This is a genomic window from Nocardioides sp. NPDC006303, from assembly GCF_040613175.1.
In the GTDB taxonomy this organism is placed as follows: Bacteria; Actinomycetota; Actinomycetes; order Propionibacteriales; family Nocardioidaceae; genus Nocardioides.
This window is the reverse complement of sequence record NZ_JBEXRR010000035.1, coordinates 1-56925: the sequence shown is the minus strand read 5'-3', so window position 1 is coordinate 56925 and position 56925 is coordinate 1. Positions and strand designations below refer to the sequence as shown.

Below are 56925 nucleotides of genomic sequence, written 5' to 3'. Positions count from 1 at the left end.
GGGGTGGCAGAGTCCAGGTGGAGGTCGACGGGTTCTCGCTCGGGCTGCAGCGGGTGGTCGATGGTGAGCTGCTGGACATCACCGATCCCGAGCAGGTCAGGGCTGCGGGCGAGATGCTCGCGAGGATGCACGCCGCGATGGCCGAATACCCGGAGCGGATCCCCACCGACCAGCCGCCGGCACCCGGCGCCCAGCTGGTCGGCAACGACTTCAGGTCGGCCAACATCATCTGGTCAGGAGGCAAGATCGCGGCGGTCCTGGATCTGGAGGAGGCGACGTACCGCCGCCGGGTGGACGACCTCGCTCAGGCCGCCGTCCTGCTCGGCACGCGCTATCACCGCTGGCGTCCGACACCGGCCGACGTGCGCGGGGCGTTCGTGGCGGCGTACGAGTCGGTTCTTCCGTTGGAGAAGGACGACGCCGGCTCGCTCGAGGACGGCGTCGAGGCGCAACTGGCGCGCATCCGGTGGCCGGGCTGATCCTTCAGTCGCCGACGGCGTCGATGCCGCGCTGGACGATGAGGTGATCGGGGGTGCCGACGACTTCGGGGTCCTTCTCGTCGTAGTCGTGGTGGGCGAGGAAGTAGCGCATCGCATTGAGCCGGGCGCGCTTCTTGTCGTTGGAGCGGATCGTGGTCCAGGGCGCCCAATCGGTGTCGGTGCGGCGGAACATCTCCTCCTTGGCGGCTGTGTAGGAGTCCCACTTGTCCAGCGACTGCACGTCGATGGGGGAGAGCTTCCACTGCCGTACCGGGTCGATCTGGCGGATGATGAAGCGGGTCCGCTGCTCCGAGCGCCCGACGGAGAACCAGAACTTCGTGAGCGTGATGCCCGAGTCGACGAGCATCTGCTCGAAGAGCGGCACCTGGTGCATGAACTGCTCGTACTGGTCGTCGGAGGCGAAGCCCATGACCCGCTCGACGCCGGCGCGGTTGTACCAGGACCGGTCGAAGAGGACCATCTCACCGGCGGTGGGCAGGTGCTGGACGTACCGCTGGAAGAACCACTGCTGCGACTCGCGGTCCGACGGCTTGGACAGCGCGACCGTGCGGGCGTAGCGAGGGTTGAGGTGCTCCATGAACCGCTTGATCGTGCCGCCCTTGCCGGCCGCGTCCCGGCCTTCGAAGATCAGCACGTGCTTGCCGCCGACGCGGTCGTTCCAGCGCTGGAACTTCAGCAGCTCGACCTGGAGAAGGTACTTCTGCTCGTCGTAGACCTCCCGGGCGATCCGCTCGGTGTAGGGATAGTTCTCGCGCCAGGTGTCGACGGCCTTGCCGGCCGGGCCCAGGAGTACGGGGTCGTCATCGTGATCCTCGCCGATCGTGTGACCCTCGATGATCAGGTTGTCGATGTACTCGCGGAATCCCTGGGACATGCACACGACCATAGGCAGGGGAGGTGAACGGGCGTCGACGTTTCAGCAAGCATCGCCATCGGGCCGTAACCTTGGTAGACGATGAATGCCCGGACCGTCTATCTGGACCACGCCGCCACCACTCCCATGGCCCCGGCGGCGATCGAGGCGATGACCGCGGAGCTGGCGCTGGTCGGCAACGCGAGCTCGCTGCACGCATCGGGGCGCCGTGCGCGCCGGGTGCTGGAGGAGTCGCGAGAACGGATCGCGGCGGCGCTCGGGTCCCGGCCGGGTGAGGTCGTCTTCACCTCCGGTGGCACCGAGGCGGACAACCTGGCGCTCAAGGGGGCCTACTGGGCCCGCCGCGGCCAGGACCCTGCCCGCACCCGCATCCTGGCCTCCACCGTCGAGCACCACGCCGTGCTCGACCCGCTGCACTGGCTGGAGTCGACCGAGGGAGCACAGGTCGAGCTCGTCCCGTGTGACACGACCGGCCGCATCGACCTCGCCGCGATGAAGGAGGCCATCGAGCGCGACCCCGCCTCGGTGGCGCTCATCTCGGTGATGTGGGCCAACAACGAGGTCGGCACGCTGCAGCCCGTCGCCGAGATCGCCGAGATCGCCTCCGAGTACGGCATCCCGGTCCACTCCGACGCCGTCCAGGCGGTCGGCGCGGTGCCGGTCGACTTCGCGACCAGCGGCGTCGACGCGCTCTCCGTGACCGGCCACAAGCTCGGTGGCCCGGTGGGCGCCGGAGCGCTCGTCGTGCGCCGCGAGCTCGAGCTGACCGCGCTCGTCCACGGCGGCGGCCAGGAGCGAGACGTACGCAGCGGCACCCATGCGACCGCGGCCATCGTCGGCTTCGCGGCCGCCGTCGAGCTCGCGGTCAAGGAGCAGGAGGCGTACGCGACCAGGGTCGGCACCCTGCGCGACCAGCTGGTCGAGCAGGTGCTGGCGGTCGTGCCGGACTCCCACCTCAACGGCCCGGCCCTCGCGCCGCTCGGCCGCCACCGGCTGCCCAACAACGCCCAGATCGCGTTCCCCGGGTGCGAGGGCGACTCGCTGCTGATGCTGCTCGACGCCGCTGGGGTCGAGTGCTCGACCGGTGCGGCCTGCTCGGCCGGCGTACCTCAGGCCTCTCACGTGCTCCTGGCCATGGGCCAGTCGGACGAGCAGGCGCGCTCCTCGCTGCGCTTCTCGCTCGGGCACACCACGACGGCCGAGGACGTGGACCGGCTGGTCGCGGCCATCGGGCCTGCGGTCGAGCGCGGCCGGGCTGCGGGGTTGCAGCGCTGATGGGACTCTGCTGATGGGAACGGGGATGAGAGTCGTCGCCGCCATGTCCGGGGGAGTGGACTCCGCCGTCGCCGCCGCCCGCGCGAAGGAGGCGGGCCACGACGTCACCGGCGTCCACCTGGCGCTCTCGCGCAACCCGGCGTCCTACCGCACCGGCGCCCGCGGGTGCTGCACGATCGAGGACTCCAACGACGCCCGCCGTGCCGCGGACGTGATCGGGATCCCGTTCTACGTCTGGGACCTCTCTGACCGCTTCCACGAGGACGTGGTCGAGGACTTCATGTCGGAGTACGCCGAGGGGCGCACCCCCAACCCCTGCCTGCGCTGCAACGAGAAGATCAAGTTCGCCGCCGTGCTGGACCGGGCGCTCGCGCTCGGCTTCGACGCCGTCGCGACCGGCCACTACGCGACGCTTCGCACAGGCGCCGACGGCCTCGTCGAGCTTCACCGCGCCGTCGACGCTGGCAAGGACCAGTCCTACGTGCTCGGAGTGCTCGACCAAGCCCAGCTCGAGCACTCGCTGTTCCCGCTCGGCGACACCCCCAAGCCGCTGGTGCGTGAGGAGGCCGCTCGCCGTGGCCTGCTCGTCGCCGACAAGCCCGACTCCCACGACATCTGCTTCGTCGCCGACGGCGACAACGCCGGCTGGCTGCGCGAGAAGCTGGGCGACCGGGCCCCCAACGAATCCGGTCCCATCGTCGACGAGACCGGTGAGGTCCTCGGTGAGCACCAGGGGACGTACGCCTACACGATCGGGCAGCGCAAGGGCCTCCGCCTCGGCAAGCCCGCGCCCGACGGGAAGCCGCGGTTCGTGCTCGACATCGAGCCGGTCTCCGGCACCGTCACGGTCGGGCCCCGGGAGCACCTGGCCGTCGACGGCCTCTCCGGGATCCGGCCGCGGTGGGCCGGGCGTGCGCCTGAGGGCGTCCTCGAGGGCACCGTTCAGCTGCGCGCGCACGGCGATGAGCACCGTGCGCGGGTGACCGTGGTCCCCGAGGGAGCCGAGATCGAGCTGCTCGACCCCGCCTACGGCATCGCGCCTGGCCAGGCCGCAGTCATCTACGACGGCACCCGTGTCGTCGGCTCGGTCACGATCTCCACGACCCGGCGGGTGGCTCTCGCGTGAGAGCTACCGGAGTCGGGTCGCTACCGGGTGAGGACTACGCAGAGGCCTGCCGCGTCCTGCTCGGCGAGCTCACCGACCTGCCGCACCTTCCCGAGCTGCCGGCGCGCGGCGCGATCGCGAATATGACCGGCCGGGCGCTGGCGGTCCTCGAGGGGCTCGACGCCGACCTGCAGCCCGCGGGCTGGCGGCTGACCGGCACCTCCGGCTCCTCCGGGGTCGACCACCGGCGCGCCCGCAGCCTGCTCGCCCAAGACCTCGACACCGTCGAGGAGCTGGTCCAGGACTCTCCGCTCACCTCGGGCGGCGGTGCGTTCAAGATCCAGGTCGCCGGACCCTGGACCCTCGCCGCAACCGTCGAGCGGCCGCGCGGTGACAAGTTGCTCGCCGACCACGGCGCCCGGCGTGACCTGGCGCAGGCGCTCGCCGACGGCGTACGCACCCACATCCGTGACGTACGCCGCCGCCTCCCGGGCGCGGACACGCTGGTCGTCCAGGTCGACGAACCGGCGCTGAGCGCCGTGCTCAACGCCCAGGTGCCGACCGCCTCGGGGTTCGGCAAGCACCGCAGCATCGACCTCCCCGAGGCGTCCCAGGCGCTCGAGTGGGTGCTCGGCGCGATCGCCGAGGAGGGCGCGATCCCGTGGGTGCACTCGTGCGCACCCGGGACCCCGCTGGGCCTGCTCCGCAACGCCGGGGCGACGGGGATCAGCGTCGATCTGACCCAGCTCACCGCCGCCGACCACGACGACCTTGCGACGGCCTTGGAGGCGGGCGACACGGTCGCGCTCGGCGTGGTCCCCGCGATCGCTCCCGCGGGTGCCGCGCCCACCGACAAGTCGGTCACCGAGACCGTGGAGCGCTGGCTCGACATGCTCGGGCTGGATACCGCGCACGACATCGTCCTGACGCCCGCGTGCGGCCTCGCCGGCGCCGATGGGCGATGGGCTCGCACCGTCCTGCGAATCCTCACCGAAAGCGCGCGTCACCTGGCGTAGATTTCCCCCATGCAAAAACGGGGGACGGCACTTCTGGCCGCGGCTCTTCTGCTCGTTGGCTGTGGCAACGAGGTGCGCCAGGCGGACGACGCGGACGAGAAGCCCAGGCCGACGCAAGCAGCGAGCATCGACCCGGCCGATCTGAGGCCCGGCAACCAGCCTGCGACCCCCGAGGCGATCGCGGCGATCACGCTCCAGCGCGTGCCCGTCCAGGCGGAGGCGTTCGAGGGCGGCGACCTCTACTTCGAGCAGGACGAGGTCGGCACCGTGCTTCTGTGGGGAGCCGACCACTCGTTGGAGGTCAAGGCCGGCGCGGTCGACGACGACCTGCTCTCGACCTGGTGCCACGACGGCATGTCGGACTGTGTCGAGGTGAAGGCCGAGACCGGCACGGCGACTGTCGCCTGGGACCTCGCCACCGACGACGGCACCCCCGGTCAGCTGATGGTCTCCCATGCGTCCGGGGGAGAGGAGCGCCGGGCCGCGTACGTCGGCGAGAAGATCACCGGCGACCCGCGCAAGCTCGATCTCGAGGTGAGCGTGGACGATCTCGTCGCACTGGTCACCGACCCGCGCCTCGGCACGAAGACGACCATGAAGATGACGAAGGCACAGGTCAGCGGCTTTCCCTCGGAAGGCGCCAACGGCACCGACGAGGTCGCGCTGACCGCCGGCGCGATCGCGGCGGGACTGCTCGAGACCAAGGCGTACGCCGACATCGACTCCTTCGAGAAGGCCGACGTCTCGGCCTACGGCAAGGGTGCCTTCGGCGTCGTCGGCACCACCCCCGGCGGCGGCACCGTCACCGCGGTCCACGCGCCGAACCTGCCCGCCGCGAAGCGGAAGTGCCCCACGACCCTCACTTGCTCCAAGGGCGACACCGACGGCTACGACGGCTGGACCGACGGGTCGGCCGAGACCGTCCGCTGCCACGAGGCGGAGGGCGAGTTGCCCGCCTTCTGTGCGGTCGTACGCCAGCAGGCGCCCGCACCGTTCCCCGGTGACGACCTCGACCCGGTCCTGTCCGGGCTCGAGGTGGCGTTGGAGACGCTGTGGCCGACGGTCTCGGCCGAGACCGCCAGTCGGGGTGAGTCGCTGGTCGGCTGAGCGCGCTCAGCGTCCGGCGACCCGCTGGCCCTCGTAGGTCGGGCTGTCGTAGGCCTGACCTCGCTGGCTCGGCGGTGCGAACGACTCGGGCGGACGCGGCTGGCGATGAGCGGGCTGCTGCTGGGGAGCCGCGTGCTGCGGTTCCAGGTGCTGGGGACCCGGCTGACGGTGGCTCGGCTGACGCGGGACGGGCTGACGAGGATCGGGCTGGCGCGGGCCTGGCTGGCGCGGACCCTGCTGACGCGGACCTGGCTGGCGCCGGATCGGCTCCTGGCCCTCAGGTAGCCGGCGCGGGAGCGGCGGCTCGGACCGGGGATGGGGCTGCTGGTGAGAGTGGGCCGGGTAGGGTCCCGATGCCTGTCGCGGGTCAGCGGGGTACCGCGGCGACTGGGCGTAGCCCGGCTCGTCCCACTCCTGCTCGCGCCTGCGACGTCCGGAGAGCATCGCGACGGCACTGGCCACGAGCGCGAGGACGATCATCGAGGCCACGATGATCCAGGTGAGCGGGCCGACGCCGCCCTCTTCGGCCGGTGCGGCCAGCTTGACGGCCTCTGTCTTGGGGGCGCAGCCGCTCTGGACGCACTCGCCGTCGCTCGGGGTGCCGGTCACGACGAAGGAGATCCCGCGGTTCACCGAGCCCTGGAAGGTGAGGGTGTGCTTGCCGAGGCCGATGTCCTTGGGAAGCCTGCCGGACCACTTCGCGACGCCGCGACCGTTGGCCTTGACGCTGGTCGAGAGCACCAGCGGGGTCGAGTAGACGACGACCCTGATGCCGGTCTCGTTGGGCTTGAAGCCGGAGGCCTCGGCGCGGATCACGTCCTCGGCGTCCACGGAGGCGTCGTCGATGCCGGTCAGTTTCAGGCCCTTGGCCGTCGGCGGCTCCTCGGGTGCGGTCCAGGGCTTCTTGGACGCCTTCTTCGTCGGCTTCTCGGAGCCGGCACCGGCCCCGTCGCCGGAGTCGCCATCTGTGGTCCGGCCCGAGGACGTACCGCCACCCGAGCCCGTGCCCGTGCCCGAGCCCGTGCCTGAGCCGTCCGAGGACCCCGTGTCGTCCGAAGGCTCCTCTGGGGTCGGCGAACTGCTGGGCTGAGTGAGTGCATCGAAGTCGAAGGGAACGCCCACCGCACGCGAATCGGCAGAGTCGTAGAGGTCGCGGCCACCGCCACGCATCGTCATGATCTGGTAGTCGGTGCCAGGGTCGAGGTCGGCGACCTGTGCGGCGTCGAGAGTGAACGCGTAGGTCCAGTCGTCGGGGTTGTCGGGGTTGATCACGACTGACTTGACGAAGGTGCTTCTTGTGCCCGATCCGCGGTAGCCGACCGGGTTGAGCGCGATCTCGATGCCCGGATCCTTGCCGGTGTAGTCGGTGCCGTGGACACTGAGGACCACGCCGTCCTTGGACTGCTCGATGATCGACACCTCGACCTCGGCGTCGGAGAAGACGCTCCCCAGTCCGAGCGCGTGCGTAGCGCCGACCGGAGCCAGCAGAAGCGCAAGCGCCGTCAGCAGCGTCACCACGACCCGAGATACCACTGCAGACCTCACAAGGCGGTCACTTGGGGGTTGGTGTCGGCCCGCCTCTCCCGACGGGGGAGGAAAGTAGCGCTCTTTACCCTCCGTCGTGACCCGCGTCACCCAGGTGTTGATCGGTTGCGTCGATATTGAGGGGGTTGAGTGTCGTTCGGGTCGATGAAACGCCGAAAACGCCCGGGTGGGTATGGCGTCAGAAATTGTCGGCGGGACCAGGCAAGATGGTGCCCGTGAACGATGACGTGACCGACGCCGGCCCTGAGCAGAAGAACGAGCACCAGGAGCTCGCCGAGCAGATCGAGGACGCTCGCTACCGCTACTACGTGCTCGACGACCCGACGCTCTCCGACGCGGACTTCGACCAGAAGTGGCGCCGGATCAACGAGCTCGAGGAGCAGTTCCCCGAGCTGCGCACCCCCGACTCGCCGACCCAGAAGGTCGGTGGCACGTTCTCGACGGAGTTCACCGCGGTCGACCACCTGCAGCGGATGGAGTCGCTCGACAACGTCTTCTCGTTCGACGAGCTTGCCGGCTGGCATGCCCGGATCGCCAAGGACGGCGCCGGCCAGGCCGAGCTGCTGTGCGAGCTCAAGGTCGACGGCCTGGCGATCAACCTGCTCTACGAGAAGGGCCGCCTGGTGCGCGCGCTGACCCGCGGCGACGGCCGCACGGGCGAGGACGTCACCCCGAACGTACGCACCATCAAGTCCATCCCGCACCGGCTGACCGGCACCGACGAGTTCCCGGTGCCCGACCTGGTCGAGGTGCGCGGCGAGGTCTTCTTGTCGATCGAGGCCTTCGACAAGCTCAACGCCTCCCTGGTCGACGCGGGCAAGCCGATGTTCGCCAACCCGCGCAACTCCGCCGCCGGCTCGCTGCGCCAGAAGGACCCGCGGGTGACGGCGACCCGCGAGCTCGGGATGGTCTGCCACGGCATCGGTGCCCGGCAGGGCTTCCAGCCGGTGGCCCAGTCGCATGCGTACGACGCCCTGAAGGCATGGGGGCTGCCCACCTCCAAGCGGGTCAAGGTGCTCAAGAGCCTCGCCGAGGTCGAGGAGTTCATCAGCTACTTCGGCGAGCACCGCCACGACGTCACCGAGCACGAGATCGACGGTGTCGTGATCAAGGTCGACGACATCTCGCTGCAGCGCCGCCTCGGCTCGACCAGCCGCGCGCCACGGTGGGCGATCGCCTACAAGTACCCGCCGGAGGAGGTCAACGCCAAGCTGCTCGCGATCGACGTCGGCGTGGGCCGAACCGGCCGGGTCACGCCCTTCGGCGTCATGGAGCCGACCAAGGTCGCCGGCTCGACCGTCGAGCGCGCGACGCTGCACAACGCCCACGAGGTGAAGCGGAAGGACGTACGCCCCGGTGACACCATCATCCTGCGCAAGGCCGGCGACGTGATCCCGGAGATCCTCGGCCCGGTGCTGCCGCTGCGACCCGAGGGGCTGCCGGAGTGGGTGATGCCCACCGAGTGCCCCGCGTGCGGCACCACGCTCGCCGAGCAGAAGGAGGGCGACAAGGACCTGCGCTGCCCCAACCACCGCGGCTGCCCCGCCCAGGTGCGGGAGCGGGTCTTCTTCGCCTCCGGACGAGGCGCCTTCGACATCGAGGGGATGGGCTACGAGGCGGCGGACGCGCTGCTGGCCGCCGAGGTGATCACCAACGAGGGCGACATCTTCTCGCTCGACGAGGCCAAGCTCGCCACCACGGCGTTCTTCACCCGGGCCGCGAAGAAGGCCGAGAAGGAGGCCGGGGCCGGCGACCGGGTGCTCAACGCCAATGCGCTGGGACTGCTGCGCAACCTGGAGGAGCGCAAGCAGGTCCCGCTGTGGCGGGTGCTGGTCGCGCTGTCCATCCGCCACGTCGGCCCGTCCGCGGCCCGGGCGCTGGCCACCGAGTTCGGCTCGCTGGACGCCATCTGGGCGGCCTCCCAGGAGGAGCTGGCCGCCACCGAGGGCGTCGGCGGGATCATCGCCGAGGCCATCGTCGAGTGGCGCCAGGTCGACTGGCACCAGGAGATCGTGGAGAAGTGGCGTACGGCCGGAGTCTCCCTCGAAGACGAGCGCGACGAGTCGGTGGCGCGCACCCTCGAGGGCCTGACCATCGTGGTCACCGGGTCGTTGGATGACTTCTCCCGCGACGGCGCCAAGGAGGCGATCATCAGCCGTGGCGGCAAGGCCGCGGGGTCGGTCTCGAAGAAGACCGACTACGTCGTGGTCGGTGAGAGCGCGGGCTCCAAAGCCGCCAAGGCCGAGGAGCTCGGTCTGCCGATCCTCGACGAGGCGGCGTTCAAGGTTCTGCTGGAGGCCGGACCCGCTGGACTCGGCTAGAAAATACCCCCCATAGTGTGGCCTCGTGCTCGAGGCCCTTCCCCCACTCCTCACGGTCGCCGCGGTCCTTCTGGTCCCGGCGACCGTGCTGCTGTTCACGATCCGTACGCCGCGTGCCGGCTCGCTCTCCGCGGGCACGGCGGTCCTCGCGGCGGCCCTGACCGCGGTGGTCGCCCTCGGTGCCGGCCTGCTGCTCGGCCATGACGTCGTCCGGGCCACGATCGGCGGCGTCGTCCTCGGCGCCTCGCTGCTGGCCTGGCTGCCCGCGGCGCGGGACTGGGACGTACGCGGCCTGGTCGCCTGGGCGCTCACCATCGACGTGGGTCTGCTCTACCTGACCTATGTGGGTCTGTGGACGGTCACGGTCCACCCCGGAGCGTGGACGACGACGCTGTCGAGCGTGCTGTGGCTGCTGGAGGTCTTCGTCTTCCTGATCGGTGTGGGCTACCTGTGGGAGATGGTCGACGTGCTCGCCCGGCGCCGCTGGCGTGGCTGGCCGACGCGTGGCGAGCACCATCCCGGCTGGGGCCGGCCCTTCGTGAGCCTGCACGTCCCGACCCACAACGAGCCGCCCGAGATGGTCATCGAGACCCTCGAGCGGATGCTCGAGCTTGACTACGACGCGTACGAGATCCTGGTCATCGACAACAACACCGACGATCCCGCGCTGTGGCGGCCGGTGCAGGACTTCTGCGAACAGTACGACGGGGTCACCTTCATCCACCTGGCCAACTGGCCGGGGTTCAAGTCGGGGGCGCTCAACTACGCGCTGGCCCGGATGAACCCGCTCACCGAGGTCGTCGGGATCGTCGACGCCGACTACCACGTCGCTCCTGACTTCCTGGCCCACAACGCTCCGCTGTTCAGCGACGAGTCGGTTGCCTTCGTGCAGACGCCGCAGGACTACCGGGACTGGGACGTCTCGGCGTACTTCCGCCGGCTCTACCACTCCTACGGCTACTTCTTCGACGTCAGCCAGGTGTCTCGCAACGAGCGCAACGGCGCCATCTTCGGCGGCACCATGGGGCTGATCCGCGCCTCCGCTCTGGTCCGGTCCGGCGGCTGGGACGAGTGGTGCATCACCGAGGACGCCGAGCTGTCGCTGCGGCTGCTGAAGATGGGCTACAACGGCATGCACGTCGACCGCTCCTACGGCCGCGGCGTGATGCCGCTGACCTTCGAGACGCTCAAGAAGCAGCGGTTCCGGTGGTGTTTCGGCGGCATCCAGATCCTGCGCATGCACTGGCGCTCACTGATGCCCGGGCGTCGCACCGAGGACAACCAGATGACCTTGGCGCAGCGCTGGGCCTACCTCGTCGGCGGGCTGCAGTGGTTCGGCGACCTCGCCGGAGCCCTGTTCACCTTCTTCCTGATCTCGGGCGCTCTCGACCTGATGCTCGGCGGGGGACTGGTCGTACGCCGCCTCTCGGGGCTCCTCCTGTTCGCCACCGTCGCGCTCGTGCTCTTCGGCGCGGCCCGCTCGATCGCGCTGGTCCGCCTACGCAGCGGGGCCTCCTGGCGCGACGCGCTCGGTGCCTTCGGGCTGTGGCTGGCGCTCGGGGTGACCGTCGCGAGGGCCTCCTGGCTCGGGCTGGTCTCGCGTGAGGGCACCTTCCTGCGTACGCCGAAGATCAAGGGGCAGCCGCGGGTGCGGGACGTGGTGCGGGGCAATCTGGTGGAGACCTTCGCCGCGGTGGTCTGCCTGGCCATGGCGGTGCTGGTCGGCGCACTCGGCGGGGCCACAGGGCTCGCCATCGCGGCGCTGCTCGCCTTCCAGGGGATCGGCTACGCGCTGGCCCCGATCAACAGCTGGGCGGCGATCCGCAGCGACCTGCCCGCCGACCTGCGGCGCCGTCGCGAGCGGATCTGGGCCTGGAGTGCCGCCGCGGCGCCCGCTGCTCGGCGCGGCGGACTGGTGCTGGCCTTCAGCTCAGTGATGCTCGCCGGGCTGGTCGCGCTCGCGGCGCCGGTGGGCAGCCCGGACGTACCCGAGGTCGGCGACGTCCACGGCGCGCTCGAGAAGAAGCCGCGCGACCGGGAGGACCGGCCCACGCCCGCACGGAGCCCGGCGCCGGAGCCGACCGCGGACCCGACCCAGGCCCCGGAGCCGTCATCGAGCGGGGCCGGCGCCACGGCCAGCACCCGGCCGAGCCAGGCCGCCGACCCGACCCCGTCGCCCGATCCCACTCGCGGTGCCGATCCGACCCAGCCGGCGCCCGCCCAGCCGAGCTCGGCGGGAAGGCCGACCGACAAGCCGTCCAACGGTGGCGGCCCGAACAAGGCGCAGTAGGCGTCATCTGCTCACCTCGGCGCAGCCGAGATGAGAGTTGGGGCCGCTGACACCTAGGATGTGCGCATGCCAGAAATCACCCGCGACGAGGTCGCGCACCTGGCCGACCTCGCCCGCATCGACCTCAGCGACGCCGAGCTCGATCACCTTGCCCCGCAGCTTCAGGTGATCCTCGAGTCCGTCGCCTCGATCCAGGGGCTTGCCGGCGACGACGTGCCTGCCACCTCCCACCCGCTTCCGATGACCAACGTCTTCCGTGAGGACGTCGTCGTGCCCGGCCTGACGCCCGAGCAGGCGCTCTCCGGTGCGCCTGCCGTCGAGGAGCAGCGATTCTCGGTGCCGCGGATCCTGGGGGACGAGCAGTGAGTGACCTGATCCTGAAGTCGGCCGCCGAGCTGGCCGACTCCCTCGCCGCCGGTGAGACCACCTCGGTCGAGCTGACCCAGGCCCACCTCGACCGGATCGCCGCGGTCGACGGCGACGTCCACGCCTTCCTGCACATCGACGCCGAGGGCGCGCTGTCCCAGGCCGCCGCCTCCGACGCGCGCCGGGCCAACGGCGACGCGCTGCACGCTCTCGACGGCGTGCCGATCGCGGTCAAGGACGTGCTGACCACCACCGGCCTGCCGACGACCTGCGGCTCCAAGATCCTCGAGGGCTGGGTCCCGCCCTACGACGCGACCGTGGTCAAGAAGATCAAGGCAGCCGGTCTGCCGATCCTGGGCAAGACCAACATGGACGAGTTCGCGATGGGCTCCTCCACCGAGCACTCCGCGTACGGCCCGACGAAGAACCCGTGGAAGCTCGACCGGATCCCCGGCGGCTCCGGTGGTGGCTCGGCCGCAGCCGTCGCCGCATTCGAGGCGCCGCTGGCGCTCGGAACCGACACCGGCGGCTCGATCCGCCAGCCGGGCGCCGTCACCGGCACCGTCGGCGTGAAGCCGACCTACGGGTCGGTCTCGCGCTACGGCCTGGTCGCCCTGGCCAACTCGCTGGACCAGGTCGGTCCGGTGACCCGCACGGTCCTCGACTCGGCGCTCCTCCACGAGCTCATCGGCGGCCACGACCCGCTCGACTCCACGTCGACGACCACCCCGGTGACCGGGCTCGTCGACGCCGCCCGTGCCGGCGCGACCGGTGACCTCAAGGGCGTCAAGGTCGGCGTCATCAAGGAGCTCGCCGGCGAGGGCTGGGCGCCCGACGTGATGCGCAAGTTCAACGAGTCCGTCGACCTGCTCACCAAGCTGGGTGCCGACGTCGTCGAGGTCTCCACGCCGAGCTTCGAGCACGCGATGGCGGCCTACTACCTGATCCTGCCGGCGGAGTGCTCCTCCAACCTGGCCAAGTTCGACGCGATGCGTTACGGCCTGCGGGTCACCCCCGACGGCGACCCGTCGGCCGAGGACGTCATGAAGGCGTCCCGTGACGCCGGCTTCGGCGACGAGGTCAAGCGCCGCATCATCCTCGGCACCTACGCGCTCAGCAGCGGCTACTACGACGCCTACTACGGTCAGGCGCAGAAGATCCGCACGCTGATCATCGAGGACTTCAAGAAGGCCTTCGAGCAGGTCGACGTGCTGGTCTCGCCGACCTCCCCGTCGACCGCGTTCCCGCTGGGCGCCAAGCTCGACGACCCGCTCGCGATGTACATGCAGGACCTGGCCACCATCCCGGCCAACCTGGCCGGCACGCCCGGCATCTCCGTCCCGGCCGGGGTCTCCGACGTGGACGGGCTGCCCGTCGGCGTACAGCTCCTGGCTCCGGTCCTGGAGGACGCCCGTCTCTACCGCGTCGGTGCCGCCCTCGAGGGCGCCATCGGTCCGGTGCTCTCGATCGACAAGCTGGAGGTGGCCCGATGACCGCTGTGCCTGATTCTTTGGGTCTTGTCGGTTTCGACGAGGTGCTGGAGCGCTACGACCCGGCCTTCGGGCTCGAGGTGCATGTCGAGCTCAACACCAACACCAAGATGTTCTGCGGCTGCCCGGCGACGTTCGGCGGCGAGCCCAACTCCCAGGTCTGCCCGACCTGCCTCGGCCTGCCGGGCTCGATGCCGGTCGTGAACGCCAAGGCGGTCGAGAGCGCGATCCGGATCGGTCTCGCGCTCAACGGCTCGATCGCGGAGTGGTGCCGGTTCGCCCGGAAGAACTACTTCTACCCGGACATGCCGAAGAACTTCCAGACCTCGCAGTACGACGAGCCGATCGTCTACGACGGCTACCTCGACGTCGAGGTCGAGGGGGAGATCTTCCGGGTCGAGATCGAGCGCGCCCACATGGAGGAGGACACCGGCAAGACCACCCACATCGGTGGCGCGACCGGCCGCATCCACGGCGCCGACTACTCGCTGGTCGACTACAACCGTGCGGGCATCCCGCTGATCGAGATCGTCACCCGCCCGATCCTCGGCACCGGTGCCAAGGCGCCGCTGGTGGCCAAGGCCTACGTCGCCGCGCTGCGCGAGATCCTGCTGGGTCTGGGTGTCTCCGACGTACGCATGGACCAGGGCTCGATGCGCTGCGACGTCAACCTGTCGCTGTCGCCCAAGGGCTCCGGGACCTTGGGGACGCGCACCGAGACGAAGAACGTCAACTCGCTGCGCTCGGTCGAGCGGGCCGTACGTTTCGAGATGTCGCGCCACGCCGGGATCCTCGACGCGGGGGAGGCGATCTTCCAGGAGACCCGCCACTTCCACGAGGACACCGGCACCACCTCGGCGGGCCGGGCGAAGTCGGACGCCGACGACTACCGCTACTTCCCCGAGCCCGACCTCGTCCCGGTCGCGCCCTCGCGCGAGTGGGTCGAGGAGCTGCGGGCGAGCCTGCCGGAGCGCACCGCCGACAAGCGGGCCCGCCTGCAGGTCGAGTGGGGCTACTCCGACCTGGAGATGCGCGACGTCTGGGCCGCCGGCGCTCTGTCGCTGATCGAGGCGACGGTCGCCGAAGGAGCGTCCGCACAGGCCGCCCGTAAGTGGTGGATGGCCGAGCTCTCCCGCAGCGCCAACGACCGTGGCGTCGAGCTCGCCGAGCTCGGTGTCACCCCGGTGCAGGTCGCCGAGGTGCAGAAGCTGGTCGACGCCAAGACGCTGACCGACAAGCTGGCCCGTCAGGTCTTCGAGGGTCTTCTCGCAGGTGAGGGCACGGTTTCGGAGATCATCGACGCCCGTGGCCTCGCCGTGGTCTCCGACGACGGCGCGCTCGGCGCAGCTGTGGACGAAGCCATCGACGCCCAGCCCGCTGTCGCCGAGAAGATCCGCGGCGGCAACCAGGCCGCAGCCGGTGCGCTCATCGGCGCGGTCATGAAGGCGACCGGCGGCAAGGCCGACGCCAAGCGCGTCCGCGAGCTGATCCTGGAGAAGCTCTCCTGACCCCACACCGAGTCGGCTCGTTCTGACAACAAACTCCGCCGAGTCGGCGCGTCATGACGCGCCGACTCGGCGTCGGTTTTGGTCAGGATGAGCCGACTCGGCGATGGGGTGCACTGGCAGACTGTCCGGCGTGACCGAGACCGAGCCCTTCCGCATCGCACTGCTCATCGACGCCGACAACGCGCCTGCCTCGAAGATCGACGACATCTTGAACGACCTGGCCGAGTACGGCGAGGTGACGATCCGGCGGGCCTACGGCAACTGGACCAAGTCCGAGCTCAAGGGCTGGATCGAGGAGCTGCACGATGCCGCGATCAGGCCGATGCAGCAGTTCGACCTGACCGCGCACAAGAACGCCTCCGACATGGCGCTCGCGATCGACGCCGTCGAGCTGCTGCACGCAGCGATCCCGGACGCGTTCGCACTGGTCTCCTCCGACTCCGACTTCACGCCGCTGGTGCACTACCTGCGGGAGAAGGGCCGCGCTGTCTACGGCTACGGTCGGGAGAAGACGCCGGCGCCGTTCAAGAGCGCCTGCACCCGGTTCACCGTGGTGGAGAAGCTCGGCGGCTCCGAGGAGGAGACCGAGGCCGACACCGAGCCCGGGACCACGCGCACCCGCAAGCAGTCGTCCGCGGCGACCAACGGGCAGGCGCTGAAGCGCAACGCCCGGCTGATCCAGCTGCTGCGCAACTCCATCGCCGCGGCCGCCGACGACGACGGCTGGGCACTGGTCGGCACCGTGGTCTCCCGCATCCGCAACCAGTCCTCCGAGGACCCGCGCAACTACGGGTACGCCACGTGGACCAAGCTCATCAAGGCGATCGACCTCTTCGAGCTCAAGGACGAGGGCACCTCGGCGATCGCGGTCAGCGACAAGCGCACCAAGAAGTGACGTACGGCCCTCTGGACAACACAGCTAACGAGTCTCCGCGGTGGCCGGGCGAGCACATCTGACGCCCTTGGGTACCGACCCGTGGAGGTGCTTCAGCGCGGCCTTGAAGTCGCGGCAGCGCTCGGCGTCCTCCTTCTTGTTCGAGGGGTAGCCGATCGCCGCGTTGACCTTGCCCATGTCCAGGGCGTCGGCGAGCGGGTTGATGTCGCGGGCGACGGTCCAGTACCACCGCGAGATCGGCGCGCTGTAGTCCAGCGACCGGGCGAGCTCGGGGCGGCGGCGCAGGTCGATGTCGAAGTAGGCGCCGGCGTCGGAGTAGTTGGCCTCGCCGGTCAGCTGGATGTAGCCGCGACCGGTGAACTTCCGCTTGTCGCGGCCCTTGGCGTCGTGGTGGAAGGAGCTCTCGTTGGCGAGCGTGGTCAGATACGCCGCCTGCCGGTAGGCGGTGGTGATCCCGGCATCGGCCATCGCGCGGTTGAGGCTTGGCAGCCCGGTCTCAACGGTGCTCCGGTCACCGACCTTCTCGCCGAACATGGCGACCAGATCGGCGTACGTGACCGATGTCCGCGCCTCCTCCGCACCGGCCGTCGTGGTCGAGGCGAGGGCGAGAAGGGTGGCCGTGATCGAGGTTGCGACAAGGCCGAGAATCCTGTGGCGCATGGGGACAGAGTGACTGCTCGGCGGCGATCCCGCAAGCAGGGCTCGCCAGGCATAGGATTGCCCCCGCATAGCAGAGCCTCAATCAACACACGCCGTGGTGGGGGAAGCCGGTCGAATCCCGGCGCTGACCCGCAACCGTAGGCCCAGGCACCGAGAATGTCCTGGGCGAGCCGGAGCACCCGCTGACGGACGCGTACTGACCTGACGCTGTCGTGGAAAGCAGCGGGTCGGCCCTGGGCCTTCCCGACGAACAGCGCGGAAGGAACCATGAAGAAGACCGTCCTCGGTGGCATCGCCGCCGCCCTCGCCCTCACCTCGCTCGCCGGCTGTGGCGAGAAAGCCGTCGAGGAGGGGGAGAAGCCCACCTACGACGCCAAGGTTTCCACCGCGGTGGCCGACTGGCTCGTGGCCCAGGCACCGGAGGGCGTGGCCCGCAACGCGCAGTACGGCACCGACGACTTCGGGCTCAGCGCCGACATCGGGATCGCGCTGGCAGAGGTCGGCGGCTACGACGAGGAGATCTCCACGATCGCCGCGGCGGTGATGGAGAACAAGAAGGCCTACACCTCGCCCGGGTTCGGCACCGTCACCTCGGCCGGGGCGACCGCGAAGGCGCTCGTCCTCCAGCAGAACGTCGACGCCTCCGACCCCGGTCTGCTCAAGCAGCTCGAGGGCACCGTCGCCGAGAACGGCCGGATCGCCGACGAGCTCGACCCCAAGGACAAGAAGGCGGCCGACTACTCCAACACCATCGGACAGTCGTACGCCGTGTGGGCGCTGAACAACGCCGAGAGCAAGGAGGCCGCGGCCGCGACGGAGTTCCTGGCCGGACAGCAGTGCGAGGAGGGCTGGTTCCGGGTCACCTTCGCGGCCGACCCCGCCGCCGCTGACCAGACCTGCGACGCCGACCCGAAGGCCGTCCCGGACGCCGACGCCACCGCGTTCGCGCTGATCGCCCTGTCCGGGGTGGCCACCCCGGAGGCGGAGAAGGCCGTCGAGGCCGGCGTCGAGTGGCTGAAGGAGACCCAGACGGAGGACGGGTCGTTCAAGGCGGCCACCGGCAACATCGCCAACTCCAACACCACCGGCCTGGCCGGGTGGGCGTTCGGTCGCGCGGGTGAGACCGACGCCGCGGAGAAGGCGGCGAGCTGGGTCGCCGACCACGTCGTGACCTGTGGCGACGACGCCGGCGCGGTGGCCTATGACGACGCCGCGCTGACCGAGGGCAACACCAAGGGCCTGACCAAGGAGTCGGAGGGGATGTACCGCCTCGCCGCCGCCCAGGCGCTGCCGTCGCTGGTCTTCCTGCCCAAGGATGCGACCGCGAAGAGCTCGTGCTGATCCTGCGGTCCTCGTTGGTGGCCCTGGCGATCCTCGCCGGGGCCACCGCACCTGTCTTCACCCCCGTCTCCGCCTCGTCTGCGGCATCATCCGGCGAGGCGTGTGACGGCGTCACCGTCGTCGTCGAGCCCAACGCGCTGGGTGGCGATCCTGAGGTCACCTGTGTCCAGCCCGGGGAGGGTGACACCGGCGCCGACCTCTTCGAGAAGGCGGGGCATCCGCTCACCTATGTGACCTCGATGCCCAGTGTCGTATGTCGCGTCGATGAGCGGCCGAAAGCCGCCGGTTGCGCCCAGATGCCGCCCGCCGACGCGTACTGGTCGCTGTGGATCACCGACGATTCGGGGGCCTGGAGCTATGCCTCCAGAAATGTTACCGAAATCAGCGTGACCTCCGGGCAGGGTGTTGCGTTCACGTGGATAGACGACGATGTCGTTACCGCTCCGGCGACGGAGCTTGGGGATGCTGTGGGGGCGCCCTCAAGCCCGTCGCCGGAGTTATCTCCGGAGGAGCCGACGGACTCGGCCTCCGAGACCGAGCATCTGCCCGCCTGGGTCGCGCCCGCGGGGATCCTCACACTCTTCACCGTCGCCGGGGCCGTGTGGTGGCGCCGGCGATGAGCACGCTGTTGCGTACGGCCGCGGTCGCGCATCTGCCCCGCGACCTGCACCCCGTCGCCTGGTGGGTGTGGGCGATCGGCATGGCTGCGTACGCCTCCTTCACCACCAACCCGTTGCTGCTCCTGCTCGTGGTGGGGGTGGTGTCGGTCGTGGTCGCCGCGCGTCGTGGCGACCAACCGTGGGCGAAGGCGTTCCGGCTCTACGTCGGCCTCGCGGTGTTCATCGTCGTGACCCGGGTGCTCTTCCGGGTGCTCCTGGGCGCCGTGCCGGGTCACGTGATCCTCGACCTGCCCGAGATCCCGCTCCCGGAGTGGGTGCTGGGGATCCGGCTGCTCGGGCCGCTCACCCGCGAGGCGCTGCTGGCCGGCCTCTACGACGGGATGCGGCTGGGCGTCATCGTGATCTGCGTCGGCGCGGCCAACGCGCTGGCGAACCCGAAGCGGCTGCTGCGCTCGCTGCCGCCGGCACTCTACGAGATCGGCACCGCTGTTGTGGTCGCCGTGACGGTGCTGCCGCAGCTGGCCGAGTCGGTGCAGCGGGTGCGCGCGGCGCAACGACTGCGTGCCGGTGCGACCGGAAACGTCAAGCGGCTGCGCCGTTTCCTGGTGCCGGTGCTCGAGGACGCCCTGGAGCGGTCGATGGCGCTGGCGGCGGGCATGGACACGCGCGGCTACGGACGTACGGCCGGCGTCCCGGTCGCCACCAGGCGGATCACCTCGGTGCTCATGCTGGTCTCGCTCATCGGGCTCTGCGCCGGCGTCTACGCGGTGCTGGACGGCACCACGCCAGGCTGGCTGGCCGCCACCATGCTCGCGCTCGGCGTCGGCACCGCCGCTGGTGGGCTGGCGCTCGCCGGCCGCCGGGTGACGCGGACCGTCTACCGGCCCGACCGGTGGCGGTGGCCGGAGGTCGTGGTGGCGCTGAGCGGGATCGGGGTCGTCGCCGTGGGCTGGTGGGTCGCCCGCTACCAGGTCCCGGTCGCCTTTCCGGGCGTGAGCACCGTCCCGGAAGTCACCCTGATCGCCATGGCCGGTGTGCTCGTCGGGCTGGTCCCGGCCGTCGCCGCCCCGCTACCGGCATCATCGCTCGTCCACGAGGAGGCAGTCGCATGATCGAGCTGCGAGGCATCACGTTCACCCCGCCCGACTCCTCCGAGCACGTGCTCAAGGACGTCGACCTCACCATCGAGGAGGGCGAGCTGCTGCTCGTCTCCGGACCGACCGGCTCGGGGAAGTCGACCCTGCTCGGCGTGCTCGCCGGCCTGGTGCCGCGCTTCTCCGGCGGCGTGCTCGACGGTGACGTCCTGCTGGACGGCGCCTCGATCGTTCGTACGCCGCCGCGCGAGCGCGCCGGGATCATCGGCTACGTCGGGCAGGACCCGGTGGCCGGATTCGTCACCGACACGGTCGAGGAGGAGCTCGCCTACGGCATGGAGCAGCTCGGTCTCCCGCCGGCGACCATGCGGCGCCGGGTGGAGGAGACCCTCGACCTGCTCGGCATCGCCGAGCTGCGGCAGCGGTCCCTGCGTACCCTCTCGGGAGGGCAGCAGCAGCGCGTCGCGATCGGCTCGGTGCTCACCACCCACCCCCGGGTCGTCGTGCTCGACGAGCCCACCTCCGCCCTCGACCCCACCGCCGCCGAGGACGTGCTCGCCACCATCACCCGGCTGGTGCACGACCTCGGCACCTCCGTCGTCCTCGCCGAGCACCGCCTCGAGCGGGTCGTACCGTTCGCCGACCGCATCGCGCTCCTCGTCGGCGACGGCTCCGTCGCCGTCGGCGATCCCGCTGAGGTCCTGGAGACCTCGCCCATCGTCCCGCCGCTCGTCGAGCTCGGCCGCGAGCTCGGCTGGTCGCCGCTGCCACTGACGGTGCGGGACGCGAGGCGGCGGGCGCGGACGTTGGAATACCCGGTTAACCGGGTATCCCTGCACTTCTCAGGTGTTGCAACGCCAGAGAAGCGCAGGAAAAGCCTGAGAAGTTCCGGGCTCACCGTCACCCGAGGACGTACGCCGGTCCTGCACGACGTCTCGATCGGGCTGCCCGCGGGGCGGGTGACGGCGCTGATGGGACGCAACGGATCGGGCAAGTCGACGCTGCTGTGGACGCTGCAGGGGACCCAGAAGCGGCTGGCCGGATCGGTGGACGTCGCCGGCAAGGATCCGGCGACCCTCGACCCCGAAGAGCGACGCGAGCTCGTCGGGCTGCTGCCACAGACCGCGGCCGATCTGCTCTACCTAGAGACGGTGGCCGAGGAGTGCGATGCAGGCGGCCCACGGACGAGGGAGATCCTGGACAGCCTCGTCCCCGGCATACCCGACGGCCAGCACCCGCGCGACCTCTCCGAGGGCCAGCGCCTCGCTCTGGCGCTGTCGCTGATCCTGAGCGCCGATCCGCCGGTCGTGCTCCTCGACGAGCCGACCCGCGGCCTCGACTACGCCGCCAAGCACGCTCTGTCCGAGATCCTGCGCGAGCTCACCGAGGCCGGCAAGGCGGTTCTGGTGGCGACCCACGACGTCGAGTTCGTCGCCGAGGCGGCCGACGACGTGGTGGTGCTCGCCGACGGCGAGGTGGTCTCCGCCGGCGACGTACGCAGCGTCACGGCCGAGTCGCCCGCGTTCGCGCCCCAGGTGAGCAAGGTCTTCGGCCCGGGCTGGCTGAACGTACGCGAGATCGTCGAGGCGGTGGGCGAGAGATGATCAGGTTCTCGCCCCGCACGGCGGTCCTGCTCGCGATCATCTCGGTGGCAGGGCTGATGATGTTCGGCTGGCCGCTGCTGCTCCACGGCTACGACCGGGTGCAGCCGCCGTTCATCTTCCTGGCGCTGCTGCCGCTGATGCTGGTGGTGCTGCTGAGCGAGCTCTCCACCGGCGGGATCGACACCCGGATGATCGCTGTCCTCGGCGTGCTCAGCGCGATCGAGGCCGTCCTGCGCGCCGTCTCCGCCGGCACCGGCGGGGTGGAGCTGGTCTTCTTCATGCTCATCCTCGGTGGCCGGGTCTTCGGTCCGGCCTTCGGGTTCGTCCTCGGCTGCACCAGCCTGTTCGTCGCCGCGCTCGTCACCGCCGGTGTCGGACCCTGGCTGCCTTACCAGATGCTCGGCGCCGCCTGGGTGGCGATGGGCGCAGGGCTCCTGCCACGCGCGAGCGGTCGCCGGGAGATCGGGCTGCTGGCGGCGTACGGGATCTTCGCCTCGTACGCCTACGGGCTCCTCCTCAACCTGCAGGGCTGGCCGCTGCTCACCGGCGTCACAGTTCCCGGCGCGAGCGGCAACCTCTCCTACGAACCCGGTGCGGCGTTTGCCGAGAACCTGGCGACGTTCCTGCGTTACACCCTGGTCACCTCGACCAGCAGCTGGGATACCGTGCGCGCGATCACCACCGCCGTCGCCATCGCCCTGCTCGGGCCCGCCGTCCTCGCCACCCTGCGTCGTGTTGCCCGCCGGGCCACGGTCACCGGGACGGTGGCCTCGACAGGCTCGACCACCGGATAGGTCAGACGCGCTGGTGCTCGGAGACCCGGGCGAGAAAGGCGAGCAGCAGCTGGTGGACGCGGTCGGGCTGCTCCATCTGTACGAAGTGGGTGCCCTCGAGCTCGACGAAGGTGCCGTTCTTGACCCCAGCGGCGACCCGCGACATGTGGCGCGCACCGGCGATGAGGTCGCGGGTGCCAGCGACCAGCACTACCGGCACCTTGATCCGGCGCAGCGAGACCGGGCGGCGCTGGGTGGTGCGCAGCGCGAGGTGGAAGTACCACTCGACCGGGGTGGTCAGGAACTCCGCCAGCGCCGCTGCGGCGAGTTCGGGATCAGGGACCTTGCCGATCAGGCCGGCCTTGGAGAACACCTCGATCGCCCGCGGGCCGAGGTCCAGGCGCGCCGCCAGGGGAGTGATCAGGGAGCCGGTGCGACACAGCACTTTCGATGCGGTGCGGGTCACGATCGCGGCCGCCGGAGCGGGCAGCCGCAGCGGCCCCAGCATCGACTTGAACGTGTCACCTGGCACCCCGGCGACACCGAAGACACCGGAGACCCGCTCGGGATGGTCCGCGGCCAGCTCGAATGCGGTGTTGACCCCGATCGACCAGCCCATCACGACCGGCCGGGAGAGCGAGAAGGCGTCCATCACCGACAGCGCGTCCTCGGCGAAGTGCCTCGAGGTGGTCTGCTCCGGATCCTTCGGCCGCGCCGAGCCGGAGGTGCCGCGGTGTTGCCAGGAGACGACGCGTACGCCGCACGAGGTGTGCAGCAGCGCCGGCCAGTTCCACGGGCTGGTGCCGAGGCCGTTGCACAGCAGCACCGTCGGCCCGTCGATCACGCCCTCGGGGTCGTTGGTCCACGCGCGGATCAGGGTGCCGTCGTCCGAGAGCACGTCCCGGAACACGACCGTCGACTCGGCCATCGCCCGCGGAAGACTCATGCCGCCGCCTCCGTAGGGCAGAGCAAAGAATACGGACGCGGCGGCATGACCTTGATGGTCGCTCGCTGGCGCTCGCTCATGCAGTCATTCTCTCCGAAGCGAGCAGCTGGAGATAGTTCTGCACATCCTCACGCTCGGCACGCCGCAGCAGGAGCGCCTCCTCGGCGGCCTTGGCGTTGTGCCGGGCGGCGAGCTGGGAGGCCACCGGCCAGGCGAGCAGCAGCTGGATCGGTCGTAGGAACGGGCCGACCATCCGCCCCGCGGTGCGAGCGGCGAGGAGAGCGGCGACTTGGGCGACGGCAGCGGTGTGTACGGGGGCGGTGATGGTCGACAACGGAGCAACTCCAAGGACTGGCGGGGACCGGGCGGCGAGGGGGAGTTGTCACCGAACTGTAGTGACCTCAACGTTCGGAGTCAGTGACGTGCGGATGTCGCTTGTGTGAAACGCCCCACTACACCGGGGTCGACTCCGCCGGCACGTGATGCTCCGGCTTGCCGGTGCGGGTCGCGCCCGCGGAGGCGACCACGACACACGCGATGGCCAGCCACTGCAGGACCGAGAGCCCCTCGTGGAGGATCAGGATCGCGGCCAGCGCGCCGGCGGCCGGCTCCAGCGACATCAGGATCGCGTAGAGCCCCGACTTGATCGAACGCAGGGCGACGAGATCGAGGGAGTAGGGGATCACCGAGGACATCAGGCCCACCATCAGGCCGACCAGCCACACGTGCGGAGAGCCCAGCCCGTCGGCGTACGCCATCGCCGCAGGCGTCAGCGCCACCGCCGCGACGGTGGAGGCCAGAGCGAGCCCGTCGAGCCCCTCCCACCGCGCTCCGGTCGCCTTCGACAGCACGATGTACGCAGCCCAGCAGGCCCCCGCGAGCAGCGCGAACAACACGCCCACGATCGAGATCCGACCGGGCTCGAGACCGAGCAGCACGACCCCTGCGGCTGCCAGCGCGACCCAGACCAGGTCGCGCGCCCGTCGCGAGGTGACCAGCGCGATCGTGAGCGGACCGATGAACTCAATGGTGACCGCGATCCCGATCGGGAGCCGGGCGAAGGACTGGTAGATGGCCCAGTTCATCAGCCCGAGCGAGGCCCCGAAGGCGACCACGACGAGCCAGTCCCGGCGCGAGAGACCGCGGACCCGGGGCCGCGTGATCGCCAGCAGGATCAACGCCGACAGCGTCAGCCGCAGCCACACCATGGCCGTCGGGGTGACCTCGTCGAAGAGCGACTTCGCGAAGGTCGCGCCGATCTGCACCGACGCGATCCCGATCAGAACCAGGACGACCGGGTGGGCCAGCTTCGCCCGCAGAGAGGAAGAAGCTGTGACCACCCGGTCAGTCTAGGACCACGTAAAGACCCGCTACTGCGCCGAGTCCGTCTGCGAGACGTTGGACAGGTTGGTGGCCTTGTTGGCCTCCTCCGCGAGCCGCTCGGACCCGCGCCGCGACTCCTGCGGGACCATCGCATGCTCGACATGATCCTGCTCGTAGAGCTCCGGCGGGATCGGCGGGGGCACCGTGGCGGTGATCCGCGATCCGTCGGGGCGGATACCGCCCTGCGGCTCCTCGTCGAGGTGGGTGCCGATCCGCGGCCCCTGGTCGGCGAGCGGCACGATGACCGGCGAGCCCTTGGAGACCACGAACTCCTCCCCGCGGACGCTGATCGGGATGTCGAACTCCTCGCCCGGGGTGTCCACGACGGTGAACACGATCTGGTCGCTGGTCAGTGCGACCTGCATCCGGGTCGAGTGCCACTGGACCCGGAAGACCAGCGAGCCCCACTGGACCGGAAGACGCGGGTCGAAGGAGAGCTTGCCGTCGTAGTCGCGCATCCCGCCGAAGCCGAACGCGAGCCCGCCCCACACACCGCCGGTGGAGGCGATGTGCATCCCGTCGACGGTGTTGCCGTGCATGTTGTGGAGGTCGACGTAGAGCGCGTCGTAGAAGTAGCGCAGCGCGTCGTCCTGGTAGCCCACCTCGGCCGCCACGATCGACTGCACGACCGCCGACAGCGTCGAGTCGCCGGTGGTGATCGGGTCGTAGTACTCGAAGTCGGCCCGCTTCTGCTCAGGGGTGAACCGGTTGCCCTGCTGGAAGAGGGCGAGCACCACGTCGGTCTGCTTGAGCACCTGGAACCGGTAGATCACCAGCGGGTGGTAGTGCAGCAGCAGGGGACGTACGTCGTCGGGGGTGTTGGGCAGGTCCCACACCTCGCGGTCGAGGAAGTTGTCGTCCTGCGGGTGGATCCCGAGCCCCTCCTCGTAGGGGATGTGCATCGCGGCGGCGCAGCGACCCCACTCCTCGACCTCGTCGGGGGAGATGTCGAGCCGGCCCATGACCTGCGCATACTCGCGCGGATAGTCGGCCCGGAGCATCTCGATGGTCTCGACGGCCTTCTCCAGGTTGTAGCGGGCCATCACGTTGGTGAACAGGTTGTTGTTGACCACCGTGGTGTACTCGTCCGGCCCGGTCACCCCGTGGATGTGGAAGGACGGCTCGCCGTTGTGGCGCCAGAAGCCGAGGTCGGCCCACATCCGCGAGGTCTCGACCAGGATGTCGACGCCCTCGCGGATGAGATAGCCGATGTCACCGGTCGCGTAGACGTACTTCATCAGCGCGAAGGCGATGTCGGCATCGATGTGCACCTGCGCGGTGCCGGCCGCGTAGTAGGCCGATGCCTCCTGCCCGTTGATGGTGCGCCAGGCGAACAGCGCGCCCTTCGCGGCCATCTCCAGCGCCCGCTGCCGGGCCGCGGGAAGCATCACCGAGCGGGCGTGCATCACGTTGCGGGCGACCTCGGGCTGGGTGTAGCAGAGGAACGGAACGACGTAGCACTCCGTGTCCCAGAAGTAGTGGCCCTCGTAGCCGGAGCCGGTGACCCCCTTCGCGGGGACGCCGAGCCCGTCGGTGCGGGCGGTCGCCTGGGCCAGCGAGAACAGGTTGAACCGGATCGCCTGCTGGGCCGCGGAGATGTCCTCGGCGTCGTCCGCCTTGGCGGTGGAGATCTCGACGTCGGCAGCGGACCAGAACTCGTCGTACCAGTTGCGCTGGTCGCGCTCGAAGTGACCGACGCCCAGGCGGATCGCCCGGTCGAGCGTACGTCCGCAGCGCTCGGCCAACTCGCGCACCGGCACCCCACGTGAGGTGTGGTACGCCACGGTCTTCTGCATCCGCAGCGTGCTGCCCTCGGTGGCGTCGACCCGGAAGACCGTCTTGGCCAGGTCGTCCTCGGCACGGACGACGGTCTCGACCGGGTCCGGCGTGTCGATCTGGTGGGCGGCGCTGACCGCGATCGTCATCCCCGAGTTGGCGCACCGGTAGCCGAGGGTCATCTGATCCTCGTCGGCGACCGACATCTGCGGGAGCAGGACGCGGGCGTCGAAGGCGGAGGCCTTGCGTGGGTCCATGCCCTCGCCCAGCGCCGCCGACGGCACGTGGTACTCGTCCTTGCCGTCCTGCCGGTTGAGCAGCTGGGAGGAGATCACGATCGGCGCCGCTCCGCTCAGCATCGTGATCTCGAGGGTCTGGATCGAGAGGTGACGCTGCGTCATCGACACCATCCGGGTCGACTTGATCGCGACCCGCTTGCCCGAGGGCGTACGCCACACCAGGTGCCGCCTCAGCACGCCCTCGCGGAAGTCGAGCACCCGCTCGTACTCCTCCAGGTCAGAGGTGCCGAAGGTCAGCGGCTCGTCGTCGACGTAGATCTTCATGATCTTGGCGTCGGGGGCGTTGACGATGGTCTGGCCGGTCTTGGCGAACCCGTAGGCGTTCTCGGCATGGCGGATCGGCCAGGTCTCGTGGAACCCGTTGATGAAGGTGCCGTGCGCGTAGGTCGGGCGACCTTCCTCGGGGGTGCCGCGCATGCCGAGATAGCCGTTGGCGACGCTGAAGAGTGTCTCGGTCAGACCGAGGTCGTCGGGGGAGTAGCTGGTCTCCACCAGCCGCCACGGGTCGATGGGGTAACGGGCCCGGTCCAGGGGGTTCGGGCCGACGTTGGTTCTCACTGCTGTGCTCCTCGAGCAGGGTCTGGACTGTGTCCATTGGGGACAAGTTCAGCAAGGTCGGATACGACGAGACTGGCGCCAGCGGCCGTGAGGGTGTCGTGGCCGGCGCCACGGTCCACCCCGACGACGAGCGCGAAATCTCCTGCCTTGCCGGCGCGCACCCCGGAGACGGCGTCCTCGAGCACGACGGCCTCGCTCGGGGTGGCTCCGAGGACCTTACCGGCGTAGACAAACGTGTCCGGTGCAGGCTTGCCGGGAAGGCCCTGCTCATCTGCGACGGCTCCCGACACGACCGTCTCGAACCGGTCCAGCAGCCCGGCCGCCTTGAGCACGGTCGGCGCGTTGACCGACGAGGACACCACGCCGAGCCGGACGTCGAGGGTGGTCAGATAGTCCAGGAAGCGCACCGAGCCGGGGTAGGCCTCCACGCCGTCGCGCTCGAGCACCATGTTGAACGCGTTGTTCTTCCGGTTGCCGAGACCGCAGACGGTCTCGAGCTCGGGCGCGTCGTCCGGGGTGCCCTCGGGAAGCTTGATGTCGCGGGAGGCGAGGAAGTCACGGACGCCGTCGTAGCGCGGCTTGCCGTCGACGTACGCGAAGTAGTCCTGGTCGGTGTAGGCCGGCGCCCCCGGGGTCTTCTCCTGCAGGTATGCGTTGAACATCTCCTCCCACGCACGCATGTGCACGACCGCGGTCGGCGTGATCACGCCGTCCAGGTCGAAGAGGATCGCGGTGAACGTCTCCCAGGCAACAGGTCTGGTCATGACTTCAGGCTAGGGGCTGGGCGGCCCAGGCCGAAGAACCAGGCCCCGCTGGGGCTGGTGTTTTCCCTCACCGTTCTTTCGCCGAAATCTCCTGGCCACAGAAGGCGGGCGGGTGGATGCTGGAAGGCATGGGTACGCAGCTGCTTGTCGGGACCCGCAAGGGTCTGTGGATAGGGCGCTCTGACGACGCCCGGCAGGACTGGGACTTCACCGGTCCGCACCATGACATGGAGGAGATCTACTCCGCCATGGTCGAGCCCGGGACCGGGCGAGTCCTTGCCGGATGCTCCTCGCTGTGGATGGGTGCGCTGGTGCGCGCCTCGGCCGACGGCGGCGAGACCTGGACCGAGACCTCGATGTCGTTCCCCGAGGACGTCGACGCGAGCCTGGCCCGGGTCTGGCAGCTCCAGCCGGGGCTGCCCGAGGGCACGATCTGGGCCGGTGTCGAGCCCGGCGCGATCTTCCGCTCTCGTGACAGCGGTGCCAGCTTCGAGCTGGTGCGCGGGCTGTGGGACCACCCGCACCGCACCGAGTGGAACGAGGGCTTCGGCGGCCAGGCGTTCCACACGATCCTGCCGCACCCCACCGACCCCGACTCGGTGACCGCGGCGATCTCGACCGGCGGCGTCTACCAGACCCGAGACGGCGGGGAGACCTGGGAGGCGCGCAACAACGGCATCATCGCGGTCTTCCTGCCCGAGGGGCAGCAGTATCCCGAGTTCGGCCAGTGCGTCCACAAGGTCGCCCGCCACTCCTCCCGTCCCGAGCGGCTCTACCTGCAGAACCACGGCGGCGTCTACCGCTCCGACGACGAGGGCTTGTCGTGGAAGTCCATCGCCGACGGGCTGCCCACCGACTTCGGCTTCGCGATGGTCGTCCACCCGAAGGAGCCCGACACGATCTTCACCTTCCCGATCGGCGCCGGCGAGTCCCGCTACCCACCGGAGGCCAAGCCGATCGTGTGGCGCTCGCGCGACGCCGGGGAACACTGGGAGCCGCTCGACAAGGGCCTGCCCGACCACTTCTACGTGGGCGTCATGCGCGACGCGATGTGCGCCGACGACCACGAGACCGCCGGCGTCTACTTCGGTGCCCGCAACGGCTCGGTCTGGGCCTCCGCCGACGCCGGCGAGACCTGGCGCGAGATCCTCCGCGACATCCCCGACGTGATGGTGGTCAGGGCCGCGAAGGTCTGAGTCCCGTCCGGGACCGACAGTCCATCGCGTGGCGCGTGTCAGAAGACCTGTGCCGACGGGTCTAGCCTTCTGGCATGCCCACTCTTCGCTCCGCAACCTCGACCTCGGGCCGCAACATGGCGGGTGCCCGCGCGCTGTGGCGCGCGACCGGCATGACCGATGACGACTTCGGCAAGCCGATCATCGCGATCGCCAACTCGTTCACCGAGTTCGTGCCCGGCCATGTCCACCTCCGTGACCTCGGCAAGATCGTCGCCGAGAAGATCCAGGAGGCCGGGGGAGTAGCCAAGGAGTTCAACACGATCGCCGTCGACGACGGCATCGCGATGGGCCACGCCGGGATGCTCTACTCACTGCCGAGCCGCGAGCTGATCGCGGACGCGGTCGAATACATGGTGGAGGCGCACCGCGCCGACGCGATCGTGTGCATCTCCAACTGCGACAAGATCACCCCCGGGATGCTGCTGGCCAGCCTGCGCCTCAACATCCCCGTCGTCTTCGTCTCCGGCGGCCCGATGGAGGCCGGCAAGACGGTCGCCGTCGAGGGCCTGGTCCACGACAAGCTCGACCTGGTCGACGCGATGGTGCTCTCGGTCAACGAGGCGGTCAGCGACGAGCTCCTCGACACCGTCGAGCGCTCCGCGTGTCCGACCTGCGGCTCCTGCAGCGGCATGTTCACCGCCAACTCGATGAACTGCCTCACCGAGGCCATCGGCCTCAGCCTGCCGGGCAACGGGTCGACCCTGGCCACCCACGCCAAGCGCCGCGCGCTCTTCGAGGAGGCGGGACGTACGGTCGTCGAGCTGTGCCGCCGCTACTACGAGGAGGGCGACGAGTCCGTCCTGCCACGGAACATCGCCAGCCGCAGCGCCTTCGAGAACGCGGTCGCCCTCGACGTCGCCATGGGCGGCTCGACCAACACCGTGCTGCACCTGCTCGCGGCCGCGCGTGAGGCCGAGCTCGACTTCAACGTCCACGACATCGACGCGATCTCGCGTCGGGTGCCGTGCCTGAGCAAGGTCGCGCCCAACAGCCCGAAGTACCACATGGAGGACGTCCACCGCGCCGGCGGCATCCCCGCCCTGCTCGGCGAGCTGCGCCGTGGCGGCGCGCTCAACGAGGACGTCCACACCATCCACTCCGACACCATCGACGAGTGGCTGGGCAGCTGGGACATCCGTGCGGAGAACCCCAGCCAGGAGGCGCTCGACCTCTTCCTCGCCGCCCCGGGCGGGGTACGTACGACCGAGGCGTTCTCCACCGAGAACCTCTGGGCGAGCCTGGACACCGACGCCGCCGAGGGCTGCATCCGCGACTTCGAGCACGCCTACTCCGAAGACGGTGGGCTGGCGATCCTGTCGGGCAACATCGCCCCCGACGGCTGTGTCGTGAAGACCGCCGGTGTTCCCGACGACTGCCTGACCTTCACCGGCACCGCGATCGTCTTCGAGTCCCAGGACGCCGCGGTCGACGGCATCCTCGCCAAGAAGGTCGAGGCCGGCCACGTCGTGGTGATCCGCTACGAGGGCCCGAAGGGTGGGCCGGGCATGCAGGAGATGCTCTACCCGACCTCGTTCCTCAAGGGCCGCGGTCTGGGCCAGAAGTGTGCGCTGATCACCGACGGCCGCTTCTCCGGCGGCACCAGCGGCCTCTCGATCGGCCACGTCTCCCCGGAGGCGGCCGGCGGCGGCCTGATCGCCCTGATCGAGGACGGCGACCAGATCTCCATCGACATCCCGAACCGCTCGATCTCCCTCGACGTCGACGACCTCGTCCTCGATCAGCGTCGCGCCGCTGAGGAGAAGCGGGACAAGCCCTACACCCCGGCCAACCGGGACCGGAAGGTCTCCGCGGCGCTGCGGGCGTACGCCTCGATGGCCACCTCGGCCTCCGACGGCGCCTACCGCCTCGTGCCCGAGTAGACCGGCATGGGAAAGGTTCATGCCCGGGTCGAGGGCCGGCTGCGGGAGTTCGTCGACCGCCAGGTCGTCTTCTTCGTAGCCACCGCAGCGCTCTCCGAGGAGGGCCACGTCAACCTGTCGCCGCGGGGGATCCCGGGCACCTTCGGGATGGTCGACGAGCTCACCTTCGCGTGGGTCGACGGCACCGGGAGCGGTAGCGAGACAATCGCGCACCTGCGTGAGAACGGCCGGATCACGGTGATGTTCTGTGCCTTCGACGGGGCGCCGAACATCGTCCGCTTCCACGGGCGTGGCCGGGTCGTGACCCGCTACGACGAGGAGTACGCCGACCTGGCCGGCCGCTTCACGGACCTTCCCGGAGCCCGCGCGGTCGTCGTCGTGGACATCGAGCGGGTCTCCGACTCCTGTGGCTTCGCCGTCCCGCTGATGTCGTACGTCGGCGAGCGCGACCTGCTTCCGGCGTACTTCGAGCGCAAGGGGGTCGAGGGTTCGGCCGAGTATCGGCACCGCAAGAACCTCGTCAGTCTCGACGGGCTCCCGGCGTTCGACTTCGACCCGGCACCTGAATAGCCGTCTCCGCGACTGTCGAAACCGGCGGCGACCGTTCGTGGCATGAGTGAGGGGCCGACACGGCGGCCCACCTGACGCGGGAGTGGTTGCGATGTCGGATCGATGGAAGCGGAATCTGCTGGTCTTCCTCGGCGGCCAGACGGTGTCGTCGTTGGGATCGATGCTCGTCGGGTACGCGGTGATGTGGCACCTCACCGTCGAGACCGGGTCGGCCGCGGTGCTGACCCTGAGCGTCGCGGCCGGGATGCTGCCGCAGGCGGTGGTGTCGGTCTTCGGCGGCGTATGGGCCGACCGGCACTCGCGCAAGCTGTTGATCATCGGGGCCGACTCGGCGATCGCGGTGGCGACGTTGGTGCTCGCGCTGCTGATGCTGAGCGGCGTCGGCGACCTGTGGATGATCTTCGTCGCGATGGCGGTCCGCTCGGCGCTGGCCGGGATCCAGGGGCCGGCGGTCAACGCCATGCTCCCGCAGATCGTCCCGGCCGAGCACCTGATGCGGGTCAACGGGGTCCAGCAGACGATCCAGTCGGGGATGATGCTGTTCGCGCCCGCGGTGGCCGCTGCCGTCTACGCCAGCACCGGCATCGTCGCGGTCTTCTTCATCGATGTGGTGACGGCCGTGGCCGGCGTACTCCTCCTGCTTCTGGTGCCGGTGGCGCGGATGGTCCGCTCGACGGAGCCCGTGAGCTACTTCGGCGACCTCCTCGCCGGGGTGCGGTACGTCAAGGGGAACCCCTCCGTGCGCTGGGTGATGGGGCTCGTGGCCGTCGTCATGTTCATGGCCGGCGCCCCGGCGCACCTCACGCCGCTGATGATCACGCGCAGCTTCGGCGACGAGGTCTGGATGCTGAGCGTCAACGAGCTGTTCTGGAGCGTCGGGATGGTCGTCGGCGGCGCGATGATGGCCGTCTTCGGGCCCAGGGTGAAGCGCCGGGTGCGGCTGATGGTCGCGGCCTCGGTCGGTGTCGGGGTGCTCGTCATCGGGCTGGGCGCCTCGTCGAACTTCTGGGTGTTCTCCGTCGCCGGCCTGGTGATCTGCATCCTCTTCCAGACGCTGCTGGTCCCCGCCGCGACCGTCCTGCAGGAGCAGGTCGAGGACTCGATGCGCGGCCGGGTGTTCGGGTTCTACGGGATCGTCATGTCGGTGTCGATGCCGGTCTCGATGATCGTCTTCGGGCCGCTCGCGGACAGGTTCGCGGTCGAGTCGGTGATGGTCCTGGCCGGGGTGCTGCTCCTGGGCTGCCTGGTCGGGATGCTCGCCCTCGGCAGCGCCCGGCGCTCGCTCGCCACGGTGGACGCGGCAGCCGCCTGAGCGCGGCCTCCTGAGCAACGGTCACGGCGGTCGTAGACAATGACCGCCGTGACCGATTTCTGCTATCCCGTGGGTGCTGTCGTCGAAGGCTGGGAGGCGCGGCCGTGGCCCGAGCCGGTGACCCTCGAGGGACGCTACGTCCGGGTCGTGCCACTCTCGTCGGCACAGTATTCGGACCTCTACGCCGCGGTCTGCGGCCCCGCCGATGCCGACCTGTGGACCTACCGGCCGATCGCGATGCCGACCTCGCTGCAGGACCTGTGGATGCACCTGGCGGGGCTCGTCGACGCGGCCGACGTCGTGCCGTTCGCGTTCGTCCCGAAGGAGGGGGAGCGGGAGGGCCGGGCGACCGGGGTCGCCGGCTACCACGCGATCAACCCGGCGAACGGGAGCATCGAGGTCGGTGGGGTGCTCTTCGGGTCCGCGCTGGCCCGCACCAGAGCGGCGACCGAGGCGATCCACCTGCTCATGCGGCACGCGTTCGACACGCTGGGCTATCGGCGCTTCGAGTGGAAGCTCGACTCGCTCAACGAACCGTCCCGGCGGGCCGCGGAGCGGCTCGGGTTCAGCTACGAGGGCCGGTTCCGCAACCACATGGTCGTCAAGGGCCGCAACCGCGACACCGACTGGTTCTCGGTCACCGCCGAGGAGTGGCGAGGCGTTCGGGAGGGCCACGAGCGCTGGCTCGCGTCCGACAACTTCGATGCCGACGGTGGTCAGCGGGTTGCGCTCAGCGACCTGACCCGGCGCTGAGCCTGCCGCGGTTGGCCGCGACGAGGTCGCGGATGGCGCTGAGCCGGGCGGTGAGCTCGGCCAGGTCCGGCTCGCCGGCGGCCGGGGCGAGCGCGTCGCTCCACACCGCGCGCAGCCGGCGCAGGTTCTCGGCGGCATACGGGGTCGGGGTGACGACCTTCCCCCGCCGGTCGCCCTGACCCTCGGTACGCACCACGAGGCCGCGCTCCTCGAGCTTGCGGAGCGTGGCGCTCATGTTGGGGCGCTGCATGCCGACGTCCTGGGCGATCTCGCTGGGGGTGGCGCCGGGGTGGCGGTCGACGTAGCGCATCACCGCCTGCTCGCCCGTCGAGAGCTCCGTGATCTCCGGGTCGCGGATGTGGTGGCGTTCGATGTCGCGGGCGAGCGTCGCGACGATCTCCGCGAGGTCGGCGAGCTCGTCAGCGTCGGCGCGGGTAAGCATGCTCACAGTCTAATGGTTGCGCTTGGATAATTATGAAAACATAACTAATATTGCGTGACATGACCTCGCCCGCCACCACCTCCACCCTCGAGCCGCCGTCTCGGCCTGCCGTATCCGCGATCGGGCCGGGGCTGCTGCTCGTGCTCGCCCTTCTCTCCGCCGTCGCGCCCTTCGCGACCGACCTCTATCTCCCGGCGTTCCCGGCGATGGTGACCGACCTCGGCACCGACGCCACGAGCATCCAGCTGACGCTCACGGCGTTCCTCGTCGGCGTCGCCGTGGGCCAGCTCGCCTTCGGGCCGCTCTCGGACCGGGTCGGGCGACGTACGCCTCTTCTCGTCGGTGCCGCGGTCTTCGTGGTCTCGAGCCTCGCCACCGTCTTCGCGCCGACCGTCGAGCTCCTGGTCGTGGTCCGGCTCGTGCAGGGTCTGTCCGGGGCCGCGGGCATGGTGCTCGGCCGCGCGATCGTCTCCGACCGCGCCGACGGGCCTGCCGCAGCACGCGCGATGAGCCTGATGATGGTCGTCGGCGGCGTCGCCCCGGTCGTGGCGCCGCTGGCCGGCGGCTTCATCGCCGGGCCGCTCGGCTGGCGCGGTGTGCTCGCCGTCGTGCTCGCGATCGCGGTGCTGATGCTCGTGGCGGTCCTCGCGGTCGTACGCGAGTCGCTGCCGCCCGTCCGCCGCGCCGAGCTCCGCGCCGCCCGGGCCGACCAGGGGTCGGTGGCCGGTGAGCTCGGCTCGCGAAGCTATGTCGGCCACACGCTGGCCTTCGCGTTCGGGTTCGCGGTGATGATGGCCTACATCTCGGCCTCGCCGTTCCTCTACCAGGAGATGATGGGCCTCAGCGAGATGGCGTACGGCCTGCTCTTCGGCCTCAACGCGCTCGCCCTCATGATCGTCAGCGCGGCCTCGGCCAACCTCGCCGGCCGGGTCGACGTACGCCGCCTGGTGGGCCTCGGACTCGCGGTCTCTCTCGCTGGCACCGTGCTGTTCCTGGGTATCGCGCTCACCGGCCTGCCGGTCGGTCTCCTCGCCGTCGCGGTCTTCGTCGCGGTCGCGCCCCTCGGCCTGGTCTTCGGCAACGCGACCGCGCTCGCACTCGAGTCGGTGCCTCGTGCCGCCGGTAGCGCCTCGGCCCTGCTCGGCGCTCTCCAGTTCGGGCTCGCCGCGCTGGTCTCGCCGCTGGTGAGTCTCGGCGGGGAGGGCACCGCCGTGCCGGCGGCGATCGTGATGGTGACCGCGGCGGTCATCGCCTGTGTCGCGTTCGTCCTCGCGGGGCGGCCTACGCACGATTGCGTACGCAGCCCCCGCTCCTGAGCCGATGTGCCGGCGGCTCGTGCGCAGCAGTCTTGAGGGCATCGAGTAGCCCAACAGACAGGACACGAGCAATGAGCATCAACGAGACGGTGGCGACCGTGGTGGCCGACGACCACTGGGGCCCGTGGCGCGAGAACGGACCATGGCAGGACGGGGGAGGGCCGCCGGCGTTCTGGCCGATCTTCCCGATCCTGTGGTTCCTGGTGATCGCCGCGATCATCACCGCGGTCGTCCTCTACAACCGCAAGCGGGTGGCCGAAGGGCCGCGGCGCGCGGGCGAGGCGAGGCTGGCCGAGAGGTACGCCGCGGGCGAGATCGACGAGAACGAGTACCGGGCTCGCCGTGACGTACTGCGCGAGAAGCCGGGCCGGCCGAAAGAGGCCTGACGCCCTCCGCTGGTCCATGGCAGTGTTGCTGTCATGGACCAGCGCATCAGCTTCATCACCCTGGCCGTCGCCGACGTGGCGGCGAGCCGGGCGTTCTACGTCGACGGCCTCGGCTGGACTCCCGAGATGGAAGCGGACGGCGTGCTCATGATCCGCGTCGGTGAGCACGTCATCCTCTCGCTGTGGGACCGGGGCGAGTTCGAGGAGGAGGTCGGCACGATCGCCGTCGCCGACGGTGTCGCGCCGTTCACCCTCGCCCACAACGTCGCCACCCGTGAGGAGGTCGACGGAGTCCTGGAGCTCGCCCGGTCGCTCGGGCGGGAGGCCTCGGCTGCCGAGGAGCGGGTCTGGGGTGGCTACACCGGCTACTTCGCCGACCCGGACGGAGTGCGCTGGGAGATCGCCTACAACCCCGGCCCGGTGGGACAGACGGTGCTGCCCTGACCCTCAGTCCGCGAACCCGGGCAGATACTCCTCGAGGATCTCCCGGAACGGCGCCTCCGCATTGAGCTGCGCCAGCACCCCGAGACCACCGAGCCAGACCCTGTGGATGAGCAGGTAGGACGGCGGCAGGTTGAGCTTGAGACCGACCGTGTAGGCAGGATCCTTCGGATCGTTGATCCGCTTGAACTCCTCCCGCATCCACTCCCGGGTGAACCGGAAGCGCTCCTCGAGCGCCGGGGTCACGAACGGCGCCAGATAGTCGAGCACGTGCTGCGGCTCGACCTTGATGCCCTCGCGGATGAATCCCACGTCGCGCAGGCCCGCGACCAGGGCGTCCGCGTCGCCGGTCGCGGCGATCCGGATCAGCCGCCCCATCGGCTCGGGGAAGCCCCGCTCCGGGAGCCGCGCGGCGAGTCCGAAGTCGAGCACTGCCATGCGGCCGTCGGGAAGGACCCGGAAGTTGCCCGGATGCGGGTCGGCGTGGAGCATCCCGGTCAGCCCGGGCGCGGAGAACCAGAACCGGGCGAGCAGCTCGCCGTAGTGGTCGCGCTCCTCGGGAGTGCCCTCAGCGATCACCTTCGCGATCGAGCCCTCCGACTCCACCCACTCGGTGACGAGCACCGAGGGTCCCACGGCGACGACATCGGGGACGTCGATGAGGGGATGGTCGGCGTACGCGGATGCGAAGACGTGCTGGGCCTCGGCCTCCTTCGGGTAGTCGAGCTCCTCGACGACCCGCTCCTGCAGCTCGGCGACCAGCGCCTTGACGTCCATCCCGGGAACCACCGCGTTGCCGATCGCCGCGACCCGGCCGATCTGGCGCAGGTCGGCGCGCAGCGCCTCGTCGGCGCCCGGATACTGCACCTTCACCGCCACCTCGCGGCCGTCGGACCACCGGCCCCGGTGGACCTGCCCGATCGAGGCCGAGGCGGCCGGCTTCTCGGAGAGCTCGACCAGTTGCTCGGACCAGTCAGGGCCGAGGTCGCGGGCCAGCAGGCCGCGTACGATCCCGGTCGGCATCGGGGGAGCGGAGTCCTGGAGCCGGGTGAGCTGGGCGCGGTAGTGGGCCGCCTGCGACTCCGGCAGCGCCGCCTCCATCACCGAGAGCATCTGCCCGAACTTCATCGCGCCGCCCTTGAGCTCGCCCAGGGTCCGGAACAGCTGGTCGGCCGTACGCTGGTGCACATCGGCCAGCACCGCCTCGGCGGGCTTGCCCCCGATCCGCTTTCCGAGCCCGAGCGCCTTGCGGCCGGCGTACCCCATCGGCAGCGCGGCCAGCTTCGCCGTCCGTGTCGCCGCTCGCCGCGGCAAACCCTTCGACGACCCCTCCGCGTCACTCATGAGGCTAGTGTGCCTGTCGGCTGCAACTTGCGCACCGCGAAGTAGCCTTCCCGCATGACCTCTGAGCTGACGATCGTGACCCCGCTCGACCCAGCCGGGGAGGACCCGTTCGGCTGGTTGGAGGAGGTCGAAGGGGTCGAGGCGCTGGCCTGGGTCCGGGCTCGCAACGAGGAGGCTCACGCGAGCGTCGGCGCCGATCCCGTCTTCGCCAAGATCGAGGCGCAGATCCTCGAGGTGCTCGACTCCGACGACCGGGTGCCCGAGGTCTCGCGCCTCGGCGAGCATCTCTACAACTTCTGGCGCGACGCCGACCACGAGCGCGGCATCTGGCGGCGCACCACGCCGGAGTCCTACCGCACCGACACCCCCGAGTGGGAGATCCTGCTCGACCTCGACGCACTGGCCGAGGAGGAGGGCGAGAGCTGGGTCTGGCACGGCGCCTCGATGCTCCGGCCCGAGCCCGGCGAGCCGTGGCGCAAGGTGCTCGTCGACCTCTCCCCGGGCGGCTCGGACGCCGACGTGACCAGGGAGTTCGACCTGGTCACCAAGGCTTTCGTGAGCCCGGCCGACGGTGGCTTCACCCGTGCCGTCGAGCAGGGCGGCGCCAAGGGCGCGCTCTCCTGGTGCGGCCCCGACGCGGTCTACGTCTACACCGACTTCGGCCCGGGATCGCTGACCCCGAGCGGCTACCCGCGGATCGTGAAGCTGTGGCGCCGTGGCACCCCGTTCGAGGACGCGGTGGTGGTCTACGAGGGCACCGACGAGGACATGTACATCTCCGCCCGCCACATCCACACCCCCGGCTTCGAACGCGACCTGGTCAGCCGCTCGATCGCGTTCTACAAGTCCGAGACGTACGTCGCCACCGACCCCGGCACCCCCGAGCAGACCCTCACCAAGCTCGACATCCCCGACTCGGCCGAGGCCGGCTTCCACCGCGAGTGGCTGGTCATCGAGCTCCGCGAGGAGTGGACCGTCGCCGAAACGACGTACGCCGCCGGGTCGCTGCTCGCGACCGACGCGGAGCGGTTCCTGGCCGGTGAGCGCGACCTCACCGTGCTCTTCGAGCCGACCGCGAAGACCTCGCTCGCCGGGGCGACCTGGACCCGCAACCATCTCGTCCTCAACGTGTTCGAGGACGTCAAGAACCGGCTCCATGTCCTCACCCCGTCGCCCTCCGGCGAGTGGACCCGCTCCGACTTCCCCGCGACCGACCCGGTGGCAGCGGTCGGCACTCGTGCCGTCGACGCGGTCGAGTCCGACGAGGTCTGGGTCGTCACCAGCGGCTATCTGACCCCGGCGACGTACGGACTGACCGAGATCGGTGCGGAGACGATCGAGCCGCTCAAGTCGGCGCCGGCCTGGTTCGACACCGAGGGGCTCCGCGCCGAGCAGCGCTTCGCAACCTCGGCGGACGGCACCCGGATCCCCTACTTCATCGTCGGCTCCGAGGCCGCCCTTGTCGGCAACGGTCGACCGGCGCCGACGCTGCTCTACGGCTACGGCGGCTTCGAGATCCCGATGACGCCGGGCTACTCCGCCGGAGTCGGCCGGTCCTGGCTCAGCGAGGGCGGCGTCTATGTCGTCGCCAACATCCGCGGGGGAGGGGAGTACGGCCCGGCCTGGCACCAAGCGGCGCTGAAGGAGAACCGGCACAAGGCGTACGGGGACTTCGCCACGGTCGGCCGCCACCTCGCTGAGACCGGCGTGACCGACGCCCAGCACCTCGGGATCCAGGGCGGCTCCAACGGCGGGCTGCTGACCGGCAACATGCTCACCCTCTACCCCGAGCTGTTCGGCGCGGTCGTGATCCAGGTGCCGCTGCTGGACATGAAGCGCTACTCGCATCTCCTCGCCGGAGCGAGCTGGATGGCCGAGTACGGCGACCCGGACGTGCCGGAGGAGTGGGAGTTCATCAAGACCTTCTCGCCCTATCACCTGCTCGACGGCGCCCGGGACTATCCGCCCGTCCTGCTCACCACCTCCACCAAGGACGACCGCGTCCACCCCGGCCACGCCCGCAAGATGGCGGCGCTCCTGGCCGCGACCGGCAAGGACGTCACCTACTACGAGAACATCGAGGGTGGCCACGGAGGCGCGGCCAACAACGCCCAGTCGGCCCACCTCTCCGCCTTCGCCTGGACGTTCCTGCGCGAGCGGCTCGGTCTGGCCTGATCCCGGGGGCGGCTACGACGGCTCGGTGGGCTCCAGGACCACGACGGGCGTCGGGTGCGAGCGGCGAGCGGCGAAGTCGTCGAGCTCGCCCCACCCGTCGTCCACGGCTGCGAGCAGCTCCCAGAGCCGGTCGCGCTCGGGGCCGACGGCCTCGCGCGCACGCACCTCACGTACGCCGCCCTCGACCGTCTCCACACGCGCCTCGGGATGCGCCTGCAGATTGAGCCACCACGCCGGCGCGGGCTCGGCCCAGCCGTTCATCGCGAGCGTCGCGTAGCCGGACCCGTCGGGGACGTAGGAGACGATGACCGAACGCTCCTGTCCGGTGCGGCGCCCGACCGTGGTCAGCCGGAGCATGCCGGCCCGGCCGGCGCGCGGGCGGCGCAGGAAACGGGCTCCGCCCGCGGCGTACAGCCGGCGGTGGAACCACCACGCGGCGCGGATGAACCAGCGTGGCGGTAGCCACGGGGACTTCTGCTTCTCGTCGGTCGACATCGTTGCCTCCATGGGCAGTCAGACCCGAGATCCACTTGTCCGGCCAGCGTATCGACGGCAGTGGGCCGGTCGCCTCGGTGAGAACCCTGAGATCCGTTCCAGCCGAACGACTGACAGATACTGGGACGGTGATCTCAGATCATGGGACGCGCGATAGGGTGAGGTGACACGGCGCGACACATGGGGTTAACGTGTGGGCATGCTGAACAGCATTCTCGTACTTATCAGGCGCGTCGCCTAGGAGCCACTGGCCCCAGACGACGCGTCTCCCTCCGTTGCCCGCCGGGCCGGAGGGTTTTTTGTTGCACTAGCGACAGACCACGAGATCCCATGAGTAGACAGCTCTGATGAGTAGGACGGCGGACATGAGCGAGCAGATGACAGGCGCGCAGAGCCTGATCAAGTCGCTGGAAGCAGCGGGGGCCGAGAACATCTTCGGCATTCCGGGGGGAGCGATCCTTCCGGCGTACGACCCGCTGATGGACTCGAAGATCCGCCACATCCTCGTACGTCACGAGCAGGGTGCCGGCCACGCCGCCCAGGGCTACGCCGCCGCGACCGGCAAGGTCGGGGTCTGCATGGCCACCAGCGGCCCGGGCGCGACCAACCTGGTCACCCCGCTCGCCGACGCCAACATGGACTCCGTGCCGATGGTGGCCATCACCGGCCAGGTCGGCGCGGCGATGATCGGCACCGACGCCTTCCAGGAGGCGGACATCCGCGGCATCACGATGCCGGTCACCAAGCACAGCTTCCTCATCACCGACCCCGCGGAGATCCCGCTGCGGGTCGCTGAGGCCTTCCACCTCGCCTCCTCCGGGAGGCCGGGTCCGGTCCTCGTCGATGTCACCAAGTCGGCGTTGCAGGCCACCACCACCTACCGGTGGCCGACCGAGCTCCACCTGCCGGGCTACCGCCCGGTGACCAGGCCGCACGCCAAGCAGATCCGCGAGGCGGCGCGCCTGATGCTGGAGGCCAAGAAGCCGGTCCTGTACGTCGGCGGCGGCACCATCCGCTCCGGCGCCCACCGCGAGCTGCTGCAGCTGGCCACGCTCACCGGGATCCCGGTGGTGACCACCCTGATGGCGCGCGGCGCCTTCCCCGACTCCCACCCGCAGCACCTCGGCATGCCTGGCATGCACGGCACGGTCCCCGCCGTCGCCGGCCTGCAGAAGTCGGACCTGATCATCAGCCTCGGCGCCCGCTTCGACGACCGCGTCACCGGCAACCTGGACTCCTTCGCCCCCAACGCCAAGGTGATCCACGCCGACATCGACCCGGCCGAGATCGGCAAGAACCGCTACGCCGACGTCCCGATCGTGGGCGACGTGCGTGAGGTCCTCACCGACCTGATCGCGGTGCTCACCGCCGAGAAGGAAGCCGGCAAGGAGGGCGACTACGAGGGCTGGGTCGCGTTCATGGCCGGGATCAAGAAGGCGTACCCGCTCGGTTATGACCTCCCCACCGAGGGTCTCTCGCCGCAGTACGTCATCGAGCGGCTCGGCAAGATCTCCGGCGAGGAGACGATCTTCACCGCCGGCGTCGGCCAGCACCAGATGTGGGCCGCGCAGTTCATCGGCTACGAGCACCCGAACACCTGGATCAACTCCGGCGGCCTCGGCACGATGGGCTACTCCGTGCCGGCCGCGATGGGCGCGAAGGTCGGCTGCCCGGACTCCACGGTGTGGTCGATCGACGGCGACGGCTGTTTCCAGATGACCAACCAGGAGCTGGCCACTTGCGCGATCGAGGGCATCCCGATCAAGGTCGCGATCATCAACAACGACAACCTCGGCATGGTGCGCCAGTGGCAGACGCTCTTCTACGGCGAGCGCTACTCCAACACCAACCTGCAGTCCCACGGCCAGCCCAAGCGCATCCCTGACTTCCCCAAGCTGGCCGAGGCCATGGGCTGTGTCGGCCTGGCCTGCGACTCCGCCGACGACGTCGACGCCACCATCGAGAAGGCCATGGAGATCAACGACATGCCCGTCGTGGTCGACTTCCGGGTCAACAAGGACGCCATGGTGTGGCCGATGGTCGCCGCCGGCTCCTCCAACGACGAGATCCAGTACGCGCGCGACCTCGCGCCCGAGTTCGACGAGGACGACCTCTGATGAGCATTCAGCCCGTGAAGACCGGCGGCAAGCACACGCTGAGCGTCCTGGTCGAGAACAAGCCCGGCGTCCTGGCCCGCGTGGCCGCGCTCTTCTCGCGCCGCGGCTTCAACATCGAATCTCTCGCGGTGGGGCCGACCGAGCACGACGAGCTCTCCCGCATGACGGTCGTGGTCAATCTCGAGAACACCCCCCTCGAGCAGGTCACCAAGCAGCTCAACAAGCTGGTCGAGGTGATCAAGATCGTCGAGCTCGAGCCTGAGACGCGCGTCCAGCGCGCCCTCATGCTGGTCAAGATCACCGCCACCACGGAGACCCGCAGCCAGGTGCTCGACACCATCCAGCTCTTCCGGGCCAAGGTCGTCGACGTGTCCACCGACACCGTCATCGTCCAGCTCGCCGGCAACACCGGAAAGCTCAACGACTTCCTCCGGGTCATCGAGCCCTTCGGCATCCGTGAGCTCTCCCAGTCCGGCATGGTCGGCATGGGCCGCGGCTCCCGGTCGATCTCCGAGCGCAGCCTGCGATCCGTGGCTGTGCCCGCTCCGCCTTCCGCGGTCTGAGCCGGGCGGAATACCCGGTTAACCGGGTATTCCTGCACTTCTCTGGCGTTGCAACACCCGAGAAGTGCAGGAAAACCCCGATAAGTTCCCCAGAATCACCAAACCCAAAGGAGAAGCCCTCGTGGCTGAGATTTTCTACGACGACGACGCAGACCTCGCGCTGATCCAGGCGAAGAAGGTTGCCGTCATCGGCTACGGCAGCCAGGGCCACGCCCACGCGCTCAACCTGCGTGACTCCGGTGTGGACGTGCGCATCGGCCTGCAGCCCGGTTCGAAGTCGACCCCCAAGGCCGAGGAGGAGGGCTTCAAGGTCCTCGCGCCGGCCGACGCCGCCGCCGAGGCCGACGTGATCGTCATCCTCGCCCCCGACCAGCACCAGCGTGGTCTCTACAACGACCAGCTCGCGCCCCACGTGACCGCCGGCAAGACCCTCGTCTTCGGCCACGGCTTCAACGTGCGCTTCGGCTACATCAAGGCGCCCGAGGGCGTCGACGTGATCCTGGTCGCCCCGAAGGCCCCGGGCCACACCGTCCGTCGTGAGTACGTCGCCGGCCGCGGCATCCCGGACATCATCGCCGTCGAGCAGGACGCCTCCGGCTCCGCGTGGGACCTCGCGAAGTCGTACGCCAAGGGCATCGGCGGCACCCGCGCCGGTGTCATCAAGACGACCTTCACCGAGGAGACCGAGACCGACCTCTTCGGCGAGCAGACCGTGCTCTGCGGCGGCGTGTCCCACCTGGTCCAGGCCGGGTTCGAGACGCTCACCGAGGCCGGCTACCAGCCCGAGATCGCCTACTTCGAGGTGCTCCACGAGCTCAAACTCATCGTGGACCTGATGTGGGAGGGCGGCATCGCCAAGCAGCGCTGGTCGATCTCCGACACCGCTGAGTACGGCGACTACGTCTCCGGCCCGCGCGTCATCGGCCCGCAGGTCAAGGAGACCATGCAGCAGGTGCTCGCCGAGATCCAGGACGGCTCCTTCGCCGCCCGCTTCATCGCCGACCAGGACAACGGTGCGGCCGAGTTCCAGAAGCTGCGCGAGGAGGAGGCCGGTCACCCGATCGAGGCCACCGGCAAGGCCCTGCGCGCCCACTTCTCGTGGAGCCAGTCCGACGACGACTACACCGAAGGCTCTGCCGCCCGCTGACCCTGAAGTGCCGAGTCGGCACAAACTGACAGAAAACCAAGCCGAGTCGGCGCGTTCTAACGCGCCGACTCGGCTGGATTTGTGGTCAGCTTGCGCCGACTCGGCGGGCTACTTGACCTCGGACTTGAGGACCAGGCGGAGACCGACGAGCATCGGGACCACCAGCCAGATCACGCTGGCGACGCCGAGCTGAGCCCACATCTTGTCGGTCATCTCGGAGTACAGGTTCATCGTCGCCCAGTTGAGATCGAACCAGGTGGCGTGCTCGGCCCACCAGGTGTTGGTCGAGGCGAGCGCCGAGGAGACGCCGGGCAGGACGAGGGCGTAGACGAAGTACGCCACGATGGCGCCCGGCGAGCTGCGGAACAGCGTGCCGAGCATGAAGCCCATGAACATGCCGATCTCGCTGGCCAGGGTCACCTGGGCGAGCTCGGTGAACGAGATGTTCCACACCGGGTCGAGGTCCATGACGGCTGCCACGCCGAGGTAGCCGAGCGCCCCGACGGCCGCCGCGACCGCGATGGCGACGACGCCGATCACGGCGGTGACCAGGGCCTTCGCGGCGATGACGCGGCCGCGGCCGGGCACCAGGGTGAAGGTGGTCAGGGCGGTGCGGGCGCTCCATTCGCTGGTGACCGCGAGCACCGCGATCATCGGCAGGATCACCGACATCGGCATGCCCCAGGCGCTGGCGAAGCCCTCGTAGTCGAGGTTGTCGGAGTCGACGAAGATGATCGTCACCACGGTCGCGGCCACCGAGAGCACGACCAGGCTGGCCATCAGCCAGAACCCCGAGCGGGTGTCGAACATCTTGCGCAGCTCGACGCCGGCGATCCGGCCGAAGGGGATCGGGGCGGGCACGGCCCGCTCGCGGCGGCGTACCGCCTCGGGGTTGCGTCCGGCCGGCGTTGCCGGCTCAGGGGCGAGGGTCGTGGTGCTCATGCTGCGTTCCCTTCCGGGGTTTCGAGGTGGTCGCGCTGGGTCTCGGCGGTGAGCTGGAGGAACATCTCCTCCAGGCCGGCGCCGTCGGCAGCGCGGAGCTCGGTCAGCACGAGCCCGGTGTCGAAGGCGATCTGGCCGACGGTGGTGAGGTCGGCGTCGCTGAGGACGGCCCCCTCGGTGGTGAGCTCGGCGGTGTGGCCGGCCCGCTGGAGGGCCCGGCCGAGCGAGGTGGGATCACTGGAACGGGCGTACGTCTCGCCGCTGGTGAGCAGCTCCTGCTTGGTGCCCTGCGCCACGATCCGGCCGTTGCCGATGACCACGATGTCGTCGGCGATCACCTCGATCTCGTGCAGCAGGTGCGAGGAGAGCAGCACGGTGCCGCCGTCGTCGGCGAAGCCACGCAGCAGGTCGCGCATCCAACGGATACCGGCCGGGTCGAGGCCGTTGGCCGGCTCGTCGAGGATGAGCACCTCAGGGTCGCCGATCAGGGCCGTCGCGATGCCGAGCCGCTGCCGCATCCCGAGGGAGTAGTTGCGTACGCGGCGCCCGGCCTCCTCCTCGGTCAGGCTGACCCGGTCGAGGGTCTCGGCGACGCTCGACTTCGGCAGCCCCATGGTGCGGGCGGCCAGGGTCAGGATCTCGCGGCCGGTGCGGCCGCCGTGCTGGGCGGAGGCGTCCAGCAGCACCCCGACCTCGCGACCGGGGTTGGGCAGCTGGGAGAAGTGGCGGCCCAGAAGGTGGGCGCTGCCGGAGGACGGATCGGTGAGTCCGACCAGGATGCGCATGGTCGTGGACTTACCGGCGCCGTTGGGGCCGAGGAAGCCGGTCACCCGGCCGGGCTCGGCGGTGAAGGTCACGTTGTCGACGGCCGTGAACCTGCCGTACCTCTTGGAGAGGGCATCGATCTGGATCATGCTCCGAGCCTGGTGCCAGGCGCCCCTCCGGCGCGTCGGGCAGATCCCTGGCGGGTGCCTGGACCTTCCCCTGATCTCCCCTGAGACCGTCTCGGGGTAGATCAGTCCGCTGTGGAATGTTTCGTACCGAACGAAACGTTCTCAGAGCATGCGTATTGATGTCTGGTCCGACGTTGTCTGTCCCTGGTGCTACATCGGCAAGCGCCACCTCGAGGAAGCCCTGGAGCGCTTCGAGCACAGCGACGACGTCGAGATCGTCTACCACTCGTTCGAGCTCGACCCCAGCGCGCCGCAGGTGCCCGTCGAGACCACGGTCGAGGCCTTGGCTAAGAAGTTCGGCGCCTCGGTCGACCAGGCCCGCGAGATGATGAAGCAGGCCAACGTGCCCGCGGCCGCGGCCGGGCTCGAGTTCCGTCACGAGGACACCCCGCACGCGCGCACCATCGACGCCCACCGGCTGCTCCATCTGGCCAAGGCCGAGGGCAAGCAGGCCGTGCTCAAGGAGGAGCTGCTCGCGGCGTACTTCACCCGAGGTGAGTCGATGGGCGACCACGCCGTCCTGAGGCAGGCCGCGGTGAACGTCGGTCTCGACGCCGGCCGGGTGGACGAGGTCCTCGCGAGCGACGAGTTCGCCGGCGACGTGCAGGCCGACATCGACCAGGCCCGCGCCTACGGCGCGACCGGGGTGCCGTTCTACGTCGTGGAGGGGAAGTACGGCGTCTCCGGCGCCCAACCGACCGACCTGTTCAGCCAGCTCCTGGAGAAGGTGCACGCCGAGACCAAGCCGGCGCTCACCATCGTCGGCGACGGTGACGCCTGCGGTCCCGACGGCTGCGCGATCTGAGCCGCCGGGCCGGAACGGCCTAGCGCTTGGTGGCGAGCAGGACGCTGGTGTCGGCGGCGACCATGACCTCGACGGTGGTGAAGCGCTCGTCGGTGAGCCAGGACTCGCGCAGGCTGTCGACCCGGCCGTAGACGATCGGCGGCCACAGGTCGGTAGGGATCAGGTCGTCGATGACCACGATGCCGCCCTCCTCGACGAGGTCGGAGAGCTGGTCGGGGGAGACCCCGCCTGGGGTCTCGGCGTCGAGGAAGAGCAGCGCGAACGGGCCACGGTCGCGCAGGATGCCCCAGTCGGCGGCGATGACCTCGACCTGCGCGTCGTCGGCGAAGATCTCGGCGGCCTCCTTGGCGAGGTGCTCGTCGAGCTCGGCGGAGACGATGTGGGCGGCCTCGCCGCGTACGCCGCTTCGCAGCCACGCGGTGCCGACACCGCACCCGGTGCCGAACTCGGCCATGGTGCCGCTCCGAGTGGCCGCCAGAGTCGCCAGCAGCCGCCCGGTCTCGTTGCGGCAGAACGACACATAGCCCGCGCGACGGGAGACGTCGAAGGCGCGGGTCACGATGTCCGGAAGCTCTGGGGGTGCACTCACAGGGCCAGTCTTCCCGATATCGCGTGTGAGCGCGCGCACGGGTGTCTCGAATGGCGGACCATTCGTCCAGATCTGATCTCTCGAAGCGTCTCGCGGGTTAACGTCGGAACACCATGCGGAGCATTTTTCTCGTACTCGAGTGCCGCGACGGGGCCCGGCGGTAACGACCGCAGGAGAAGCCACCTCGTCGCGGTGGCTTCCGTCTTCTAAAGACCCCGGCTTCTCTCCCACACCCTCTGTTAGCCGAAGTGTGAAGGAAGAAGTCATGTACGCGATGTATCCCGAGAGCCCTGCCGATCACAACAAGTGGGGCCGCGAGTGGGGCCCGGCGAGCCACGACCCCGACAACCCGCACAGCGTCGAGAACACCATCGCCGCGGTGCAGCAGGCGCTCGACCTGCGGGACAACGGCGGCCAGCTGCCCGACGACAACTAGTCTCGCCGTATGTCTACGACCAACCTCGCAGTGATCCCCGGCGACGGCATCGGACCGGAGGTGACCGCCGAGGCGCTGAAGGTGCTCGAGATCGCCTCTCCGGTGAAGTTCGAGCAGACCCGCTACGACCTCGGCGCCGAGCGCTATCTCGCCACCGGTGAGGTGCTCCCCGAGTCCGTTCTCGCCGAGATCAAGGAGCAGGACGCCATCCTGCTCGGCGCGATCGGCGGCAAGCCGAACGACCCGAACCTGCCTCCCGGCATCCTGGAGCGCGGGCTGCTGCTCAAGCTCCGTTTCGAGCTCGACCACTACGTCAACCTGCGCCCGTCGCGACTCTTCCCGGGGGCGATCTCCCCGCTGTCGCCGGCCGTGCTCGACAAGGGCGAGATCGACTTCGTCGTGGTGCGCGAGGGCACCGAGGGGCTCTATGTCGGCAACGGTGGCGCGATGCGGGTCGGAACCCCGCACGAGGTCGCCACCGAGACCTCGATCAACACCGCCTACGGCGTGGAGCGGGTCGTACGCGACGCCTTCGCGCGTGCCCAGGCCCGCCCGCGCAAGAAGCTGACCCTGGTCCACAAGACCAACGTGCTCGTCAACGCCGGCTCGCTGTGGTGGCGGATCACCCAGCAGGTCGCCGAGGAGTTCCCCGACGTCACTGTGGACTACCTCCACATCGACGCGGTGATGATCTTCCTCGCCACCGACCCGGCCCGCTTCGACGTGATCGTCACCGACAACATCTTCGGCGACATCATCACCGACCTCGCCGCTGCCATCACCGGCGGCATCGGCCTGGCCGCCTCCGGCAACATCAACTCCTCCCGGGAGTTCCCCTCGATGTTCGAGCCGGTCCACGGCTCCGCCCCTGACATCGCCGGCCAGCAGAAGGCGGACCCCACCGCGGCCATCCTGTCCGGGGCCCTTCTGCTCGAGCACCTCGGTCACCCCGAGGCTGCCGCGACCATCGACGCCGCCGTGCTCGCGGACCTCTCCGAGCGCGGTTCCGAGCCACGTACGACCTCCGAGGTCGGCGACGCGATCGCCGCCCGCGTAGCCAGCTAGACGCTCAACCCACGAAGGGCCGGGCGCAGGAGAATCTGCGCCCGGCCCTTCGTCTGTCCCCATCACTTACCCCGCCCGCATTAGCACAGCACCCGAAGAACAGGACTAATCTCATGGTCATGGAGATCAGCACCACATTGTCGACCCAACCGGCCACCGACAAGCAGCTCGCGGAGGTCCTGGCGAACCCAGGCTTCGGCAACCATTTCACCGATCACATGCTCACCGTCGAGTGGACGCCCGAACAGGGCTGGCACAACGGTCGCATCGAGGCGTACGCACCGCTCAGCCTGGACCCGTCGGCAGCCGTGCTGCACTACGCCCAGGAGATCTTCGAGGGGATGAAGGCCTACCGGCACGCGGACGGCTCGATCTGGTCGTTCCGGCCCGAGGCCAACGCCGCCCGGATGGCCCGCTCGAGCGAGCGGCTCGCGCTGCCCGTCCTCGAGATCGAGGACTTCGTGCAGACCGTCTTCGACCTGGTCAAGGTCGACCAGCGCTGGGTGCCCGAGGCCTCGGAGAGCGATGAGAAGAGCCTCTACCTGCGGCCCTTCATGTTCGCCTCGGAGTCGTTCCTCGGCGTGCGCCCGGCCCAGCACGTGACCTACATGGTCATCGCCTCGCCCGCCGGTTCCTACTTCAAGGGCGGCGTGAAGCCGGTGCGTATCTGGCTCACCGAGGACTACACCCGCGCCGGCCGCGGCGGCATGGGCGCGGCCAAGACCGGCGGCAACTACGCCTCCTCCCTGGTCGCCCAGGCCGAGGCCTCGGCCAACGGCTGCGACCAGGTGGTCTTCCTGGACGCGCAGGAGGGCAAGTACGTCGAGGAGCTCGGCGGCATGAACCTCTACTTCGTCCACGCGGACGGCCGGATCGTCACCCCCGAGACCGGCACGATCCTGGAGGGGATCACCCGCGCCTCCATCATCGAGCTCGCGGGCAAGCTCGGCTACACCGTCGAGGAGCGCAAGTTCGCCATCGACGAGTGGAAGGCCGGCGTCGAGTCCGGCGAGATCACCGAGGTCTTCGCCTGCGGCACCGCCGCCGTCGTCACCCCCGTCGGTGAGCTCGTCCACGAGGGCGGCTCCATCGCCTCCGCCGGTGAGGGCGAGGTCTGGAAGACCATCCGCAAGCAGCTCGTCGACATCCAGTTCGGTCGGGCCGAGGACACCTTCGGCTGGATGCGCAAGATCGTCTAGCGACACGTCACGTACGCAGGTCGAGGCGTCACTCCCGCGAATCGACATGGCAGATCGGTGCCATGTCGGCCGACGGGAGTGACGTCTCGGCCGACGCGGGTGACGCCTCGGCGGGGTGTCGGCTGTGGCGGATAAGGTTTGTCTCGTGACGACAGCCCCTCGCCGTCTCCCGGCGACCCAACGGGACACCGTTGGTGACTACGACCTGCTCTCCCTGCTGGGGCAGGGCGGGATGGGACGGGTCCATCTGGCCAGCCACCGCGCGAGCGGTGAGCGAGTGGCGCTGAAGGTGCTGCGTACCCAGTTCGTGGGTGACGAGGAGGGCCGCCATCGGCTCGCGCGCGAGGTCTCCTCGCTGCAGCGGGTGCGGAGCAGGTGGGTGGCCGGCGTGGTCGGCGCCGACCCGTGGGGTGAGGTGCCGTGGCTGGCGACCCGTTACGTCCCGGGGCCGACGCTGCACGACAAGATCGTCAACGAGGGCGTGCTCTCGCGCGAGGACGTCGAGCAGCTGGCCAGCGACCTGGCCGAGGGCATCGCCGACTGTCATGCCGTCGGGGTCCTCCACCGCGACATCAAGCCGGCCAACATCATCATGGAAGGGCGTACGCCGATCCTGATCGACTTCGGGCTCGCCCGCGTCGCCGACGACCCGAAGATCACCGTGACCGGCCTGCTGATCGGCACCCCCGGCTACCTGCCGCCCGAGATCGCGGTCGGCGACCCGGCCACCCCGGCCTCCGACGTGCACTCGTGGGCCTCCGTGGTGGCGTACGCCGCGACCGGCCGCCCGCCGTTCGGCGAGGGCAACTCGATGAAGCTGATGGACCGCGCCCGGCGCGGTGAGCACGACCTCGAGGGGGTGCCGCAGCCGCTGCGCGGGCTGCTCGGCCAGGCGCTCTCACCCGACCCCGCGGACCGCCCGACGCTGGACGAGGTGCGCGAGTGGCTGCGTACGCCGCGCCGGCCGTTCGTGCACAGGCCGGTCGAGCAGCTCTCGCTGAGCGACCGGGCCGAGCGCGAGAAGGCCACCACCCCGGCCGCACCGTTCATCCCTCCCAGTCAGCGCAAGCCGCGCCAGGACAGTGGCCTGGAGAAGCTGCGCCGTGGGGCCATCTGGCTCGGCCTGCTCGCCTTCGCCGTCGGCCTGATCGCGGCGTTCCCCAGCGTCGGCTTCTGGACCGTGCTCGGCGCGGCTTGGCTGATCCGCGCCGGCACGCTGGCGGCCGGCGATCTGCGCCGCTGGCGCTGGTATCGCGGCCGCAAGTGGCATGACGCGCCCCGGCTCCTGATCGGCGCTCCCTGGCGGCTGGTCCGCTCGCTCCCGAAGACGTTCGTCGTCGGGGTGTGGGGCTACGGGTTCGTGGTGGCGGCTGTGTTGATCGGCTTCGCCCTGCAGCTCTCCCTCGAGGCGGCGCTGGGATTCGCCGGCCTGGCGTTCGTCGGCGCGCTGTGGACCGGCTCCGGGCGCGACCGGCTGCGGGACCCGGTGACCAAGGCGGTCCACCGGATCTCGGCGCGATGGGTGCCGTGGATCCTCGGGTTCGCCGTCGTGATCACCCTGGCGCTCTTCCCGATCCAGACCCTTGCCGACGAGGGCTCGCAGTTCTCCGGCGGCGACGAGCCGTGGTGGGTCGAGCTCCTCGGCTGGTGAGACGCCCGTCCCCCGGGATGAGATTTCGTGGCAGTATCAGGGCTATGACGACGTACGTCATCATCATTCGCTAGCGCGTCGAGCCTTGCCCGACGCGCCACCCTCTCGTTCCCGAGAGGGTTTTTTGTTGCCCAGCCCAGCCCGAGGACCCGAGGACACAGAGCCATGGAATTCCACGTCTACGACACCACCCTGCGCGACGGTGCGCAGCAGGAGGGCCTGAACCTCAGCGTCGCCGACAAGCTCGCGATCGCCCGGCACCTCGACGGTCTGGGCGTCGGGTTCATCGAGGGCGGCTGGCCCGGCGCGAACCCGAAGGACACCGAGTTCTTCAAGCGGGCCGTCTCCGAGCTCGACCTCAAGCACGCGCGGCTGGCGGCGTTCGGGTCGACCCGCCGGGCCGGCGTGCGGGCGGCTGACGACCCGCAGGTCGCCGCGCTCCGCGACTCCGGCGCGTCGGTCGTCACCCTGGTGGCCAAGTCCCACGACCGCCACGTCGAGCTCGCGTTGCGCACCACGCTCGAGGAGAACCTCGCGATGATCCGCGACACGGTCTCCCACCTGCGCGACGAGGGCCAGCAGGTCTTCCTCGACGCCGAGCACTTCTTCGACGGCTACCGGGCCAACCGCGACTACGCGCTGGAGGTCCTGAAGACCGCCTACGAGGCGGGTGCCGAGGTGGTCGCGCTGTGCGACACCAACGGCGGGATGCTGCCGGGCTGGGTGGCCGACGTCGTCCACGACGTCCGCAACGCCACCCAGGGGGCTGTCGGGATCCACTGTCACAACGACACCGGGTGCGCGGTCGCCAACTCGCTGGCTGCCGTCGACGCCGGCGCGATGCACGTCCAGGGCTGCATCAACGGCTACGGGGAGCGTACGGGCAACGCCGACCTCGTCTCCGTCGTCGCCAACCTGCAGCTGAAGCTGGGTCGCGAGGTGCTGCCGACGGGCCTGCTGGGCGAGGCGACCCGTGTCGCCCACGCGGTGGCCGAGGTGACCAACGTGCCGCCCGCTGGCCGTCAGCCCTACGTCGGTGCCTCCGCGTTCACCCACAAGGCCGGGCTGCACGCCTCTGCGATCAAGGTGGACCCCAACCTCTACCAGCACATGGACCCTGCCGGTGTCGGCAACGACATGCGGCTGCTGGTCTCGGACATGGCTGGGCGGGCCTCGATCGAGCTGAAGGGGCGCGAGCTCGGCTACGACCTCTCCGACGACCGCGACCTGGTGACCCGGGTGACCGAGCGGGTCAAGGAGGCCGAGCAGCGTGGCTACACCTTCGAGGCGGCCGACGCCTCCTTCGAGCTGCTCCTGATCGAGGAGGTCGAGGGCGCCCGGCCGTCCTTCTTCGACGTCGAGTCCTGGCGGGTCATCTCCGAGGCCCGCGGTGGCGGCCCGGAGACCAGCTCGACCACCGAGGCGATCGTGAAGATCCACGCCGACGGCGTACGTCACGTCGAGACCGGCGAGGGAAACGGCCCGGTCAACGCGCTCGACCAGGCGCTGCGGGCCGCGATCACGCGTGCCTTCCCGGTGGTCGCCGACTTCGACCTGATCGACTTCAAGGTGCGGCTCTTCGACCAGGGGCACGGCACCGATGCCAGGACGCGAGTGCTGATCGAGACCTCCGACGGCTCGACGTCGTGGACGACGGTCGGTGTCGGGTCGAACGTGATCGAGGCGTCGTGGGAGGCCCTGGTCGACGGGCTCACCTTCGGTCTGCGCCGGCATGTGGGCGAGACCACACCTCAAGAGGCCGCTGTCGCGGAATGAATCCCCGGGACGCGGGCGTTGAACACTTCAACATTGAACTTTCCGCGTCCTACGAGGAGAACCCGTGACCGACACCCGTATCGCCGTACTCGTTGGCAGCCTGCGCGCCGACTCCATCAACCGCAAGCTCGCCGAGAAGCTCGTCGCCGAGGCGCCTGAAGGTGTCGTCCTGGAGATCGTCGACGGCCTGGCGGACGTGCCGTTCTTCAACGAGGACCTCGAGGCCGACCCGGGCGAGGCGGTGAGCCAGCTCCGCAAGGTGATCGACGAGGCCGACCGCGTGCTCATCGTGACCCCGGAGTACAACGGCACGATGCCCGCCGTGATCAACAACGCGATCGACTGGCTCTCGCGCCCCTACGCCGCCGGCGTGCTCAAGGGCAAGATTCTCTCGGTCGTCGGCGTCGCCCCGACCCCCTACGGTGCCAAGTGGTCCCACGCCGACGCCGCTCGCTCGGCCGGCATCGGCGGCGCCATCGTCGTAGAGGACGCCATCGTCTCCCAGCCGGTCCACGAGATCGACGTCTTCACCGACGCCGAGGCCCAGGCCCGCTTCCGCGAGGCCGTCGAGAAGCTCGCGGGCTTCGAGCCCGCTGCTGTCTGAGCCCCAACCGGGCAGCACCACGAAGGACAGGTCTCTGCGGGGGAGAGACCTGTCCTTCGTGATTTATCACGTGCGCTACGGGCGATTGGGCCGTACGTTGCGGGGCATGAGTGGACCCGTGAAGCAGCTCCGTCTGGTGGTCGAGGCGAAGGACTACGAGCAGGCGGTGGCCTTCTACCGCGACACCCTCGGCCTGCCCGAGCAGGCCGCCTTCTCCGGCCCTGGTGAGGCTCACGTGACGATCCTCGACGCCGGCCAGGCCACGCTGGAGCTCGCCAACTCCGCCCAGCACGCCTACATCGACGAGGTCGAGGTCGGGCAGCCGGCGGCCGGCCACGTCCGGGTGGCGTTCGAGGTCGAGGACTCCGCCGGCGTCGCGTCCCGGCTCGTCGATGGCGGCGCCACGCTCGTCGCGCCACCCACCCGCACCCCGTGGGAGTCTCTCAACGCCCGTCTCGACGGGCCGGCGGGGCTGCATCTGAGTGTCTTCCAGGAGCTCGCCGAGCCCGCTCTGGCGCCGGATTATCCGGTCACCACCGAGCGGTTGGCGCTGCGCCCGATCGACGTCGAGCGCGACCTCGACGACCTGCACGCCTACCTCTCGCTCGAGGAGGTGTGCCGTTACATCCCGCCGGTGCCACGTGACCGCGAGCAGCTGCGCAAGGCGTACGCACCCGAGAGGCGTCTCTCCGTCCTGCGCCGGGAGGGTGAGGTGCTCTGCCTCGCCGTCGAGCACGAGCGCCGGCTGATCGGCGACGTGGTGCTCTTCTGGCACAGCAAGGAGCAGCGGTCGGGGGAGATCGGCTATGCCTTCAACCCCGAGTTCAGTGGCCGTGGCTTCGCCACCGAGACCGCGCGGGCGCTGCTGGGGCTGGCGTTCGACGGGCTCGGCCTGCACCGGGTGACCGCCAGGGTCGACGAGCGCAACACTGCCTCGGCGCGGGTGATCGAGCGGCTCGGGATGCGGAAGGAGGCGGTCGAGCGTGAGGCCGAGTGGTTCAAGGGCGAGTGGACGACACTGGTGCACTACGCGATGCTCGAGGACGAGTGGCGCTCGGGCCACTAGTCTGCAGGGGTGGCCGAGCTTCATGATCTGACCGCCCTGGAACAGGGAGAGCTGCTCCATCGATGCGAGGTCTCCCCGGGAGAGCTCGCCGAGCACTACCTCGACAGGATCGCCAGGCTCGACGACGTCGGCGCCTTCGTCACCGTGGCCGAGGAGCGGATCTCGACCTGCGCCCGTGAGCTCGCGGTCAAGCCGGTTGGTGCCTCGCCGCTGTGGGGCGTACCCACCGCGATCAAGGACCTCAACCTCACCCGCGGGGTGCGTACGACCTTCGGGTCGGCTGCCTTCGCCGACTTCGTACCCGACATCTCCGACAACGTCACCCTGTCAATCGAGGCGGCCGGGATGATCTCGCTCGGGAAGACCAACACCCCCGAGTTCGGCTCGCCCTGCTACACCGAGCCGGATGTGGCACCGCCCGCCGTCACCCCCTGGGACCGTACGCGGATCGCCGGCGGCTCCTCGGGAGGCGCCGCCGCGGCGGTCGCCGCCGGGCTGGTGCCCGTCGCGCAGGGCTCCGACGGCGGCGGCTCGATCCGGATCCCGGCGTCGTGCTGCGGGCTGGTCGGGCTGAAGCCGACCCGCGGGCGGATCTCCCCATCGCCGATGTACGGCGACGCCGCCGGGCTCGCCACTGCCGGTCCGATCGCTCGGTCGGTGCGGGACGCGGCGGCGTTCCTCGACGTGCTCGCGGGGCGGCGTACGGGCGATCCCTTCTGGGCTCCCGAGGAGCCGCTTCCGTTCCTGGATGCGTGTGATAGGCCGCCGGGGCGACTGCGTATCGCCCGGTTCATCGAGCCGCTGATCGCCCCGACGTCGGTCGACGCCGAGTGCGTCGCCGCCTGGGAGAACGCCTCGTCGCTGCTGGAGTCGCTGGGCCACGAGATCGTCGACATCCCACGGCCGCTGCCGGTCGAGGCGGTCGCGGTCTTCGAGACGGTCTGGGCCGTCGGGACCGCGATGGCGGTCGTGAATCTCGCCCCCGACCAGCGCGCTCAGATCCGGCCGCTGACCCGCTGGCTCACCGAGCGGGGAGAGGCGATCAGCGGCCCGGAGTTCGGGCTGGCGATCGCCGAGCTGCGCCGGTACGCCGCCATGGCGCTGGAGGCGCTGGCTCCCTACGACGCCGTGCTCACCCCGACCCTGGCCACCCCGCCGCCCCTCGTCGGTGCGATCCGTGACGATGCCGACCCCGCCGCCGACTTCCAGGCCCAGAAGGAGTTCACCCCGTGGACCTCCGCCTGGAACGTCACCGGCATGCCCGCCATCTCGCTGCCGCTCCACTGGACCCCGTCCGGTCTTCCGGTAGGCGTCATGCTCGCCGCCCGCCCCGCCGAGGAGCCTCTCCTGCTCTCCCTCTCCGCTCAGATCGAAGACGCCGCCCTCTGGGACCACCGCCTCCCTCCCGGCTGGTGAAGCCCCGCCGAGACCACAGAAATGGCGAGCCGAATCTGTAGTTGTGGGTGACGAAGGTCGACCTTCCCCGGTGGGCTCCGACTAGGTCCCACGGGACACATAGACCGGCCCGGGCAGGCCGTGGGGAAGCGACC

At 69.9% G+C, this 56925-nt stretch carries 51 protein-coding genes and 1 riboswitch (1 of these 52 only partly in view); of the genes, 37 read left to right on the top strand and 14 right to left on the bottom strand.

Annotation, left to right across the window (positions count from 1 at the left end; translation table 11 throughout):
- Positions 1-479 carry the 3' portion of a phosphotransferase gene (locus ABZY89_RS22430; RefSeq protein ID WP_355230761.1) on the top strand. It extends 337 nt beyond the left edge of the window, so the window shows 479 of its 816 coding nt (coding positions 338-816); the start codon falls outside the window, past its left edge; it ends in the stop codon at positions 477-479.
- 4 nt (positions 480-483) lie between these two features.
- Here ABZY89_RS22430 and ppk2 read toward each other — a convergent pair whose 3' ends face one another.
- Positions 484-1374: a polyphosphate kinase 2 gene (gene ppk2, locus ABZY89_RS22425; RefSeq protein ID WP_355230759.1), complete on the bottom strand. Its 891-nt coding sequence runs from the start codon at positions 1372-1374 to the stop codon at positions 484-486.
- A gap of 81 nt (positions 1375-1455) precedes the next feature.
- On the opposite strand from ppk2, the gene ABZY89_RS22420 reads away from it, so the two are divergent.
- Genes ABZY89_RS22420 through ABZY89_RS22405 form a run of 4 tightly spaced genes read left to right on the top strand, consistent with a single transcriptional unit; the run spans position 1456 to position 5877 of the window.
- Positions 1456-2649: a cysteine desulfurase family protein gene (locus ABZY89_RS22420; RefSeq protein WP_355230757.1), complete on the top strand. Its 1194-nt coding sequence runs from the start codon at positions 1456-1458 to the stop codon at positions 2647-2649.
- Between the two features lie 25 nt (positions 2650-2674).
- A complete protein-coding gene (gene mnmA, locus ABZY89_RS22415; RefSeq protein WP_355230755.1) occupies positions 2675-3775 on the top strand; it encodes a tRNA 2-thiouridine(34) synthase MnmA in 1101 nt (366 codons plus the stop codon).
- Positions 3772-4770, top strand: a complete 999-nt coding sequence (locus tag ABZY89_RS22410; protein ID WP_355230753.1) for a methionine synthase — start codon at positions 3772-3774, stop codon at positions 4768-4770. Before mnmA ends, ABZY89_RS22410 begins: the two co-directional genes overlap by 4 nt.
- A gap of 9 nt (positions 4771-4779) precedes the next feature.
- Positions 4780-5877, top strand: coding sequence for a hypothetical protein (locus ABZY89_RS22405; RefSeq protein WP_355230751.1), 1098 nt, complete (start codon positions 4780-4782; stop codon positions 5875-5877).
- Between the two features lie 6 nt (positions 5878-5883).
- Here the strand turns inward: ABZY89_RS22405 and ABZY89_RS22400 are convergent, their stop codons facing one another.
- Positions 5884-7392, bottom strand: a complete 1509-nt coding sequence (locus ABZY89_RS22400) for a hypothetical protein (RefSeq protein ID WP_355230749.1) — start codon at positions 7390-7392, stop codon at positions 5884-5886.
- 245 nt (positions 7393-7637) lie between these two features.
- On the opposite strand from ABZY89_RS22400, the gene ligA reads away from it, so the two are divergent.
- The 6 genes from ligA (at position 7638) to ABZY89_RS22370 (ending at position 16292) form a co-directional block, all read left to right on the top strand.
- Positions 7638-9743, top strand: coding sequence for an NAD-dependent DNA ligase LigA (gene ligA, locus ABZY89_RS22395; protein ID WP_355230747.1), 2106 nt, complete (start codon positions 7638-7640; stop codon positions 9741-9743).
- A gap of 25 nt (positions 9744-9768) precedes the next feature.
- Complete coding sequence (locus ABZY89_RS22390) at positions 9769-12033, top strand: glycosyltransferase (RefSeq protein WP_355230745.1); 2265 nt, start codon at positions 9769-9771, stop codon at positions 12031-12033.
- A 66-nt stretch (positions 12034-12099) separates the two neighbouring features.
- Complete coding sequence (gene gatC / locus ABZY89_RS22385) at positions 12100-12399, top strand: Asp-tRNA(Asn)/Glu-tRNA(Gln) amidotransferase subunit GatC (protein ID WP_091049380.1); 300 nt, start codon at positions 12100-12102, stop codon at positions 12397-12399.
- Entirely contained in the window at positions 12396-13892 is a 1497-nt protein-coding gene (gene gatA, locus ABZY89_RS22380; RefSeq protein ID WP_355230743.1) for an Asp-tRNA(Asn)/Glu-tRNA(Gln) amidotransferase subunit GatA, read from the top strand. Before gatC ends, gatA begins: the two co-directional genes overlap by 4 nt.
- A complete protein-coding gene (gatB, locus tag ABZY89_RS22375; protein WP_355230741.1) occupies positions 13889-15397 on the top strand; it encodes an Asp-tRNA(Asn)/Glu-tRNA(Gln) amidotransferase subunit GatB in 1509 nt (502 codons plus the stop codon). Before gatA ends, gatB begins: the two co-directional genes overlap by 4 nt.
- A 130-nt stretch (positions 15398-15527) precedes the next feature.
- On the top strand, positions 15528-16292 hold the full coding sequence (locus ABZY89_RS22370; protein ID WP_355230740.1) for an NYN domain-containing protein: 765 nt from the start codon (positions 15528-15530) through the stop codon (positions 16290-16292).
- Between the two features lie 24 nt (positions 16293-16316).
- On the opposite strand, the gene ABZY89_RS22365 is transcribed toward ABZY89_RS22370, so the two are convergent.
- Complete coding sequence (locus ABZY89_RS22365; protein WP_355230738.1) at positions 16317-16952, bottom strand: glycoside hydrolase family 19 protein; 636 nt, start codon at positions 16950-16952, stop codon at positions 16317-16319.
- Positions 16953-17018: 66 nt separating this feature from the next.
- Positions 17019-17154, top strand: a riboswitch (cobalamin riboswitch).
- Positions 17155-17219: 65 nt separating this feature from the next.
- On the opposite strand from ABZY89_RS22365, the gene ABZY89_RS22360 reads away from it, so the two are divergent.
- The 5 genes from ABZY89_RS22360 to ABZY89_RS22340 are packed head-to-tail and all read left to right on the top strand — an operon-like array spanning position 17220 to position 22405.
- Entirely contained in the window at positions 17220-18293 is a 1074-nt protein-coding gene (locus ABZY89_RS22360) for a prenyltransferase/squalene oxidase repeat-containing protein (RefSeq protein WP_355230737.1), read from the top strand.
- Entirely contained in the window at positions 18287-18913 is a 627-nt protein-coding gene (locus ABZY89_RS22355; RefSeq protein WP_355230735.1) for a hypothetical protein, read from the top strand. The genes ABZY89_RS22360 and ABZY89_RS22355 overlap by 7 nt, the downstream gene beginning before the upstream one ends.
- On the top strand, positions 18910-20025 hold the full coding sequence (locus ABZY89_RS22350; RefSeq protein ID WP_355230733.1) for an energy-coupling factor transporter transmembrane component T: 1116 nt from the start codon (positions 18910-18912) through the stop codon (positions 20023-20025). Before ABZY89_RS22355 ends, ABZY89_RS22350 begins: the two co-directional genes overlap by 4 nt.
- On the top strand, positions 20022-21611 hold the full coding sequence (locus ABZY89_RS22345; RefSeq protein ID WP_355230732.1) for an ATP-binding cassette domain-containing protein: 1590 nt from the start codon (positions 20022-20024) through the stop codon (positions 21609-21611). Before ABZY89_RS22350 ends, ABZY89_RS22345 begins: the two co-directional genes overlap by 4 nt.
- Positions 21608-22405: an ECF transporter S component gene (locus ABZY89_RS22340; protein ID WP_355230730.1), complete on the top strand. Its 798-nt coding sequence runs from the start codon at positions 21608-21610 to the stop codon at positions 22403-22405. The genes ABZY89_RS22345 and ABZY89_RS22340 overlap by 4 nt, the downstream gene beginning before the upstream one ends.
- Before the next feature lies 1 nt (position 22406).
- On the opposite strand, the gene ABZY89_RS22335 is transcribed toward ABZY89_RS22340, so the two are convergent.
- The 5 genes from ABZY89_RS22335 to ABZY89_RS22315 form a co-directional block, all read right to left on the bottom strand.
- A complete protein-coding gene (locus ABZY89_RS22335) occupies positions 22407-23330 on the bottom strand; it encodes an alpha/beta hydrolase (RefSeq protein WP_355230728.1) in 924 nt (307 codons plus the stop codon).
- Between the two features lie 76 nt (positions 23331-23406).
- The gene (locus ABZY89_RS22330) at positions 23407-23664 is read right to left on the bottom strand and encodes a hypothetical protein (RefSeq protein ID WP_355230726.1); all 258 of its coding nucleotides are present in this window, start codon (positions 23662-23664) and stop codon (positions 23407-23409) included.
- A 118-nt stretch (positions 23665-23782) separates the two neighbouring features.
- A complete protein-coding gene (locus ABZY89_RS22325; RefSeq protein ID WP_355230725.1) occupies positions 23783-24670 on the bottom strand; it encodes an EamA family transporter in 888 nt (295 codons plus the stop codon).
- 30 nt (positions 24671-24700) lie between these two features.
- Positions 24701-27346: a glycosyl hydrolase family 65 protein gene (locus ABZY89_RS22320; protein WP_355230723.1), complete on the bottom strand. Its 2646-nt coding sequence runs from the start codon at positions 27344-27346 to the stop codon at positions 24701-24703.
- On the bottom strand, positions 27343-28110 hold the full coding sequence (locus tag ABZY89_RS22315; protein WP_355230721.1) for a beta-phosphoglucomutase family hydrolase: 768 nt from the start codon (positions 28108-28110) through the stop codon (positions 27343-27345). The genes ABZY89_RS22320 and ABZY89_RS22315 overlap by 4 nt, the downstream gene beginning before the upstream one ends.
- A 128-nt stretch (positions 28111-28238) precedes the next feature.
- Here ABZY89_RS22315 and ABZY89_RS22310 point away from each other — a divergent pair, with 128 nt between their 5' ends.
- From ABZY89_RS22310 to ABZY89_RS22290, 5 genes are all read left to right on the top strand, one after another.
- Positions 28239-29306, top strand: a complete 1068-nt coding sequence (locus ABZY89_RS22310) for an exo-alpha-sialidase (RefSeq protein ID WP_355230719.1) — start codon at positions 28239-28241, stop codon at positions 29304-29306.
- A gap of 74 nt (positions 29307-29380) precedes the next feature.
- On the top strand, positions 29381-31228 hold the full coding sequence (ilvD, locus tag ABZY89_RS22305) for a dihydroxy-acid dehydratase (RefSeq protein ID WP_355230717.1): 1848 nt from the start codon (positions 29381-29383) through the stop codon (positions 31226-31228).
- Positions 31229-31234: 6 nt separating this feature from the next.
- Positions 31235-31798: a pyridoxamine 5'-phosphate oxidase family protein gene (locus ABZY89_RS22300; protein WP_355230715.1), complete on the top strand. Its 564-nt coding sequence runs from the start codon at positions 31235-31237 to the stop codon at positions 31796-31798.
- Between the two features lie 91 nt (positions 31799-31889).
- On the top strand, positions 31890-33110 hold the full coding sequence (locus tag ABZY89_RS22295; RefSeq protein WP_355230713.1) for an MFS transporter: 1221 nt from the start codon (positions 31890-31892) through the stop codon (positions 33108-33110).
- A gap of 48 nt (positions 33111-33158) precedes the next feature.
- On the top strand, positions 33159-33863 hold the full coding sequence (locus ABZY89_RS22290; RefSeq protein WP_355230711.1) for a GNAT family protein: 705 nt from the start codon (positions 33159-33161) through the stop codon (positions 33861-33863).
- On the opposite strand, the gene ABZY89_RS22285 is transcribed toward ABZY89_RS22290, so the two are convergent.
- Complete coding sequence (locus tag ABZY89_RS22285; protein ID WP_355230709.1) at positions 33841-34305, bottom strand: MarR family transcriptional regulator; 465 nt, start codon at positions 34303-34305, stop codon at positions 33841-33843. The two genes, ABZY89_RS22290 and ABZY89_RS22285, sit on opposite strands and share 23 nt — an antisense overlap.
- A gap of 59 nt (positions 34306-34364) precedes the next feature.
- On the opposite strand from ABZY89_RS22285, the gene ABZY89_RS22280 reads away from it, so the two are divergent.
- From ABZY89_RS22280 to ABZY89_RS22270, 3 genes are all read left to right on the top strand, one after another.
- Positions 34365-35621: a multidrug effflux MFS transporter gene (locus ABZY89_RS22280; RefSeq protein WP_355230707.1), complete on the top strand. Its 1257-nt coding sequence runs from the start codon at positions 34365-34367 to the stop codon at positions 35619-35621.
- Positions 35622-35692: 71 nt separating this feature from the next.
- The gene (locus ABZY89_RS22275) at positions 35693-36007 is read left to right on the top strand and encodes an SHOCT domain-containing protein (protein WP_355230705.1); all 315 of its coding nucleotides are present in this window, start codon (positions 35693-35695) and stop codon (positions 36005-36007) included.
- 33 nt (positions 36008-36040) lie between these two features.
- Positions 36041-36451 carry a VOC family protein gene (locus tag ABZY89_RS22270; protein ID WP_355230704.1) on the top strand — a complete coding sequence of 137 codons (411 nt, stop codon included), beginning with the start codon at positions 36041-36043 and terminating at the stop codon, positions 36449-36451.
- Between the two features lie 3 nt (positions 36452-36454).
- Here ABZY89_RS22270 and ABZY89_RS22265 read toward each other — a convergent pair whose 3' ends face one another.
- On the bottom strand, positions 36455-37792 hold the full coding sequence (locus ABZY89_RS22265) for an AarF/ABC1/UbiB kinase family protein (RefSeq protein ID WP_355230702.1): 1338 nt from the start codon (positions 37790-37792) through the stop codon (positions 36455-36457).
- 54 nt (positions 37793-37846) lie between these two features.
- Here ABZY89_RS22265 and ABZY89_RS22260 point away from each other — a divergent pair, with 54 nt between their 5' ends.
- Positions 37847-39967, top strand: coding sequence for a prolyl oligopeptidase family serine peptidase (locus tag ABZY89_RS22260; protein WP_355230700.1), 2121 nt, complete (start codon positions 37847-37849; stop codon positions 39965-39967).
- A gap of 12 nt (positions 39968-39979) precedes the next feature.
- Here ABZY89_RS22260 and ABZY89_RS22255 read toward each other — a convergent pair whose 3' ends face one another.
- Positions 39980-40462, bottom strand: a complete 483-nt coding sequence (locus ABZY89_RS22255) for a nitroreductase/quinone reductase family protein (RefSeq protein WP_355230698.1) — start codon at positions 40460-40462, stop codon at positions 39980-39982.
- Positions 40463-40827: 365 nt separating this feature from the next.
- Here ABZY89_RS22255 and ABZY89_RS22250 point away from each other — a divergent pair, with 365 nt between their 5' ends.
- From ABZY89_RS22250 to ilvC, 3 genes are all read left to right on the top strand, one after another.
- Positions 40828-42579 carry an acetolactate synthase large subunit gene (locus ABZY89_RS22250; RefSeq protein ID WP_355230696.1) on the top strand — a complete coding sequence of 584 codons (1752 nt, stop codon included), beginning with the start codon at positions 40828-40830 and terminating at the stop codon, positions 42577-42579.
- Positions 42579-43142, top strand: a complete 564-nt coding sequence (gene ilvN / locus ABZY89_RS22245) for an acetolactate synthase small subunit (protein ID WP_141792540.1) — start codon at positions 42579-42581, stop codon at positions 43140-43142. Before ABZY89_RS22250 ends, ilvN begins: the two co-directional genes overlap by 1 nt.
- Positions 43143-43263: 121 nt before the next feature.
- Complete coding sequence (gene ilvC / locus ABZY89_RS22240) at positions 43264-44289, top strand: ketol-acid reductoisomerase (protein ID WP_355230695.1); 1026 nt, start codon at positions 43264-43266, stop codon at positions 44287-44289.
- A gap of 108 nt (positions 44290-44397) precedes the next feature.
- On the opposite strand, the gene ABZY89_RS22235 is transcribed toward ilvC, so the two are convergent.
- Positions 44398-45231 carry an ABC transporter permease gene (locus ABZY89_RS22235; RefSeq protein WP_355230693.1) on the bottom strand — a complete coding sequence of 278 codons (834 nt, stop codon included), beginning with the start codon at positions 45229-45231 and terminating at the stop codon, positions 44398-44400.
- The gene (locus tag ABZY89_RS22230; RefSeq protein ID WP_160024589.1) at positions 45228-46145 is read right to left on the bottom strand and encodes an ATP-binding cassette domain-containing protein; all 918 of its coding nucleotides are present in this window, start codon (positions 46143-46145) and stop codon (positions 45228-45230) included. The genes ABZY89_RS22235 and ABZY89_RS22230 overlap by 4 nt, the downstream gene beginning before the upstream one ends.
- A gap of 148 nt (positions 46146-46293) precedes the next feature.
- On the opposite strand from ABZY89_RS22230, the gene ABZY89_RS22225 reads away from it, so the two are divergent.
- Positions 46294-46989, top strand: coding sequence for a DsbA family oxidoreductase (locus ABZY89_RS22225; RefSeq protein ID WP_355230691.1), 696 nt, complete (start codon positions 46294-46296; stop codon positions 46987-46989).
- Between the two features lie 19 nt (positions 46990-47008).
- Here the strand turns inward: ABZY89_RS22225 and ABZY89_RS22220 are convergent, their stop codons facing one another.
- Complete coding sequence (locus ABZY89_RS22220) at positions 47009-47578, bottom strand: class I SAM-dependent methyltransferase (RefSeq protein WP_355230689.1); 570 nt, start codon at positions 47576-47578, stop codon at positions 47009-47011.
- A gap of 265 nt (positions 47579-47843) precedes the next feature.
- Here ABZY89_RS22220 and ABZY89_RS22215 point away from each other — a divergent pair, with 265 nt between their 5' ends.
- The 8 genes from ABZY89_RS22215 (at position 47844) to ABZY89_RS22180 (ending at position 56791) form a co-directional block, all read left to right on the top strand.
- A complete protein-coding gene (locus tag ABZY89_RS22215) occupies positions 47844-48014 on the top strand; it encodes a hypothetical protein (protein ID WP_355230687.1) in 171 nt (56 codons plus the stop codon).
- A 9-nt stretch (positions 48015-48023) separates the two neighbouring features.
- Positions 48024-49079 carry a 3-isopropylmalate dehydrogenase gene (locus ABZY89_RS22210; RefSeq protein ID WP_355230685.1) on the top strand — a complete coding sequence of 352 codons (1056 nt, stop codon included), beginning with the start codon at positions 48024-48026 and terminating at the stop codon, positions 49077-49079.
- Between the two features lie 113 nt (positions 49080-49192).
- On the top strand, positions 49193-50278 hold the full coding sequence (locus ABZY89_RS22205; protein ID WP_355230684.1) for a branched-chain amino acid aminotransferase: 1086 nt from the start codon (positions 49193-49195) through the stop codon (positions 50276-50278).
- A 145-nt stretch (positions 50279-50423) separates the two neighbouring features.
- Positions 50424-51929: a serine/threonine-protein kinase gene (locus ABZY89_RS22200; RefSeq protein WP_355230682.1), complete on the top strand. Its 1506-nt coding sequence runs from the start codon at positions 50424-50426 to the stop codon at positions 51927-51929.
- 165 nt (positions 51930-52094) lie between these two features.
- Positions 52095-53705 carry a citramalate synthase gene (cimA, locus tag ABZY89_RS22195; RefSeq protein ID WP_355230681.1) on the top strand — a complete coding sequence of 537 codons (1611 nt, stop codon included), beginning with the start codon at positions 52095-52097 and terminating at the stop codon, positions 53703-53705.
- 64 nt (positions 53706-53769) lie between these two features.
- A complete protein-coding gene (locus ABZY89_RS22190) occupies positions 53770-54309 on the top strand; it encodes an NAD(P)H-dependent oxidoreductase (RefSeq protein ID WP_355230680.1) in 540 nt (179 codons plus the stop codon).
- Positions 54310-54415: 106 nt separating this feature from the next.
- A complete protein-coding gene (locus tag ABZY89_RS22185) occupies positions 54416-55375 on the top strand; it encodes a GNAT family N-acetyltransferase (RefSeq protein WP_355230679.1) in 960 nt (319 codons plus the stop codon).
- Positions 55376-55384: 9 nt separating this feature from the next.
- Positions 55385-56791, top strand: a complete 1407-nt coding sequence (locus ABZY89_RS22180) for an amidase (protein WP_355230677.1) — start codon at positions 55385-55387, stop codon at positions 56789-56791.
- Positions 56792-56925 lie beyond the last annotated feature (134 nt).

What these genes read in the sequence shown, in the direction of transcription:
- ppk2 (WP_355230759.1), bottom strand. Translation starts at nt 1,374, where the DNA reads ATGTCCCAGGGATTCCGCGAGTACATCGACAACCTGATCATCGAGGGT.
- ABZY89_RS22420 (WP_355230757.1), top strand. Translation starts at nt 1,456, where the DNA reads ATGAATGCCCGGACCGTCTATCTGGACCACGCCGCCACCACTCCCATG.
- mnmA (WP_355230755.1), top strand. Translation starts at nt 2,675, where the DNA reads ATGAGAGTCGTCGCCGCCATGTCCGGGGGAGTGGACTCCGCCGTCGCC.
- ABZY89_RS22405 (WP_355230751.1), top strand. Translation starts at nt 4,780, where the DNA reads ATGCAAAAACGGGGGACGGCACTTCTGGCCGCGGCTCTTCTGCTCGTT.
- gatC (WP_091049380.1), top strand. Translation starts at nt 12,100, where the DNA reads ATGCCAGAAATCACCCGCGACGAGGTCGCGCACCTGGCCGACCTCGCC.
- gatB (WP_355230741.1), top strand. Translation starts at nt 13,889, where the DNA reads ATGACCGCTGTGCCTGATTCTTTGGGTCTTGTCGGTTTCGACGAGGTG.
- ABZY89_RS22365 (WP_355230738.1), bottom strand. Translation starts at nt 16,952, where the DNA reads ATGCGCCACAGGATTCTCGGCCTTGTCGCAACCTCGATCACGGCCACC.
- ABZY89_RS22360 (WP_355230737.1), top strand. Translation starts at nt 17,220, where the DNA reads ATGAAGAAGACCGTCCTCGGTGGCATCGCCGCCGCCCTCGCCCTCACC.
- ABZY89_RS22350 (WP_355230733.1), top strand. Translation starts at nt 18,910, where the DNA reads ATGAGCACGCTGTTGCGTACGGCCGCGGTCGCGCATCTGCCCCGCGAC.
- ABZY89_RS22345 (WP_355230732.1), top strand. Translation starts at nt 20,022, where the DNA reads ATGATCGAGCTGCGAGGCATCACGTTCACCCCGCCCGACTCCTCCGAG.
- ABZY89_RS22340 (WP_355230730.1), top strand. Translation starts at nt 21,608, where the DNA reads ATGATCAGGTTCTCGCCCCGCACGGCGGTCCTGCTCGCGATCATCTCG.
- ABZY89_RS22335 (WP_355230728.1), bottom strand. Translation starts at nt 23,330, where the DNA reads ATGAGTCTTCCGCGGGCGATGGCCGAGTCGACGGTCGTGTTCCGGGAC.
- ABZY89_RS22315 (WP_355230721.1), bottom strand. Translation starts at nt 28,110, where the DNA reads ATGACCAGACCTGTTGCCTGGGAGACGTTCACCGCGATCCTCTTCGAC.
- ABZY89_RS22310 (WP_355230719.1), top strand. Translation starts at nt 28,239, where the DNA reads ATGGGTACGCAGCTGCTTGTCGGGACCCGCAAGGGTCTGTGGATAGGG.
- ilvD (WP_355230717.1), top strand. Translation starts at nt 29,381, where the DNA reads ATGCCCACTCTTCGCTCCGCAACCTCGACCTCGGGCCGCAACATGGCG.
- ABZY89_RS22300 (WP_355230715.1), top strand. Translation starts at nt 31,235, where the DNA reads ATGGGAAAGGTTCATGCCCGGGTCGAGGGCCGGCTGCGGGAGTTCGTC.
- ABZY89_RS22295 (WP_355230713.1), top strand. Translation starts at nt 31,890, where the DNA reads ATGTCGGATCGATGGAAGCGGAATCTGCTGGTCTTCCTCGGCGGCCAG.
- ABZY89_RS22285 (WP_355230709.1), bottom strand. Translation starts at nt 34,305, where the DNA reads ATGCTTACCCGCGCCGACGCTGACGAGCTCGCCGACCTCGCGGAGATC.
- ABZY89_RS22280 (WP_355230707.1), top strand. Translation starts at nt 34,365, where the DNA reads ATGACCTCGCCCGCCACCACCTCCACCCTCGAGCCGCCGTCTCGGCCT.
- ABZY89_RS22275 (WP_355230705.1), top strand. Translation starts at nt 35,693, where the DNA reads ATGAGCATCAACGAGACGGTGGCGACCGTGGTGGCCGACGACCACTGG.
- ABZY89_RS22270 (WP_355230704.1), top strand. Translation starts at nt 36,041, where the DNA reads ATGGACCAGCGCATCAGCTTCATCACCCTGGCCGTCGCCGACGTGGCG.
- ABZY89_RS22265 (WP_355230702.1), bottom strand. Translation starts at nt 37,792, where the DNA reads ATGAGTGACGCGGAGGGGTCGTCGAAGGGTTTGCCGCGGCGAGCGGCG.
- ABZY89_RS22260 (WP_355230700.1), top strand. Translation starts at nt 37,847, where the DNA reads ATGACCTCTGAGCTGACGATCGTGACCCCGCTCGACCCAGCCGGGGAG.
- ABZY89_RS22255 (WP_355230698.1), bottom strand. Translation starts at nt 40,462, where the DNA reads ATGTCGACCGACGAGAAGCAGAAGTCCCCGTGGCTACCGCCACGCTGG.
- ABZY89_RS22250 (WP_355230696.1), top strand. Translation starts at nt 40,828, where the DNA reads ATGAGCGAGCAGATGACAGGCGCGCAGAGCCTGATCAAGTCGCTGGAA.
- ilvN (WP_141792540.1), top strand. Translation starts at nt 42,579, where the DNA reads ATGAGCATTCAGCCCGTGAAGACCGGCGGCAAGCACACGCTGAGCGTC.
- ABZY89_RS22235 (WP_355230693.1), bottom strand. Translation starts at nt 45,231, where the DNA reads ATGAGCACCACGACCCTCGCCCCTGAGCCGGCAACGCCGGCCGGACGC.
- ABZY89_RS22230 (WP_160024589.1), bottom strand. Translation starts at nt 46,145, where the DNA reads ATGATCCAGATCGATGCCCTCTCCAAGAGGTACGGCAGGTTCACGGCC.
- ABZY89_RS22225 (WP_355230691.1), top strand. Translation starts at nt 46,294, where the DNA reads ATGCGTATTGATGTCTGGTCCGACGTTGTCTGTCCCTGGTGCTACATC.
- ABZY89_RS22215 (WP_355230687.1), top strand. Translation starts at nt 47,844, where the DNA reads ATGTACGCGATGTATCCCGAGAGCCCTGCCGATCACAACAAGTGGGGC.
- ABZY89_RS22210 (WP_355230685.1), top strand. Translation starts at nt 48,024, where the DNA reads ATGTCTACGACCAACCTCGCAGTGATCCCCGGCGACGGCATCGGACCG.
- ABZY89_RS22205 (WP_355230684.1), top strand. Translation starts at nt 49,193, where the DNA reads ATGGTCATGGAGATCAGCACCACATTGTCGACCCAACCGGCCACCGAC.
- cimA (WP_355230681.1), top strand. Translation starts at nt 52,095, where the DNA reads ATGGAATTCCACGTCTACGACACCACCCTGCGCGACGGTGCGCAGCAG.
- ABZY89_RS22185 (WP_355230679.1), top strand. Translation starts at nt 54,416, where the DNA reads ATGAGTGGACCCGTGAAGCAGCTCCGTCTGGTGGTCGAGGCGAAGGAC.